The 56,286-nt window shown below is 61.4% G+C and carries 56 protein-coding genes, 1 tRNA gene, 1 pseudogene and 1 riboswitch (2 of these 59 only partly in view); of the genes and pseudogenes, 20 read left to right on the top strand and 38 right to left on the bottom strand.

The window, feature by feature from the left end; genetic code table 11:
* From dctP to SM764_RS06260, 4 genes are all read right to left on the bottom strand, one after another.
* Positions 1-299 carry the 5' portion of a TRAP transporter substrate-binding protein DctP gene (gene dctP / locus SM764_RS06275; RefSeq protein WP_065272366.1) on the bottom strand. Its footprint begins 700 nt before the window's first position, so the window shows 299 of its 999 coding nt (coding positions 1-299); its start codon is at positions 297-299; the stop codon falls past the left edge of the window.
* Positions 300-381: 82 nt separating this feature from the next.
* Positions 382-972, bottom strand: coding sequence for a 3-isopropylmalate dehydratase small subunit (leuD, locus tag SM764_RS06270; RefSeq protein WP_274831513.1), 591 nt, complete (start codon positions 970-972; stop codon positions 382-384).
* Positions 969-2,366 carry a 3-isopropylmalate dehydratase large subunit gene (leuC, locus tag SM764_RS06265; RefSeq protein WP_274835326.1) on the bottom strand — a complete coding sequence of 466 codons (1,398 nt, stop codon included), beginning with the start codon at positions 2,364-2,366 and terminating at the stop codon, positions 969-971. The genes leuD and leuC overlap by 4 nt, the downstream gene beginning before the upstream one ends.
* Positions 2,363-3,178 carry a GntR family transcriptional regulator gene (locus SM764_RS06260; RefSeq protein WP_065272363.1) on the bottom strand — a complete coding sequence of 272 codons (816 nt, stop codon included), beginning with the start codon at positions 3,176-3,178 and terminating at the stop codon, positions 2,363-2,365. The genes leuC and SM764_RS06260 overlap by 4 nt, the downstream gene beginning before the upstream one ends.
* Before the next feature lie 141 nt (positions 3,179-3,319).
* On the opposite strand from SM764_RS06260, the gene SM764_RS06255 reads away from it, so the two are divergent.
* From SM764_RS06255 to SM764_RS06230, 6 genes are read left to right on the top strand one after another with little or no spacing between them, the layout of a single operon-like run.
* Positions 3,320-3,886 (top strand): nuclear transport factor 2 family protein, encoded by a 567-nt coding sequence (locus SM764_RS06255; RefSeq protein ID WP_065272362.1) that lies wholly within the window; start codon positions 3,320-3,322, stop codon positions 3,884-3,886.
* On the top strand, positions 3,883-5,577 hold the full coding sequence (locus SM764_RS06250) for a hydantoinase B/oxoprolinase family protein (protein WP_274831516.1): 1,695 nt from the start codon (positions 3,883-3,885) through the stop codon (positions 5,575-5,577). Before SM764_RS06255 ends, SM764_RS06250 begins: the two co-directional genes overlap by 4 nt.
* Positions 5,574-7,640: a hydantoinase/oxoprolinase family protein gene (locus tag SM764_RS06245; RefSeq protein ID WP_369001303.1), complete on the top strand. Its 2,067-nt coding sequence runs from the start codon at positions 5,574-5,576 to the stop codon at positions 7,638-7,640. The genes SM764_RS06250 and SM764_RS06245 overlap by 4 nt, the downstream gene beginning before the upstream one ends.
* Positions 7,637-8,239, top strand: coding sequence for a cysteine hydrolase family protein (locus tag SM764_RS06240; protein WP_274830599.1), 603 nt, complete (start codon positions 7,637-7,639; stop codon positions 8,237-8,239). The genes SM764_RS06245 and SM764_RS06240 overlap by 4 nt, the downstream gene beginning before the upstream one ends.
* Positions 8,236-9,096, top strand: a complete 861-nt coding sequence (locus SM764_RS06235; protein ID WP_274830598.1) for an isocitrate lyase/PEP mutase family protein — start codon at positions 8,236-8,238, stop codon at positions 9,094-9,096. Before SM764_RS06240 ends, SM764_RS06235 begins: the two co-directional genes overlap by 4 nt.
* Complete coding sequence (locus SM764_RS06230) at positions 9,083-10,456, top strand: FAD-dependent oxidoreductase (RefSeq protein ID WP_369001302.1); 1,374 nt, start codon at positions 9,083-9,085, stop codon at positions 10,454-10,456. The genes SM764_RS06235 and SM764_RS06230 overlap by 14 nt, the downstream gene beginning before the upstream one ends.
* Positions 10,457-10,491: 35 nt before the next feature.
* Here the strand turns inward: SM764_RS06230 and SM764_RS06225 are convergent, their stop codons facing one another.
* The 3 genes from SM764_RS06225 to SM764_RS06215 all read right to left on the bottom strand — a co-directional run bounded on the left by SM764_RS06225 (position 10,492) and on the right by SM764_RS06215 (position 13,484).
* On the bottom strand, positions 10,492-11,985 hold the full coding sequence (locus SM764_RS06225) for a 3-hydroxyacyl-CoA dehydrogenase (protein WP_369001300.1): 1,494 nt from the start codon (positions 11,983-11,985) through the stop codon (positions 10,492-10,494).
* Between the two features lie 3 nt (positions 11,986-11,988).
* Positions 11,989-12,759 carry an enoyl-CoA hydratase-related protein gene (locus SM764_RS06220; protein ID WP_369001298.1) on the bottom strand — a complete coding sequence of 257 codons (771 nt, stop codon included), beginning with the start codon at positions 12,757-12,759 and terminating at the stop codon, positions 11,989-11,991.
* A gap of 260 nt (positions 12,760-13,019) precedes the next feature.
* Positions 13,020-13,484, bottom strand: a complete 465-nt coding sequence (locus SM764_RS06215) for a MarR family winged helix-turn-helix transcriptional regulator (RefSeq protein ID WP_347510700.1) — start codon at positions 13,482-13,484, stop codon at positions 13,020-13,022.
* A 240-nt stretch (positions 13,485-13,724) separates the two neighbouring features.
* Here SM764_RS06215 and SM764_RS06210 point away from each other — a divergent pair, with 240 nt between their 5' ends.
* Positions 13,725-15,098 (top strand): hypothetical protein, encoded by a 1,374-nt coding sequence (locus SM764_RS06210; protein ID WP_369001297.1) that lies wholly within the window; start codon positions 13,725-13,727, stop codon positions 15,096-15,098.
* 197 nt (positions 15,099-15,295) lie between these two features.
* A complete protein-coding gene (locus SM764_RS06205) occupies positions 15,296-16,387 on the top strand; it encodes a Zn-dependent alcohol dehydrogenase (protein ID WP_369001296.1) in 1,092 nt (363 codons plus the stop codon).
* A gap of 138 nt (positions 16,388-16,525) precedes the next feature.
* On the opposite strand, the gene SM764_RS06200 is transcribed toward SM764_RS06205, so the two are convergent.
* The 4 genes and pseudogenes from SM764_RS06200 to ychF all read right to left on the bottom strand — a co-directional run bounded on the left by SM764_RS06200 (position 16,526) and on the right by ychF (position 19,824).
* A complete protein-coding gene (locus SM764_RS06200) occupies positions 16,526-17,737 on the bottom strand; it encodes an acetyl-CoA C-acetyltransferase (protein WP_369001294.1) in 1,212 nt (403 codons plus the stop codon).
* A gap of 20 nt (positions 17,738-17,757) precedes the next feature.
* A pseudogene (locus SM764_RS06195) lies at positions 17,758-18,090 on the bottom strand (acyl-CoA dehydrogenase family protein); the annotation flags it as partial.
* Positions 18,091-18,425: 335 nt separating this feature from the next.
* A tRNA-Ser gene (locus tag SM764_RS06190) sits at positions 18,426-18,515 on the bottom strand.
* A 211-nt stretch (positions 18,516-18,726) separates the two neighbouring features.
* Positions 18,727-19,824 carry a redox-regulated ATPase YchF gene (gene ychF, locus SM764_RS06185; protein WP_065272349.1) on the bottom strand — a complete coding sequence of 366 codons (1,098 nt, stop codon included), beginning with the start codon at positions 19,822-19,824 and terminating at the stop codon, positions 18,727-18,729.
* 211 nt (positions 19,825-20,035) lie between these two features.
* Between ychF and SM764_RS06180 the strand changes: the two genes are divergently transcribed.
* Together SM764_RS06180 and trpA are read left to right on the top strand one after the other, a co-directional pair.
* Positions 20,036-20,527 (top strand): acyloxyacyl hydrolase, encoded by a 492-nt coding sequence (locus SM764_RS06180; RefSeq protein ID WP_274830573.1) that lies wholly within the window; start codon positions 20,036-20,038, stop codon positions 20,525-20,527.
* A 95-nt stretch (positions 20,528-20,622) separates the two neighbouring features.
* A complete protein-coding gene (gene trpA, locus SM764_RS06175; RefSeq protein WP_065272348.1) occupies positions 20,623-21,414 on the top strand; it encodes a tryptophan synthase subunit alpha in 792 nt (263 codons plus the stop codon).
* Between the two features lie 39 nt (positions 21,415-21,453).
* Here trpA and SM764_RS06170 read toward each other — a convergent pair whose 3' ends face one another.
* A complete protein-coding gene (locus tag SM764_RS06170; protein WP_369001292.1) occupies positions 21,454-22,701 on the bottom strand; it encodes an ATP-binding protein in 1,248 nt (415 codons plus the stop codon).
* Between the two features lie 286 nt (positions 22,702-22,987).
* On the opposite strand from SM764_RS06170, the gene SM764_RS06165 reads away from it, so the two are divergent.
* The 5 genes from SM764_RS06165 to SM764_RS06145 all read left to right on the top strand — a co-directional run bounded on the left by SM764_RS06165 (position 22,988) and on the right by SM764_RS06145 (position 27,358).
* On the top strand, positions 22,988-24,154 hold the full coding sequence (locus SM764_RS06165) for an alpha-hydroxy acid oxidase (RefSeq protein ID WP_065272346.1): 1,167 nt from the start codon (positions 22,988-22,990) through the stop codon (positions 24,152-24,154).
* A gap of 113 nt (positions 24,155-24,267) precedes the next feature.
* Positions 24,268-24,894 carry a 50S ribosomal protein L25/general stress protein Ctc gene (locus tag SM764_RS06160; RefSeq protein ID WP_368947754.1) on the top strand — a complete coding sequence of 209 codons (627 nt, stop codon included), beginning with the start codon at positions 24,268-24,270 and terminating at the stop codon, positions 24,892-24,894.
* 155 nt (positions 24,895-25,049) lie between these two features.
* Positions 25,050-25,742 (top strand): aminoacyl-tRNA hydrolase, encoded by a 693-nt coding sequence (pth, locus tag SM764_RS06155; protein WP_368947755.1) that lies wholly within the window; start codon positions 25,050-25,052, stop codon positions 25,740-25,742.
* Between the two features lie 73 nt (positions 25,743-25,815).
* A complete protein-coding gene (locus SM764_RS06150; RefSeq protein WP_369001291.1) occupies positions 25,816-26,979 on the top strand; it encodes a serine hydrolase domain-containing protein in 1,164 nt (387 codons plus the stop codon).
* 10 nt (positions 26,980-26,989) lie between these two features.
* Positions 26,990-27,358 carry a DUF2237 family protein gene (locus SM764_RS06145; protein ID WP_368981631.1) on the top strand — a complete coding sequence of 123 codons (369 nt, stop codon included), beginning with the start codon at positions 26,990-26,992 and terminating at the stop codon, positions 27,356-27,358.
* A 9-nt stretch (positions 27,359-27,367) separates the two neighbouring features.
* On the opposite strand, the gene SM764_RS06140 is transcribed toward SM764_RS06145, so the two are convergent.
* From SM764_RS06140 to miaB, 21 genes are all read right to left on the bottom strand, one after another.
* Entirely contained in the window at positions 27,368-27,853 is a 486-nt protein-coding gene (locus SM764_RS06140) for a helix-turn-helix transcriptional regulator (protein WP_369001290.1), read from the bottom strand.
* A gap of 45 nt (positions 27,854-27,898) precedes the next feature.
* Positions 27,899-28,372 (bottom strand): hypothetical protein, encoded by a 474-nt coding sequence (locus tag SM764_RS06135; RefSeq protein ID WP_368947759.1) that lies wholly within the window; start codon positions 28,370-28,372, stop codon positions 27,899-27,901.
* A 200-nt stretch (positions 28,373-28,572) separates the two neighbouring features.
* Positions 28,573-28,953, bottom strand: a complete 381-nt coding sequence (locus tag SM764_RS06130) for a hypothetical protein (protein WP_368947760.1) — start codon at positions 28,951-28,953, stop codon at positions 28,573-28,575.
* Between the two features lie 225 nt (positions 28,954-29,178).
* Complete coding sequence (gene trpB / locus SM764_RS06125; RefSeq protein ID WP_065272338.1) at positions 29,179-30,438, bottom strand: tryptophan synthase subunit beta; 1,260 nt, start codon at positions 30,436-30,438, stop codon at positions 29,179-29,181.
* 163 nt (positions 30,439-30,601) lie between these two features.
* Positions 30,602-31,249 (bottom strand): phosphoribosylanthranilate isomerase, encoded by a 648-nt coding sequence (locus SM764_RS06120; protein WP_368947761.1) that lies wholly within the window; start codon positions 31,247-31,249, stop codon positions 30,602-30,604.
* 4 nt (positions 31,250-31,253) lie between these two features.
* Positions 31,254-31,604, bottom strand: a complete 351-nt coding sequence (locus SM764_RS06115) for a lipopolysaccharide assembly protein LapA domain-containing protein (protein WP_274838002.1) — start codon at positions 31,602-31,604, stop codon at positions 31,254-31,256.
* A complete protein-coding gene (gene ihfB / locus SM764_RS06110) occupies positions 31,605-31,889 on the bottom strand; it encodes an integration host factor subunit beta (RefSeq protein WP_065272335.1) in 285 nt (94 codons plus the stop codon).
* Positions 31,890-32,171: 282 nt separating this feature from the next.
* Complete coding sequence (locus tag SM764_RS06105) at positions 32,172-33,734, bottom strand: hypothetical protein (RefSeq protein ID WP_369001289.1); 1,563 nt, start codon at positions 33,732-33,734, stop codon at positions 32,172-32,174.
* Positions 33,735-33,931: 197 nt separating this feature from the next.
* Positions 33,932-35,611, bottom strand: a complete 1,680-nt coding sequence (gene rpsA, locus SM764_RS06100; RefSeq protein ID WP_065272332.1) for a 30S ribosomal protein S1 — start codon at positions 35,609-35,611, stop codon at positions 33,932-33,934.
* Positions 35,612-35,917: 306 nt separating this feature from the next.
* Positions 35,918-36,532, bottom strand: coding sequence for a (d)CMP kinase (cmk, locus tag SM764_RS06095; protein WP_065272331.1), 615 nt, complete (start codon positions 36,530-36,532; stop codon positions 35,918-35,920).
* 21 nt (positions 36,533-36,553) lie between these two features.
* Positions 36,554-37,900, bottom strand: coding sequence for a 3-phosphoshikimate 1-carboxyvinyltransferase (gene aroA / locus SM764_RS06090; RefSeq protein WP_368947763.1), 1,347 nt, complete (start codon positions 37,898-37,900; stop codon positions 36,554-36,556).
* Positions 37,901-38,015: 115 nt separating this feature from the next.
* On the bottom strand, positions 38,016-38,780 hold the full coding sequence (trmB, locus tag SM764_RS06085) for a tRNA (guanine(46)-N(7))-methyltransferase TrmB (RefSeq protein WP_368947865.1): 765 nt from the start codon (positions 38,778-38,780) through the stop codon (positions 38,016-38,018).
* Positions 38,781-38,911: 131 nt separating this feature from the next.
* On the bottom strand, positions 38,912-39,583 hold the full coding sequence (locus tag SM764_RS06080) for a COG3904 family protein (protein WP_369001288.1): 672 nt from the start codon (positions 39,581-39,583) through the stop codon (positions 38,912-38,914).
* Positions 39,584-39,741: 158 nt separating this feature from the next.
* Positions 39,742-40,923, bottom strand: coding sequence for a methionine adenosyltransferase (gene metK, locus SM764_RS06075; RefSeq protein ID WP_065272328.1), 1,182 nt, complete (start codon positions 40,921-40,923; stop codon positions 39,742-39,744).
* A 6-nt stretch (positions 40,924-40,929) separates the two neighbouring features.
* Positions 40,930-40,979, bottom strand: a riboswitch (SAM-SAH riboswitch).
* 63 nt (positions 40,980-41,042) lie between these two features.
* Positions 41,043-42,551 (bottom strand): apolipoprotein N-acyltransferase, encoded by a 1,509-nt coding sequence (gene lnt, locus SM764_RS06070; protein ID WP_490363068.1) that lies wholly within the window; start codon positions 42,549-42,551, stop codon positions 41,043-41,045.
* Positions 42,548-43,447 (bottom strand): hemolysin family protein, encoded by a 900-nt coding sequence (locus SM764_RS06065; RefSeq protein WP_274830557.1) that lies wholly within the window; start codon positions 43,445-43,447, stop codon positions 42,548-42,550. Before SM764_RS06065 ends, lnt begins: the two co-directional genes overlap by 4 nt.
* A 23-nt stretch (positions 43,448-43,470) precedes the next feature.
* Positions 43,471-43,983, bottom strand: coding sequence for an rRNA maturation RNase YbeY (gene ybeY, locus SM764_RS06060; protein WP_369001287.1), 513 nt, complete (start codon positions 43,981-43,983; stop codon positions 43,471-43,473).
* A 60-nt stretch (positions 43,984-44,043) separates the two neighbouring features.
* The gene (locus SM764_RS06055) at positions 44,044-45,057 is read right to left on the bottom strand and encodes a PhoH family protein (RefSeq protein WP_065272324.1); all 1,014 of its coding nucleotides are present in this window, start codon (positions 45,055-45,057) and stop codon (positions 44,044-44,046) included.
* 190 nt (positions 45,058-45,247) lie between these two features.
* Positions 45,248-45,553, bottom strand: a complete 306-nt coding sequence (locus tag SM764_RS06050) for a hypothetical protein (protein WP_065272323.1) — start codon at positions 45,551-45,553, stop codon at positions 45,248-45,250.
* A gap of 13 nt (positions 45,554-45,566) precedes the next feature.
* On the bottom strand, positions 45,567-46,151 hold the full coding sequence (locus SM764_RS06045) for an OmpA family protein (RefSeq protein WP_370571264.1): 585 nt from the start codon (positions 46,149-46,151) through the stop codon (positions 45,567-45,569).
* A gap of 265 nt (positions 46,152-46,416) precedes the next feature.
* Positions 46,417-47,742 (bottom strand): tRNA (N6-isopentenyl adenosine(37)-C2)-methylthiotransferase MiaB, encoded by a 1,326-nt coding sequence (gene miaB / locus SM764_RS06040; protein WP_065273685.1) that lies wholly within the window; start codon positions 47,740-47,742, stop codon positions 46,417-46,419.
* A 128-nt stretch (positions 47,743-47,870) separates the two neighbouring features.
* Here miaB and SM764_RS06035 point away from each other — a divergent pair, with 128 nt between their 5' ends.
* Positions 47,871-48,740: a glycosyltransferase family protein gene (locus SM764_RS06035; protein ID WP_065273686.1), complete on the top strand. Its 870-nt coding sequence runs from the start codon at positions 47,871-47,873 to the stop codon at positions 48,738-48,740.
* Between the two features lie 45 nt (positions 48,741-48,785).
* Here the strand turns inward: SM764_RS06035 and SM764_RS06030 are convergent, their stop codons facing one another.
* The gene (locus SM764_RS06030; RefSeq protein ID WP_065272321.1) at positions 48,786-49,583 is read right to left on the bottom strand and encodes a phytanoyl-CoA dioxygenase family protein; all 798 of its coding nucleotides are present in this window, start codon (positions 49,581-49,583) and stop codon (positions 48,786-48,788) included.
* Between the two features lie 95 nt (positions 49,584-49,678).
* Between SM764_RS06030 and SM764_RS06025 the strand changes: the two genes are divergently transcribed.
* Positions 49,679-50,605, top strand: a complete 927-nt coding sequence (locus SM764_RS06025; protein ID WP_369001286.1) for a LysR family transcriptional regulator — start codon at positions 49,679-49,681, stop codon at positions 50,603-50,605.
* Here the strand turns inward: SM764_RS06025 and irrA are convergent.
* On the bottom strand, positions 50,596-51,024 hold the full coding sequence (gene irrA / locus SM764_RS06020) for an iron response transcriptional regulator IrrA (protein ID WP_274830553.1): 429 nt from the start codon (positions 51,022-51,024) through the stop codon (positions 50,596-50,598). The genes SM764_RS06025 and irrA overlap by 10 nt on opposite strands.
* Positions 51,025-51,236: 212 nt before the next feature.
* On the opposite strand from irrA, the gene fabA reads away from it, so the two are divergent.
* Positions 51,237-51,746 carry a bifunctional 3-hydroxydecanoyl-ACP dehydratase/trans-2-decenoyl-ACP isomerase gene (gene fabA / locus SM764_RS06015; RefSeq protein WP_065272318.1) on the top strand — a complete coding sequence of 170 codons (510 nt, stop codon included), beginning with the start codon at positions 51,237-51,239 and terminating at the stop codon, positions 51,744-51,746.
* A gap of 135 nt (positions 51,747-51,881) precedes the next feature.
* On the opposite strand, the gene SM764_RS06010 is transcribed toward fabA, so the two are convergent.
* A complete protein-coding gene (locus SM764_RS06010; RefSeq protein ID WP_369001285.1) occupies positions 51,882-53,213 on the bottom strand; it encodes a hypothetical protein in 1,332 nt (443 codons plus the stop codon).
* A gap of 166 nt (positions 53,214-53,379) precedes the next feature.
* Here SM764_RS06010 and fabB point away from each other — a divergent pair, with 166 nt between their 5' ends.
* Both fabB and SM764_RS06000 read left to right on the top strand, forming a co-directional pair.
* Positions 53,380-54,609 carry a beta-ketoacyl-ACP synthase I gene (gene fabB, locus SM764_RS06005; RefSeq protein ID WP_369001284.1) on the top strand — a complete coding sequence of 410 codons (1,230 nt, stop codon included), beginning with the start codon at positions 53,380-53,382 and terminating at the stop codon, positions 54,607-54,609.
* Between the two features lie 7 nt (positions 54,610-54,616).
* Complete coding sequence (locus tag SM764_RS06000; RefSeq protein ID WP_065272315.1) at positions 54,617-55,408, top strand: enoyl-ACP reductase FabI; 792 nt, start codon at positions 54,617-54,619, stop codon at positions 55,406-55,408.
* Between the two features lie 92 nt (positions 55,409-55,500).
* On the opposite strand, the gene SM764_RS05995 is transcribed toward SM764_RS06000, so the two are convergent.
* Both SM764_RS05995 and SM764_RS05990 read right to left on the bottom strand, forming a co-directional pair.
* Complete coding sequence (locus SM764_RS05995) at positions 55,501-56,112, bottom strand: hypothetical protein (protein ID WP_065272314.1); 612 nt, start codon at positions 56,110-56,112, stop codon at positions 55,501-55,503.
* A 64-nt stretch (positions 56,113-56,176) separates the two neighbouring features.
* Positions 56,177-56,286, bottom strand: partial view of an NAD(P)H-dependent flavin oxidoreductase gene (locus SM764_RS05990; protein WP_369001283.1) — the 3' end only. The gene runs 958 nt beyond the window's last position; 110 of the gene's 1,068 nt are visible here — the last part of the coding sequence; its start codon lies beyond the right edge, outside the window — the gene reads right to left on this strand; the stop codon is at positions 56,177-56,179.

Raw genomic sequence — 56,286 nt, 5'->3', positions numbered from 1 at the left:
GCGTCTTTTTCCGGCAGGGCGCCGGCGTAGAAGCTGCCCGGTGTGTAGACCATGTCCACAACGCCCGAACGCACGGCGTCCGGCTGCTGGAACATGCCGATGGCCTCGGGGCCGCCACGGACCTCGATATTGACGACACCTTCACCCGCCGCGTTCACCTTGTCGACGAACTCAAGGAAGGATTTGGTGTAGATCAGCGATTCCGGAAAGGCGTGTACGGCGGTCAGCGTGTCTTCGGCAAAGGCAGCCGAGGTCATCGCCGTGGTGACAAGGACTGCACCAATCATACTGTGCTTCATTTTGTCTTTCTCCCTGGTGATGGGGTGCCTTGTGACGCCCCTTTGGTTGTGGCCCCGGCCCCCAGCGGGGCCCGTTGCCGTCTTACGTCGCGGGCCAGGCCCATGGGTGCTGAGAAGCACGGGCCGCCCGAAACGTTGAAATCCGTTCTTGGTGCTGAGCGGTCAGGTCGATGTCGTCCCAACCGTTGACCAGTTTTTGCTGCCAGACGGGGTCAATCTCGAAAGAGACCTCCTGCCCGGCGATGCTGGCACGGCCAGCAGCCAGATCGACGGTGGCCGCCACATCATTGCTGCCGATAGCGCTGATCAGCGCCTCGATCTGTTCTTCTGGCAGGCGGGCGGGCAGCAGGCCGTTGTTGACGGCGTTGCCAGCAAAGATGTCGCCAAAACTGGGGGCGAAGACTGCCTTGATCCCGAAATCCACCAGCGCATAAACGGCAGCCTCGCGGCTGGAACCGCTGCCGAAATTGCGCCGCGTCACGAGCACCGAGGCGCCGGGATGCAGGTTCAGCACATGCACGTCGTCATCCTGACGCGCATCGTGCAGCAGAAATTGGCCATACCCCTCGCTGCGCGGCGCCGACATGAACCGTGCCGGGATCAGCTGGTCCGTGTCCACATTCTCCTGCGCCAGCGCCACCGCCCGGCCTTCGATCTTGCTCCACCCGCTCATGAACGGCCCTCCAGCAGCGGGCGCACATCGGCAAGATGTCCGGTAACGGCGGCGGCGGCGACCATGGCGGGACTCATCAGATGGGTCCGCGCGCCGCGTCCTTGCCGCCCGCGGAAATTCCGGTTGGTGGAGGAGGCGCAGCGTTTGCCCGCCTCGACCAGATCGCCATTCATGCCCACACACATGGAACAGCCGGCATCGGCCCATTCCAGGCCCGCATCGGTAAAGATCTGCGCCAGCCCTTCAGCCTCGGCCTGTTTCTTGACTACGGCGGATCCCGGCGACACCAGACCGGGCACCTTGGCCTGGCGTCCCGCCAGAACCTTGGCCGCGAGGCGCAGATCCTCGATCCGGCCATTGGTGCAGGAGCCGATGAACACCTGATCAACCGCGATGTCCTCAAGCGGCATCCCTGCTTCAAGGCCCATGTAATCGAGCGTCGCACGCGCCTGATCCTGCTTTCCTCCGGGCAGGTCTGCCGGGCGCGGCACACGGCCAGTGATCGGCAGCGCCTCTTCCGGAGAGGTACCCCAGGTCACCGTCGGGGCGATCTCTGCGGCTTCGATTGCAACCTCCTGATCGAAGATGGCCTCCGCATCGCTGTAGAGCTTTTGCCAATCCGCCAGAGCAGCCTCCCAGGCGGCACCCTTCGGGGCGAAATTGCGCCCTTTCAGATAGTCGAAAGTGATCTGATCCGGCGCGATCAGACCCAGCCGGGCACCACCCTCAATACTGAGATTGCACAGGGTCAGGCGACCTTCGATGCTCAACGCCTCAACCGCGCTGCCCGCGTATTCGATTGCGTGACCCCTGGCGCCATCCGCGCCCAGTTCGGCGATCCAGTGCAGTGCAAGATCCTTGGCCGTGACACCAGCGCCAAGGGCCCCATTGACCGAAATCCGCATGGTCTTGGGCCGACGCTGCCAGATCGTTTGGGTTGCCAGAATATGGGCGACCTCGGTCGCCCCGACGCCAAAGGCCAAAGCCCCAAGCGCCCCGTGAGTGGAGGTATGGCTATCCCCGCAGTTGATCAGTAGCCCAGGCAGCGTCAGCCCCTGCTCGGGGCCAAGCACATGCACAATGCCCTGCCCCGGATCGTGCAGATCGAACAGCCGGATGCCCTGTGCCCGTGCATTCTGGCCCAGAGTGTCGATCATCCGGCGGATATCGGGCGCGACAGCGCCCGGTCGTGTTGGCGCATAGTGATCGACCACCGCAAAGGTCAGATCAGGTTCGGCCACTTTCAGGCCCCGCTGCGCCAGCTTGGCAAATGCGTGGTGCGAGCCTTCGTGCACCAGATGCCGGTCCACCCACAGGAGGGACATGCCATCGTCGCGTCGCATGATCTCATGCGCAGCCCAGAGCTTGTCGAACAGGGTCTGCGGGGTAGTCATTCGGCTGCCTCTTTGCGGGCCGGATTGATCACCGGCTCCCAGTGGCGGGTTTCGCCCACGCCGACGTGGTTCAGCGACATCTCAAGCCGGAACATGTCAGGCCGGTAGAGCGCGGCAAGGTATTCGACCCCACGGCCTTCCTCGTCGCGCACAACCCGGTCGAGGGACAAGAGCGGCGCACCAATCCGAACACCCAGCGTTTCGGCAACTTCCGGAGAGGCCAGCGTCGCGCTGACCGTCTGATGTGCGGAATCGACTTTGACGCCCGAGCGCTCCAGAAGGCGGAACAATGGCGTCGTGGCCAGTTCGGCCTCTGTGTAATTCTGCGCGATTTCTTCCGGCACCCATGTGGTCAGATGGGAGAAAGGTTCATTTTCAACCAGACGCAGGCGTACCGCTGTCTGAACCCGTACCTGCGCCCCAAGGCCCAACGCCTCGGCAACGCCGCCGGGCGCGGCGCCATAGCTGAAGGAGAGCAGTCGTGCGGTAGTGTTCTGCCCCATTTCGACCAACTGCGGCATCAGGGTACTGAAGTCCGCCGCCATCGAAGGACTGGACTTCTGCGCGCAGACCGTTGTGCCGGATCCGACACGGCGTTCAACCAGCCCGTCCTTCTCCAGCACATCTAGCGCCCGACGCACCGTGACACGGGACACGCCCAGAGTCGCGGCCAGCTTCTGCTCACCCGGCAGCACGCTCCCGGGCGCGTAGACACCACGGGTAATCTCTTGATGCAGATGCAGAAAGACACGCTGCGCCTTACCCCCTTCAGGCAGACCTTTGCTTGCGGAAGATGCCAGATTCTGTCCCATATTTCTCCTTTCACTGCCTCTCAAGCCTAGCGATGGTTTTTTCAAAAGCAACAAATCTATTCACAGATGTTCAAAATATTTGACCTATGCGCAGCAAATAATCTGTATTACAAAAGATACCAATTTAGAAAAGGAGACTTCATGCCCGTCATCGAACTCCACGTGATGCAGGGATATAGCGCAGACGAGAAAACGCGACTGTGCGCGGCGCTGACCAACGCGGTGCGAATCGTCGTGCCCGCCCCGCCCGAGGCCGTCACCGTTATGATTCATGAGCTGGATCCTGCGGGTTACATGCGCGGCGGCGCGCATCGCAGCCCCGCCCCCGCCCTGCCCGATCCGGTATCTCTGGTGCGCAACTACCTGACCGCGATGGAAGCGCGCGAGATAGACACGGCCCGGGCGCTGCTGGCTCCCGGCTTCTCCATGACGTTCCCCGGCACCGCCCCGATGACGACGCTGGAAGAGCTGATCGAATGGGCAAAGCCCCGATACAATTTCGTCACCAAGACATACGAGGGCTTCGAAGCGCTGCAATCGCCGCAGGACGCCGCCGTTGTCTATTGCCGCGGCACCCTGTCGGGCGAATGGCCGGATGGCACCCCCTTCAGCGGCATCCGGTTCATCGACCGCTTCGAAGTGGTGGACGGGCGTCTCACCCGGCAGGACGTCTGGAACGATATCGCTGAAACAAAGGCAAACCCATGACCAAAGAGATAGACCCGATCACGCTGGCCGTTCTGGCCGGACGGATGGAGCAAATCGCGGATGAAATGGACGCCACTCTGTTTCGCGCCGCCTTCAACCCAATCATCGCCGAGGCCCATGACGCATCGCACGGCCTCTATCACGCGGTGTCGGGCGACACTCTGGTACAGGGCAAATCCGGCCTGCCTATCTTTGTCGGGGTGATGTCCTTTGCGGTGAAGGCCGTCATCGAAAAGGCCGCCGAAAACGGCGACCTGGAAGACGGCGACATCTATATTTTCAACGATGCGCATCTGGGCGGCACCCACCTCAGCGACATGCGGCTGGTGCGGCCCTATTTCCACGATGGCAAACTGTTCTGCTATCTCGCCTCGGTCGGACATTGGCACGATGTGGGCGGCGCTGTGCCGGGCAACTACAACCCCGCTGCCACCGATGCCTTTCAGGAGGCCTTTGTCCTGCCGCCGGTCCGGCTGGCCAAGGCAGGCAAGATCCAAACCGACATCACCGACATCCTGATGCGCAACACCCGTCTGCCGCAGTCGGCGCAGGGCGATCTGAACGGTCAGCTGGGAGCGCTGGATCTGGGCGTGAAACGTCTTGATGAATTGCTGGCCGAATATGGCGCCGAAACCGTGCGCGCGGCCCTTGATGCCTTGCAGGACCGTGCCGAAGCGCTGATGCGTTCGGAGCTGACGGAACTGCCCGACGGCCGCTGGGAGGCCGAGGATTTCCTCGACAATGATGGCATCACCGATACGCCGCTGGCAATCAAAGTCGCGCTGGAGATCAATGATGACCGGATGACGCTGGATTTCACAGGAACGGCAGACCGCTGCGCAGGCCCGGTGAACATTGCACTGCCGACGGCGGTCGCAACCGCCTATGTGGCGATCAAGCATATCTTCCCGTCCCTGCCTGCGAACTCTGGCGTAATGCGCCCGATCGATGTGAAGATCCCCGATGGATCGCTGCTGTCTGCGCCCTTCCCGGCGCCGGTCGGCGGCTACACCGAAACGATCCTGCGCATGGTTGACGTGATCTTTGCCGCGGCCTCACAGGCGGCGCCGGATCGCGTCGTCGCCAATGCCTATGGCACCATCAACGCCCTGTCGATTTCCGGCAAACGCGCCAATGGTCAGCCCTGGGTCATGTTCAGCTTTTACGGCGGCGGCCATGGCGGGTCCATCGAAGGCGACGGGCTGAACCACGGCAATGCGCCAATTTCGACCGCGACAATCCCGCCGATGGAAATCCTTGAGGCCGCCTATCCGGTGATGTTCAAGCAATGGGCCCTGCGCCCAGACAGCGCAGGCCCCGGCATGCATCGGGGCGGCATGGGCGCGACCTATGAAATTGAAGTACTGGAGGAAAGCGCCACCGCCTTCCTGTTCGGCGAACGTGGCCGCTTTGCGCCCAAGGGCGCGGCTGGCGGCGGCGATGCTGCGCTCAATGTCTTTTCCTACGAGCAGGCAGATGGCTGGCACCACCCGCCGATGGCCTCGAAAATGGTTGGGATCAAGCTGGAGCGTGGCCAGTCGGTACGGCTCGACACGCCCGGTGGCGGCGGCTACGGCCCGGCGTCACAGCGTCCGGCAGCCGATGTCGCCCGCGATGTGGCAGGCGGGTTGATGAGCCCTGACGCAGCGACCGAAACCTATGGCCCGGCCTGGAAAGAGGTGACCCAATGACCAGCAGCAACCGCATGATCGGCGTCGATGTCGGCGGCACCTTCACCGATATCTTCGTTCTGGACGAAGCCACCGGCACCGCCGAAGTCGCCAAGGTGCCCACCACGCGCCCGGACCAATCCGGCGGCTTCCTGTCCGGGATCAATTCCCGCGTCTATGATCTTTCGACCGTCTCGGTGGTGGTGCACGGAACCACCGCAGGCACCAATGCGCTGCTGGAGCGAAAGGGCGCCCGGATCGGGGTGATCACCACAATGGGCCTACGTGACGTTCTGGAGATGCGCCGCCGCGATCGCCCGCGCACCTGGGGTCTGCGGGGGAACTTCACTCCGGTGGTGGACCGCGCCCTGCGGCTGGAGGTGCCGGAGCGCACACTGGCCGATGGCACCGTGCGCACGCCGGTGGATCTGGACGCGGTGCGCGCCGCAGCTCAGCAACTGATCGACGAAGGGTGCCTTGCCTGCGCGATCCTCTTTGCCAACAGCTATGCCAATGGCGAAAACGAACGCGCCGCCGTTTCTGCCGTGCGCGAGATGTGGCCCAATGCGCATGTTTCGGCATCTTCGGAGATCCTGCCGGAAATCCGGGAATTCGAACGTTTTTCCACGACCGCGCTCAATGCCTATCTGCAACCCGAAGTCTCGGGTTATCTAGCGCGGCTCGAAACCGCGCTGAAGGACGGCGGGTTCGCCGGGGAGTTCATGATCGTCCAGTCCAATGGCGGCGTGATGGATGTGGACACGGCGGCAAAACTGCCTGTCCGCACTGCTCTGTCGGGCCCGGCGGCCGGTGTCATCGCAGCCGGATACATTGCCGAAGCGGCCGGATTTCCAGATGTCATCACCGGCGACATGGGCGGCACCTCCTTTGATGTCAGTCTGATCGCCAAGGGCGCATCCATGCTGTCGCCGCAAACCTCGATCGATTTCGGCATGGTGGTCCGCTCCCCGATGATCGAAATCACCACTATCGGCGCGGGCGGCGGCTCGATTGCCTGGGTCGACAAGGGTGGCCTGCTGAACATCGGACCGGAAAGCGCCGGCTCCACTCCCGGCCCAGTGGCCTATGGTCAGGGCAACACCCGCCCCACCGTGACCGATGCCAATGTCGTTCTGGGCCGCATCGATCCCGACAATCCCATCGGCGGTAAGCTGGACCGGCTGGATGTCGAGGCCGCCAAGGCCGCGATCCTGGAACACGTAGGGCGTCCGCTGGGCATGGACGCGCTGCAAGCCGCCGAGGCGATCCTGCGCGTTGCCAATAGCCGTATGGCCGGAGCGCTCAGGCTGGTCTCTATCGAGCGCGGCTTTGATCCCGAACGTTTTGCCTTCATGCCTTTTGGCGGTGGCGGCGCGCTGCATTCGGGCGCCATGCTGGCCGAGGTCGGTCTCGCCCGCGCCATCGTACCGCGCTATCCCGGCGTGACCTCGGCAATGGGCTGCGTGATCGCCGATATGCGGCAGGATTTCGTGCAGACCATCAATTCGGTCCTGGCCGGTATCGACCTGCAAAGCCTGACCGGGTTCATGCAAAGCCACGTCGACAGCGGGCTGGCCACACTGGACGCGGCGCGCACCCATTTCGAGCGGCGCGACACCGAATTCACCCTTGATATGGCCTATCTCGGGCAGACCCACACAGTGCCCGTCACCCTGCCGGTCACCGTTGAAAACGGCGTCGTGACACCGCCGACCGAGGCGCAGATCGCCGATGCCTTTGATGCGGCCTATCGCGCCACCTACGGTCGACTTCTGGAAAACGGCACCCGGCGGGTGATCAACCTGCGCTCGGCCATCACAGGCCGCCGTCCGCGGTTCGATCTGGCAACGCTGGCACCCAAGGGCGGCAGTACCGAGCAGGCCTTCCGGGGCACGCGGCAGGTGCATTTCGACGGCACCTGGCACGAAACCAGCCTCTATGACCGGCTGGCCCTGCCCGTCGGCGCCGAAATCGCGGGTCCGGCCATTCTGGAGCAACCCGACACCACCGTCTTGATCGAACCCGGGCTCGTCGGCAAAGTCGACGCCTACGGCAATACACTGATCGAAAGGGCCAGCGCATGACCCCCTCCTCCACTGCCCTGCTGACAATTGACCTGCAAAACGACTTTTTGCACCCCGAGGGTGCCTATGGCCGTGCGGGTCAGGGCGCCGACAGCATCAAGGCCCTTCCGGACCGGATCGCGCCGGTGAAAGCCGCACTGACCAAGGCCGGGGGTAGTTATGTCTCGGCCCAGTTCACGCTGGTGCCGGGTCGTGGTGGGGAGCCGCTGATCTCGCCACACCTGAAAAAGCTGCGCCCCTTTCTGACCAAGGGCGATTTCGAACCGGGCAGCTTTGGGCACAGCCTTGTCGATACTCTGGCTCCGGCCGATTTCACGGTGGAAAAGGTGGCCTATTCGGCGCTGTATCAGACCCGTCTTGAATATATCCTGCGGGCGATGAAGATCGACACGCTAATCATCGGCGGCATCGTCACCAATGGCGGCGTTGCCAGCACCGTCCGCGATGCCCATCTGCGCGACATTCACACCATCCTGCTGTCGGATGGCTGCGCGGCCTTCAAGGACGACGTGCACGAGGCCACTCTGAAATCTCTCGGCTCGGTGACGGAGATCATGACCTGCGCCGAGGCAGTGACACTGTTGGGAGGCACGTCATGAGCCTGCGCAAGCGCCTGACCTCGCCCGAGATCCTGCTGGCCCCCGGTGTCTACGATGGCCTGACGGCCGCGCTGGCCACCGATGCCGGGTTCGAGGCCCTATACCTGTCGGGGGCCGCGGTGGCCTACACCCGCCTTGGCCGCCCCGATATCGGTCTCACCACCGCCTCGGAGATGGCAGATACTATGGCGTTGATCGCGGATCGCACCGACCTGCCGGTGATCATGGATGCCGACACCGGCTTTGGCAACGCGCTCAATGCACGGCGCACCATGCAAAGCTATGAACGTGCAGGTGCTGCCGCCCTTCAGGTCGAAGACCAGAGCTATCCGAAAAGATGCGGCCACCTGTCCGACAAATCGCTGATCTCCAAGACCGAGATGTCGGGCAAGATCGCCGCCATGGCCGATGCCCGCCGTCAGGACACGCTGATCATTGCCCGCACCGATGCCATCGCCGTCGAAGGATTTGATGCCGCCATCGACCGGGCCGGCAGCTACATCGAGGCAGGCGCCGACGTGCTGTTTATCGAGGCCCCGCGCGACAGTGACGAGCTGGCAAAGATCGCGGCGACCTTCAAAGGCAAGGTGCCGCTGCTCGCGAATATGGTCGAAGGCGGAGCCACGCCGATTTCCTCGGCCACGACCCTTCAGGACATGGGTTTCGACATCGTGATCTTCCCCGGTGGCATCGTTCGCGCCCTGGCGATGACCGCGCAGAATTACTATGCCAGCCTGAAAGAATCAGGCTCTAATAAGCCATTTTCCGACCGGATGCACGATTTCGACGGGCTGAACGCGGCCATTGGAACACCTGAAATGCTGGCCCTTGGAAAGCGGTTCGATGGCAAGTCCTGATGTCGCTGAACCGCCCGCATCCTTTGACCTGACGGTCGAAACACTGATCATCGGGGCGGGCGCTGCGGGGATGGTGGCCGCCCTGGCCGCCCATGAGGCAGGACAGGAGGTTCTGCTGGTCGAGGCCGACGCCGTACCATCGGGGTCCACCGCGCTCAGCGCCGGTCTGATCCCCGCTGCGGGCACGCAGTTTCAGACCGAGGCAGGCATCCAGGATAACGCAGAGCGGTTTGCGCAGGACATTCAGGCCAAGGCCCATGATGAAAACGATCCGGATCTGGTCGCCAGCATGGCCAGCACGGCGGCGCCGGTGATCGAATGGCTGGCCCGCGATCACGGGTTGCCGTTTTCACTGGTCACCGACTTTGACTACCCCGGCCACAGCCGCCGCCGCATGCACGGGCTGCCGACCCGTTCCGGGCAGGAACTGATCGACGCCCTGCGCGCCCGGATCGAAGCGCTGGATGTGCCGCTGATCTGCAATCGCCGCGCAATCAGGCTCTATTCAAAGGAAAACCGCATCTTTGGCGCCCAGTTGCAGCTGCCCGATGACGGTACAGAAACCATCGGCTGCGCGCGGCTGATCCTCGCCTGCAACGGCTTTGGTGGCAATCGCACCATGGTCTCCACCCATATGGCAGAGATCGACAATGCGGTCTGGTTCGGCCATGACGGCAACCGCGGCGAGGCCGTGGCCTGGGGGCAGGCTCTGGGCGCAGCGACCGCCCATCTGGGCGCCTATCAGGGGCACGGTAATGTCGCGCATCCGCATGGCATCCTGATCACCTGGGCCACCATCACCGAAGGCGGCGTGCAGGTGAATTGCCAGGGCAAACGGTTCTGGAACGAGGCGCAGGGCTATTCCGAGGCAGCCCGCGCCGTACTGGCGCAGCCGGGCGGCACCGCCTGGGTGGTGTTCGACAGTCGCATCGCCGCCGTGGCGCGGCAGTTCGAGGATTTCAAGAACGCAGAAAAGCAAGGCGCGGTGCTAGCCGGTGAAAGCGTTGCAGAGCTTGCCAAGGCGGCTGGCCTGCCCGCAGATGCGTTGGCCAAAACCCTTGGCGATATACCCAACGAGGGCACGGACGCCTTTGGCAGACGCTGGAGCGGGCAGACCCCGCCACTGCGCCCACCCTATCACGCTGTGAAGGTCACCGGCGCGCTGTTCCATACCCAAGGCGGGCTAGAGGTCGATCCCGCAACGGCCCGGGTGCGCCGCGCGGCGGGTGGAAGTTTTGACAACCTTCATGCCGTGGGCGGCGCGGCCTGCGGCGTTTCGGGCACCGGCGACAGCGGTTATCTATCGGGCAACGGGCTGCTGGCGGCGGTGACTTTGGGGTATCTTGCCGGGCGCGCCTGATCCAGCGCGCCCGTCGTTCGCAGTATTCGCGCCTGTCAGTCCGCGGTGCTGAGCGACAGACCCAGAAGCGCGCGGCGTTTCAGCCAGAGGCTGGGGCGGTAGCGTTCCGACCCGGTCGTGGATTGCAGCCCTTCCATGATCGACAGAACCCGGTCTGCGCCGACCTTGTCGCCATACTCCAGCGGGTTGAACGGGTAGTTGAGTCCCATCGTCATAGCCTTGCCCAGATCCTCGGGGCTGCCGACGCCGATCTGCGCCATCTCGCAGCACAGGTTCACGATCATCGCGATGATGCGCGGCGCAACAAAGCCGGGGCTGTCCTTGATGACCTCGACATGCAGACCCGCGCCCGCCAGCCAGGTGGTCACCGCCTCCAGCACATCCGAGCCGCCAGGGGCGGTCATCACGGTAACGATCCCGCGTTCGACCGCGCTCAGGTCCACTGCAACGGTACGTTTGGGGTCAAGCCCGAGGCGGACAACGGTGCTGGTGCAATCCTCGCCAAGTGGGCTGACCAGGATCGGCGCCTTGCCGTCATCCTCGGCAGCGATGAGGCCCTTTTCCACCAGCGGTGCAAAGGCATCGGAGCGTTCCGGCAGAACTGCGGTCAGCGGGGTCTTTGGTCCGGCTTCGGGCGGGGTCGGCAGCTTGGGCAGGTCCTGCGCGTAGTCGTAGAAGCCGCGCCCCACCTTGCGCCCCAGCAGCCCCGCTTCGACCATATAGCCATGGCGCGGCGTGGTGCGCAGTCGCGCATCGCTGTGGTAGCCGTTGAAGATGAAGGTCGAGACCGGGAAGTTGGTGTCGATGCCGGTGAGATCCATCAACTCGAACGGGCCCATCCGGAAGCCGCCTGCCATCTTCATGATGCGGTCGATCTGCTCAGGCGGGGCGACGCCTTCGGCCTCGATATGCAGACCTTCGGTGTAATAGGCCCGCCCACCTAGGTTCACTATGAAGCCGGGTCCATCCTTGGCGATCACCGGCACCTTGCCCATCGCCTTGCCCATTTCATAGGTCGCATCGATAACGCCCGCATCGGTGGCCGCGCCGCCGATCACCTCCACCAGCTTCATCAGCGGCACCGGGTTGAAGAAGTGCATGCCCACCACGCGGGCGCGGCTTTCGCAGTTCTTCGCAATCGATGCGATGGAGAGCGAGGAGGTGTTCGACGCAAGAATGCAGTCCGCGCTGACGATGCCTTCAAGTTCGGCAAACAGGCTCTGTTTGATGTCGAGCCGTTCGATGATGGCTTCGATCACCATCTGCGTATCCGCAAGGGAGGTGAGGTCGCCTGATGTGGTCAGCCGCCCCTTGGCCGCAGCGGCGGCGTCCGCCTCCAGCTTGCCCTTTTCGACCATACGGTCGATACGCCCTTCGATATCGGTCTTCGCCTTGGCCAGCGCCTCGGCGTTCATGTCGTTCAGCACCACGTCATAGCCCACGGTCGCCAGCACCTGCGCGATGCCCGCCCCCATGAGCCCGGCGCCGATCACGCCAACCTTTTTGATGTCGTCGAATGCATAAGCCATCACTTATTGTCCTTTGAACTCGGGGGCGCGTTTTTCAAGAAAGGCGCGCATTCCCTCTTTTTGATCGTCAGTGGAAAACAGCATCTGGAACAGGCGGTTCTCCAGCATGAGCGCGGTATCCAGCGGCGTATTCGCCCCCTCGCGCACCGCGTCACGGATCGCCTGCACCGCCTTGGCAGGCTGGGCGGCGATCCTCTTGGCCATGGCAAGCGACGTGTCCATCACCTCGGCATCCGGCACCACTTCTGAGACGATGCCCAGGTCCAACGCCACATCCGCCGGGAACAGATCGCCTGTCAGAAGGTAACGCAGCGCCTTGGCCTTGCCCGCCGTGCGCAGGATCTTCTGGGTGCCACCGGCGCCGGGCATGATGCCCACCTTGATTTCCGGCTGGCCGAATTTGGCGGTGTCGCCTGCAATGATGATGTCGCACATCATCGCCATCTCGCAGCCACCGCCCAGCGCCATGCCACGCACCGCTGCGATGACGGGGGTATTCGAGGCTTCGAGCGCGCGTTTGACCGCGCCCAGACGGTCAAAGACCTCCTGCATCGGCCGTACCTCAGCCAGCTCGGCCAGATCAGCACCTGCGGCAAAGGCCTTTTCGTCGCCCGTCATCACGATGCACCGGATCCCGGGGTCGTCGTCCAGCTCGGTCACCGCCTTGGCAATTTCCGCGCGAAACTCGGTCGACAGCGCGTTGCGCCGTTCAGGGCGGTTGAGCCGGATCACACCAACCCGGTCAACGGGGCGTTCGATGAGCACCAAAGACATGTTTTCTCCTGTCGCATTGCAAAGGATGCCGGTCCGGTCTGCGCCGGACCGGGCGCGTTACCGCCCCTTATAAGGCGGATTAGATACTTGGCAAACAATTAGCTTGGTAATTAATTGCGAATTCGTCCCGTCCCAAGAAGGTGCCGAGGCGAAGGCACGCGTCACAGGCGGTCGGGGCAATCGACTTGTACAGTGGAAGGAGCTCCGGCCAGCACATTGCCCGGGTTGAGCCCAGCCTTAAGACGAGATCCTGACCCGCCTCAATCCCGCGCCATCGACGCCTTGAGGTTCTGCCGCATCTTCGCCAGCACCTTCATGGTGGTGGCCAGCTCTTCCGGTTCGATCCCTGTATTGGCTATGGTATCCACCTGGCGCTGCGTCTCGGTCATGATATCCATCAGCTGGTGCGCCTTGTCTGTTGCAAAGATCCGTTTCGACCGCCGGTCGCCGGGATCGGCGCGCCGTTCAACAAAGCCGCGTGCCTCCAACCGGTCGATCAGTTTGGAAGTGGTCACTGGCCCGATGTCCAGCTTCGCTGCAAGATCCGCCTGCCGCTGACCAGCCTCTCGCATGAGGCTGAGCACCGCCCAACCCTGCGCCATGGTGATGTCGTGCGGCCGCAATAGCCCGTCAAACAGAATGCCACGAAACCGCGCGATATCCTGAAACACCGGGCCCGAGACCCCTTCATTGCGAGCCGTGGTTGCCTTATCGCTTTTGGTCATACTGCCGCCCCATACTTCGCCAATCTCCCCCGGCCCCCCCGCGCGACCGCTTGGCAAAAAATGTAATTAGCTTGATTATTATTTGCAAGATAAATACCCTAAGCAAAAGGCTTTGGCTCTGCTTCCGCAACCGCCGGAGGCAGCTCTCGCACGGAGCTGCACCACTCTAACCCGCACAGCTCTGAGGAGTTCTGACAAGATGGCCAAGCAAAACTCGCCGTCACGATACAGCGCCCAATAATGCTGTCATCCGCTTTTCTTCTTCTTGTCAGCCTCGGGGCCATCGGTGAAATCTTTACCGATGCGCCCGCTCTGCGGCTGATGGAGCTCGGGGGGATCCTGGGCTTTCTGGCGCTGGAGCTGCGCGGCCTGTCCAAAGTCGCTTTAATCCTCCTTTCACTGTGCATCGCGCTGCCGCTTTATGAAGTCAGCCAAGGCACCTTTGATCTTGCCCGCGCCTCCACTGCCATCGACCGGGCCGCGTTCTTCGCCTTTTTCCTCACCTCGCTCAGCTTCCTTCAGTTCGCCGCGAACAGCTCACCGCTGATCCTGCGCTCGGGCGAGATTCTGGTGAACCAGCGCCCGGGCCGCCGCTATCTGGTCCTGACCTTCGGCGCGGCGGTATTTGGCATCCTCTTGAATTTCTCGACCATCGGCCTCTTGGGGACAATGATCGCCAAGGGTGTATCTCCCGGCGAAACCGACGAGGAAAAGCGCATCGCGGGCATCCGCCGCCGCCGCATGACGCTGGCCATGATGCGCGGGTTTTCCTCGCTTCCGATGTGGTCGCCGATGACCGTCACCATGGCACTGATCACTGCGGCCATTCCCAGCGTCGCCTATGGGCAGATCGTCATCTATTCACTGCCGCTGGCGGTGGTGATGCTACTTTTGGGCTGGGGGATCGACCGGATGAGCTATCCGCGCCGGGTGCTTCCGGGCCTGCCCGAGGCGCCCTCCCTTGCCGGATTGCTGCCGCTGATGGGGATGGTAATCTTCGTGCCGTCGTTTTCCTGGGGCGTCTCCGTAATACTCGGCGTTACACTCATTCAGGCGCTGCTTCTGTGCTTGCCGCTGGTCTCCCTTGGCTGGATGGCGATCCAGCGCTGGCATGAGGGCGCGCTCCCTGCGCTCACCGGCACCGCCCGAGCCACCGTGACCGGGCTGCTCCCCGGGTTGCCCAGCATGCGCTCCGAAATCGGCCTGTTCACAACCTCGGCCTTTCTGGGTGTTCTGGTGCTACCGCTGATCGACACCGATGCCCTTAGTCAGACCATCGTCGCCCTCGGACTTGGCAGCGGTGCGGTTCTGGCGCTGGCGGGCTGGATCGCCTATCTGCTGTCGATGGTGGGCGTCAGCCCGATCATCTCGGTCACCATCCTGGCGGGCACGCTGCCGAACCTGACTCCATTGGCCATCAGCCCGCTCGCGGTTGCGGTTACCATGGTGTCGATCTGGTCCATCGTGGTGAACGTAACGCCGTTTTCGGCCTCAGTCCGCTTGTCGGCGCGCATGATCGATGAAGATCCCGCCCGCGTCGGTCTGCGCTGGAACCTTGCCTATGGTACGCTCGCCATGTCGATCCTGACCGTTGCGTTGCTGGTTTTCGCATAGTCCGTTGCGTCACGAAGTTTAATTAGATTGCTAACAATCACCATGGCACCCTAAAATTTGCGAAAGAGGAGAAGCTTTGCATGTTCCGTTTCGCGGATATCCAGACCAAGACCGCGCGCCACTGCAATCGGCAGCTTCCTGTACATGCGGAAATCCGCGCTGCCCGCGCATGACACGACAGACCGAAAGGACCGCCCATGACCAAAGTCAAAGCCGCCGTTTGCCACAAACACGGAGAGCCCCTTGTGATCGAGGAGGTGGAACTGCGCGCACCCGAACTGGGTGAAGTCGAGGTGAAGATTGATGCCGTGGCTGTCTGCCATTCAGACATCTCGCTGTGGCAGGGGGGGTTTGGCGGCGCCGTTCCCGCGGTCTTCGGGCACGAGGCTGCTGGCATCGTCACCGCTGTCGGCGTGGGCGTCAAAGGCTTTGCCGTGGGCGACAGTGTTGCCGTCACGCTGATCCGTTCCTGCGGCACCTGCCCGTCCTGCGGCCAGGGCCACCCCACGGTCTGCGAAGAACCGGGTGATCCGTCCAAGGGGCCGCTCAGCACAACCCAAGGTGACCCGGTCTGGCAAGCGCTTTTCGCCGGTGCCTTTGCCGAAAAGGTGGTCGTGGATCAAAGCCAGATCGTGAAGATCCCCGCGGACATGCCGAAAGATGCTGCCTCGCTGATCTCCTGCGGAGTGATCACCGGCGTCGGCGCCGCGATCAATACCGCCGGTATCCGCCCCGGTGACGACGTGGTGGTGATCGGCGCGGGCGGTGTCGGCCTTAATGCCATTCAGGGCGCCCGCATCGCCGGGGCCCGCCGCATCGTCGCGGTCGACATGAACCCCGCCAAACTGGAAGACGCCAAGGCCTTTGGCGCCACCCATGGCGTGCTGGCCGAAGGCAAACCCTTCAAGGAAGTAAAGGCGCTGCTGGACGGGCGCGGCGCGGATGCGGTGCTGGTGACGGTCGGTGTCGCTGCGGTCTATGATCAGGCGCCGCGTTACCTTGCCCACAACGGCAAGATCGTCATGGTCGGCATGCCGCATTTCGGCTCTAACGCGAGCTATTCGCCGCTTGTGATGGCGGACGCGGGGCAAAAAATCCTCGGCTCGAAAATGGGCGACGTGGTGATCAAGCGCGACATTCCCTGGATCGTGGACCTCTACCAGCAGGGCCGCCTGAAGCTCGACGAGCTGATCTCCGGGCGTTGGACCCTGGATCAGGTGAACGAGGCCTTTGCCGACACCATGGCCGGCAACGCGCGGCGCAACGTGATCATGCTGAACAACGACTGATCAACGGGCTGACAGAACCTGCGGCTGTCCCAGCACATCGGGGCGGCCGTTTCTGTCTCCTGCTCCACACACGAAAAAGGGCCGTTCCAATCGGAACGGCCCTGTCTATTTTCAGATCAGGCACAAAGCGCGGCCCGATCAGACCTTTTCAAAGATAGCCGCCAGACCCTGGCCACCGCCGATGCACATGGTTTCAACACCATACAGCGCATCGCGGCGGTGCATTTCACGCAGCAGCCCAGCCATGATCCGTCCGCCGGTGGCACCCACCGGGTGCCCCAGCGAAATGCCCGAGCCATTGACGTTCATTCGCTCAAAATCGCTGTCAGCCAATTGCCATTCACGGGTGCAGGCCAGAACCTGCGCCGCGAAGGCTTCATTGAGTTCGATCAGGTCAATGTCCTTCAGCGCCATACCCGCACGGTCCAGCGCCTTGGCCACCGACGGCACCGGACCGATACCCATGACCTCGGCACCGACACCGGCCACGGCCCAGGACTTGATCCGGGCATAGGCCTTGAGCCCCAGTTCCTCCGCGATGGCGCGGGTGGTGATGATCGCTGCAGAGGCACCGTCGTTCTGACCAGAGGCATTGCCCGCTGTCACCGTGGCCCGCTCATCAACGCCGCCACGGATGGGGCGCAGTTTGGCCATGCTCTCCATCGTGGCCTCGGGGCGCGGATGCTCATCCTTCGAGAAAGTCTCTTCGCCCTTGCGGCTTTTGACGGTCACCGGAATGATCTCATCACCGAACAGCCCGCCGTCCTGCGCCGCCACCGCGCGGCGATGGCTTTCCACCGCAAAGACATCCTGTTCCTCGCGTCCGATATTGTATTCTTGGCGCAGGTTCTCGGCGGTTTCGAGCATGCCCCCCGGCACCGGGTGGTTGATCCCGCCTGCCGTCACACGTCCCTTCGCCAGCGCATCATCGAAAACCATCGCGGTGCCCTTGATGCCCCAGCGGCCCTTGGTCGAATAGAAAGGCGCATTCGACATCGACTCGGCGCCGCCCGCGATCACCAGCGAAGACCCTCCGGTCGCCACCTGCATTACTGCGTTGATCACCGCCTGCAGGCCAGAGCCGCAGCGGCGATCGATCTGATAGCCGCCAATGCTGATCGGCAGTCCCGCATCCAGCCCTACCACGCGGCCCAGCGCCGGTGCATCCATCGACGGGTAGCATTGGGCGAAAATCACCTCGTCCACGCGATCCCCGGGCAGATTGGTGCGCGCCAAAAGGCCTTCGATCACCATGCGGCCCAGCTCATGGGCGTGCAGGTCGCGGAACTGGCCTCCGAAACGGCCCACCGGCGTGCGGACCGGTTCGCAAATTACGACGTCTTCAAGCATATTCTTTCCTTCCCTGCCGCTTACATGCGGTCTTTTGCGGCCTTCACGATGTTGCGGGCAATGATGATCTGCTGGATCTGGCTGATGCCTTCGTAAATGCGCAGCAACCGCGCGTCACGGTACAGTCTTTCGATGGCGTATTCGGCCATGTAGCCGACGCCGCCATGCACCTGCACCGCGCGGTCCGCAACCCGGCCCGCCATTTCGGTGCAGAAGTATTTGGCACAAGAGGCTTCCAGCGCCGCAGCCCCGGTTGCGTCATACGTGCGCGCCGCATCCCGGACCAGCGCGCGGGCAGCGGCCAGTTCGGCCTGACTGTCGGCCAGCAGCCCCTGCACCAGTTGGTGTTCGCAAGTCCGAAGACCTTCTCGGCGCCAAACCTTTCATCAAAAATACAATATGTCTCCCTTTAGGGATCCGAAGATGCGGAGACACGATGGCTTCCTTCAGATTGAACCTCTGCGGGCAGACAGGGTTAGATCAATCTGGCGAGACCTACCCGAACAGCTATATAAAGCAGCTAAAGACCAACTTCCGAAAGCATAGTCGCAGAACGACCGGTCCAGATTTCTCACGATTTCGCACATGCCGAAGCCGTTGCTTCACGTCGTGTCCAAGCGTGAACCTGTTAGCGGTATGCTGGCGGGTAGGCTTCCCTAATCGCCGTTTCCCATGATTTCTTGGGTAATGGCGGAGACGAAGGGATTCGAACCCTCGAGACCCTTCCGGGCCTACTCCCTTAGCAGGGGAGCGCCTTCGACCACTCGGCCACGTCTCCGTCGACGCGTATAGCCCAGCAACTATCGGATATACAAGGGCATTCTTGAAACGACGGGCATTTTCTTGGAAAATCCAAGAACTCCTTGAAATCGCTGTTTTTCATGGCTTCTCCCCGCCCACGGTTGAGACGCCAGTCAGGAAAGGTGCACAGAAAAACGCCCGCCAGGGATACTGGCGGGCGCTGCGATCTTCGTGGGGATACCGGGTGTTCAGGTGTTAAACAGGAAATGCAGCACGTCGCCATCCTTGACGATATAGGCCTTGCCCTCGGCGCGCATCTTGCCGGCTTCCTTGGCGCCCTGTTCGCCATTGTTGGCGATGAAATCCTCATAGGCGATGGTTTCTGCCCGGATGAAACCTTTTTCGAAATCGCCGTGGATGACGCCTGCGGCCTGCGGTGCCGAGGTGCCCGCGCGGATGGTCCAGGCGCGGGCCTCTTTCGGGCCGACGGTGAAATAGGTTTCCAGATGCAGCAGCTCGTAGCCTGCACGGATCAGACGGTCGAGCCCGGCTTCGCTGAGGCCCATTTCCTCAAGGAACATCTCTGCCTCTTCGGGATCCAGCTGGCTGATCTCTTCTTCGATCTGAGCCGAGATAATCACATGGGCATTGCCCTGTGCCGCTGCCATTTCTGCCACTTTGGCAGAGTATTCGTTGCCTTCAACGGATTCGGATTCGCCGACATTGCAGACATAAAGCACCGGTTTGGTGGTCAGCAGCTGCAGCATCCGCCAAGCCTTGGCATCTTCGGCGTCAACCTCGACGAGGCGCGCGGGTTTGCCCTCTTCCAGCATCGCCTGGGCGTCGGCCAGAAGGCGATCCTGCTGCTGGGCCTCCTTGTCATTGCCCTTCAGCTTGCGCACGAGGCCCGCACGGCGTTTCTCGATGCTTTCCAGGTCGGCCAGCATCAGTTCGGTTTCGATGGTTTCAGCATCGGCCACCGGATCGACGCGCCCTTCGACGTGGGTCACATCGCCGTCTTCGAAACAGCGCAGCACATGGGCGATGGCGTCCACTTCACGGATATTGGCCAGGAACTGGTTGCCCAGCCCTTCGCCCTTGGAGGCGCCTTTGACGAGGCCGGCGATGTCCACGAATGTCATCCGTGTCGGGATGATCTGTTTCGATCCCGCGACGGCTGCCAGTTTATCAAGGCGCGCATCGGGCACCCCGACCTCACCCACATTCGGCTCGATCGTGCAGAACGGAAAATTCGCTGCCTGCGCCGAGGCTGTTTTCGTCAATGCGTTGAACAATGTCGACTTACCAACATTGGGCAGACCGACGATTCCCATTTTAAAGCCCATACCGGCCTCCTGATGCCACTTGGGAGCCGCTTCTAGGCAGCATTGGGCGGTGGCGCAAGCGGTCATGGCCCCGCAGCAACCATTGTCATTCGCCCCGGCCGCCCCGTTCACGCCATATCACGGCCGCTATCATTGTCTTGATTTTCCTGTTGCAAACGGACTTCAATACCCATGTCCCGGTCACCCAATTCTCCTGATGCTGAGTGAGACGATGAAATACATTGCTGCCCTGACCGCCGTCCTTTTGTCCGCAGGCGCCGCCGCCGCGCAGGACCGCGAACTATCTGTCGGGATCGGATACTCCGAATTTTCCCGGCCCGGTTCGGAAAACAGCGCGCTTGTGTCGCTGGATTACCGGCACCACGCGTTTTACGAAAAGGGCATCTTTTCCGCCCGTTTCGGTGCTGCCCTGGACGTGCAGGAGACCGGAGACCTCTTCATCGGCGCCGGTGTGGCGGGCAAATGGGATCTGGGCCAATCCTGGTTCATCGAGGCCAGCGTCCTTCCGGGCGCCTATTTCGAAAGCGTGGCGCTGAACGATCTGGGGTCAACCTTCGAGATCCGCAGCATGGCAGGGGTCGGGCGCAGCTTTGCCAACGGAACCGCCCTGTCGCTGTCCCTGTCGCATAAATCCAATGCCTCGACCGCCGATATCAATCCCGGTGTCAATTCCCTGCATCTGCGCTGGCATTTTCCGCTGTGATCCGTGGCATGTGCTGCAGGGTTGATGTGGCTTGGGATTGATTTCCGGCAGAACATTCGGCACACCAGAGCGGACATCACAAACAAGGCCCGATCATGACCCGCATTGACGCCAAATTCGCCGAGCTTTCGGCCGCCGGAAAGAAAGCTTTCGTCTCCTATGTCATGGCCGGAGATCCGGATTTCGACACCGCGCTGGAGGTGGTCAAGGGGCTGCCTGCCGCCGGGGTCGACATTATCGAACTGGGCCTGCCCTTTACCGATCCGATGGCGGATGGGCCCACCATTCAGTTGGCCGGGCAACGGGCGCTGGACGCCGGGATGACCCTGGAACGTACCCTGCAGCTGGCCGCGGAATTCCGCAAAGGTGACGACACCACGCCGATCGTGCTGATGGGCTATTACAACCCGATCTATAACCGCGGCGTCGATAAATTTCTGACCGACGCCAAGGCCGCCGGGATCGACGGGCTGATCGTGGTCGACCTGCCCCCGGAAGAAGACGATGAGCTGTGCATTCCCGCCCAGGCCGCCGGGCTGAACTTCATTCGCCTTGCGACGCCCACTACCGATGACAAACGCCTGCCGCGGGTGCTGCAGAACACCTCGGGCTTTGTCTATTATGTCTCCATCACCGGCATTACCGGCGCCGCCGAGGCCGAAGCAGGCGATGTTGGACCGGAAGTGGCGCGCATCAAGGCCGCCACCGACCTTCCGGTGATCGTGGGCTTCGGCATCAATACCCCGGAAAAGGCGCGCAATATCGCGTCGATTTCGGACGGTGCCGTAGTCGGCAGCGCCATCGTCAGCCAGATAGCCGCCGGAAAACCGGTGGAAGAGGTTCTGGCCTTTGTGAAATCGCTGTCGGATGGCGCCCACGCCGCCTGACGCCTCCTTCAGAACAACAACCTGATCCGCGTTTGCGGATCAGGTAGGCCAGGGCAGGCTGCTCCCGGCAAGCGCGCGCGCCATTGCCGCAACAAGGTCGGATTTGCGGGTTGGTTTGGCCACATGCGCCGTCATGCCCTGCGCCAGATAGCCCTCAATCTGATGCGCCATCGCATTGGCCGAAATGGCAATGATCGGCACCGGCGCACGACCCTCTTCACGTTCGGCGCGGCGGATCTCACTGGTTGCGGCAACACCGTCCATAACGGGCATGTTCACGTCCATCAGGATCAGATCAGCGCCACCCGCCCGCCAGAGCGCACAGAGCTCGGCCCCATCCGGCAGAATGGTCAGATCCAGATCGAACTCCTTCAGCAGGTGGCGCAGGACCAGTTGATTGGTCAGATTGTCCTCAGCCGCCAGAACCCGCCAGCGGTGACGCTGCAACACCTCATTGCTCCAGTCCAGTTCGTCCTGCGCCGGATCCTCCGCAATGGGTTCTGTGCTTTGCAACACCAGTGAGACATGGAATTCGCTGCCCTCCCCGGCTGCACTGGTGAAATCGATCCCGCCGCCCATTTCCCGGCAGATCTGCTGCGCCACCACCAGACCCAGCCCGGTCCCGCCATGCAGCCGGTTCACGCTGACCTCGGCCTGAGCAAAGGGACTGAACAGTTTCTTGTGCTGCGCCGCGTGGATGCCACTGCCGGTATCCCGGATCCTGAAATCCAGCGCCACGCAGCCGTTTGTTACCTCCCGCGCATGCACGGTAAAGGTTACGGCCCCTTCGGAAGTGAACTTCAGCGCATTGGCCAGAAGATTGCCCAAAACCTGAGTAAGCCGCGTCGGATCCAGTTCAGCCCAGACCTCTTTACGGGCCATCAGCCCGCTCAGCACGCTGGTAAAGGACAGGCCCTTTGCTTCGACCCGGGGGCGAAACTGGCGGCATAGGGAGTGAAATACCTCAGTCACGCAGGTTGGCATCATCTCCAGTTCAAGCTTACCCGCTTCGACCTTGGAGAGATCCAGAATGTCATTGACGATGGTCAGCAACAGATTGCCGCTGTCAGCGATGGTCTCCAGCGCCTGTTTCTGATCCTCGCGCATGCCGCTGTCCGCGAGAACCTCGGCCATGCCCAGAACGCCGTTCAACGGCGTCCTGATTTCATGGCTCATTACCGCCAGAAAGGCCGACTTGGCCTGGTTGGCCGCTTCGGCCTCCTGCCGAGCGGCCCGTTCCTGCTCAAGTGCAAGGCGCAGATCGGCAATTGTTGCTGTTGCGGGCAACCTGGGTTCGGAATTGCGGTTCACTGTCGAAATGACATGCCTCAATCGGTTCGTACGTTTCAATAATCGCCCAAACCCATACAGACACCGCCCTGAGCCGGCCTCAAATGGCGCCAGAAATACGGCTACCCTGCAAGATTTCGACGTCTTGTTTTGAAACCTATAGGTTTTCTACAATAAATATACCGTAAAATTTTACCGACAGACAATTTGCGCAGGCCATCATTGCGCCAGCAGGGTGAAATTGGTAAACAATCCTGACCACCACTAGGGCGAGGACGAACCGGTGCCTGTTATCACCAATATCAACGACCTGAAGCGCATCTACGAACGCCGCGTTCCCCGGATGTTTTACGACTACGCCGAAAGCGGCAGCTGGACCGAGCAGACGTTCCGCGAGAACACCTCGGATTTTGAACAGATCCGCCTGCGCCAGCGCGTGGCCGTTGATATGTCCGGCCGCTCCACCGCCAGCCAGATGATCGGCCAGGACGTTGCGATGCCCGTGGCACTGGCGCCCGTCGGCCTGACCGGCATGCAGCATGCCGATGGTGAAATCAAAGCCGCCCGCGCCGCCGAGGCCTTTGGTGTACCCTTTACCCTCTCGACCATGTCGATCAACTCGATCGAGGACGTGGCGGAGGCGACCACCAAACCCTTCTGGTTCCAACTATATACCATGAAGGACGAGGATTACGTGCGGCGCCTGATCGAACGCGCCAAGGCGGCCAAATGTTCGGCGCTGGTGATCACGCTGGACCTTCAGATCCTTGGGCAGCGCCACAAGGACCTGAAAAACGGTCTTTCCGCACCACCGAAACTGACACCCAAGACCATCGCCAACCTGATGACGAAATGGGCTTGGGGCATCGAAATGCTGGGCGCCAAGCGCCGCGAGTTCGGCAATATCGTCGGCCACGTTGAAGGCATTTCCGATGCGTCTTCGCTGGGTGCTTGGACGGCCGAGCAATTCGACCCATCGCTCGACTGGGGCAAGATCGAAAAGCTGAAGGAAATGTGGGGCGGCAAGGTGATCCTGAAAGGGATCCTGGACGCCGAGGATGCCAAGATGGCCGCCAAGGTCGGCGCCGATGCCATCACTGTCTCCAACCACGGCGGAAGGCAGCTGGATGGCGCACTCAGCTCGATCCGGATGCTGCCGCAGATCATGGATGCTGTCGGCGACGAGGTCGAAGTGCATCTGGACAGCGGCATCCGCTCGGGGCAGGACGTCCTGAAGGCGCTGGCGCTGGGGGCCAAGGGCACCATGATCGGCCGCGCCTTTGTCTATGGCCTAGGCGCCATGGGGCAGAAGGGTGTGACCACTGCTCTGGAAGTCATCCAGAAAGAGCTGGACACCACAATGGCCCTGTGCGGCGAGCGCAACGTGGCGGATCTTGGCCGTCATAACCTGCTGGTCCCCGAAGGGTTCGAAGGACGCTGGCAGGACTGATCTCCGGCAGCGATTTTTAAGCTTTGCATTGCGGGGATTCTCCGCTATACGCGCGGCTTCACGCGGGGTGACAGCCTTGGAGGCATCCCGCCCTAACATATTGGAGAATTAAAATGGCTGGAGAGATTCCTGATCTCGTTTGCCAGGAACGTGCGGGGACGGGCAAGGGCGCCGCTCGCGCAGCGCGTCGCGCTGGCATGGTTCCTGGTGTTGTTTTTGGTGGTGACGTCGATCCCGTTGCGATCCAGATCCCCTTTAACGAGCTGTTCAAAAAGCTGAAAGCCGGTCGCTTCAAGTCCACCCTGTGGAACCTGAAGGTCGAAGGTCAGGAAGACGTCCGCGTCATCTGCCGCGACGTCCAGCGTGACGTGGTCAAAGACCTGCCGACTCACTTTGACCTGATGCGCCTGCGCCGCACCACCAAGATCAACCTGTTCATCCCGGTTGAGTTCGTCGGTGAAGACGTTGCACCCGGCATCAAAAAAGGCGGCATGCTGTCCGTCGTCCGCCCCGAGGTGGAACTGGTCGTGACCGCTGGCGATATTCCGGAGAAGCTCGTCGTGGACATCTCCGAGCTGCAGATCGGTGACACCGTCACCATCTCCGCGATTGACCTGCCGAGTGGCGCCAAACCGACCATCGACCGCGACTTCGTGATTGCGAACATCGCAGCACCTGCTGGCCTGGCTGCCTCGGACGACGAGGAAGAAGGCGAAGCGGAAGAAGCCGCAGAAGAATAAGATCCACGCCACATTGGCAGGATCACGGAACGGAGCCCCATTCGGGCTCCGTTTTCTTTTGCCACAGCAAAAAACGCCCATCTGCCCCGGCTCTGGATTTCCGGGCGCGCAGCGGGCATGTATCAGGCAGAGATCTGCAAACAGCGAGAGAGCCCATGAAACTCTTTGTCGGACTGGGAAACCCCGGCGCCAAATACGAAAGAAACCGGCACAATATCGGCTTCATGGCGCTGGACCGGATCGCCGAAGACCACGGGTTTTCCCCCTGGAAGTCGAAATTCCAGGGACAGATCTGCGAAGGCACCCTGAGCGGTGAAAAGGTGCTGCTGCTGAAGCCGCAGACCTTCATGAACAATTCCGGCCAGTCCGTCGGGGAAACCATGCGATTCTACAAGCTGACACCAGCGGATGTCACCGTGCTGCATGACGAACTGGATCTGGCTCCCGGCAAGGCGCGCGTCAAACAGGGCGGTGGCCACGCGGGCCACAACGGGCTGCGCTCGATCCACGCCCATATCGGCGCAGACTACGCCCGCGTGCGTCTGGGCATCGGTCATCCCGGCCACAAGGACGCCGTGGCAGGTTATGTGCTACGCGATTTCCCCAAGGCGGACGAAGACTGGCTCGACGATTTAATGCGCGGCATTTCCGACGGCGCAGCATCGCTGGCCAAAGGGGACGGCGGCAAATTCATGAATGCGGTTGCCCTGCGCACCGCGCCGCCACGCAGCTCCACTTCGCCCAAGGGGCAGGAGAAGCAGGCCAAGGCGGAAAAGCAGGCGGACAAAGCCCCCGAGACACAGGACAACCGCTCCCCGCTTGAGCGTCTGGTGGACAAGTTCAAGTAGGCTGCTTTCCGTTGCGTCCGCTTTGCGCGGGTTCACCCCGGCGGCTAGGCTGACCGTAAAGGGGAGGAAAGACATGCGCAAACTCATGCGGATAGCCGGGCGTGTCCTGGCCATTGCAGCCGTTGTCCTGCTGGCGGCAGGCCTGTGGAAACGGGACGAGATCATGCGCCTTTGGGCGGTGAATTCGCTGTTTGCCGAAGACAGGATCGTGGCAAATTTCTCCAACATGGAGGGCGCCTTTCTGACCCGGCCGGTGTCGCGCGGCGACGGACCCGTCGTGCCCCTTGCCACAGGCGAGGCGATGACCCTGCCCGCCGGAGCGGACGACTGGATCGATGCCCGCGCCGTGACCTCTCTTCTGGTGCTGAAGGACGGGCAGATCCGCCACGAAAGCTATCACCTTGGCACTGCTGAGACGGACCGGCGGATTTCCTGGTCGGTGGCGAAAAGCTATCTTTCGGCGCTGTTCGGGATCCTGCTGGAGGAAGGTGCGATTGCCTCGCTCGACGATCCGGTCACCACATACGCGCCGCTGCTGAAAGGCAGCGCCTATGACGGCGCCAGCATCCGTAACGTGCTCAACATGGCCAGCGGCGTCACCTTTGACGAGGATTACCTGGATTATGACTCCGACATTAACCGCATGGGCCGCGAGATCGCATTGGGCGGGGCGCTGGACCAGTTCGCTGCCGATTTGAAGGACAGCTTCGCCGCTCCGGGCAGCACCTGGCAATATGTGTCGATCGACACCCATGTGATCGGCATGGTGATCCGGGGCGCCACCGGGCGCAGCATTCCGGACCTCCTGTCGGAAAAGATCATCACCCCGCTGGGGCTGGAACAGGCACCCTATTACGTGACCGATGGCGACGGCGTGGCCTTTGTGCTGGGCGGGCTCAATATCACCACCCGCGATTGTGCCCGGTTCGGCCTGATGATCGAACAGGACGGCCGGTACAACGGTCAGCAGATCGTGCCTGCCGACTGGATCGCCGCCTCGACCCGCCCCTCTGCTCCGACCAAGGAGGGCAAGATCGGATATGGCTATCAATGGTGGGTGCCCATCGGCGCCCATGACGGCGAATTCCTCGCCCGCGGTGTCTATGGCCAATACATCTATATCGACCAGGACCGGGACGTGGTGATCGTCAGCACGGCAGCAGACAGAAAATTCCGCGACAAGGGCGTAAACCGCGCTAATATCGAGATGTTTCGACAGATCGCCCGCGCATTATAGGGAGACCCGCATGGAAAAAGACGACAGCATCAATGTTCTGGGAGAGGCGCTTGAGCCCTGCTCCACCGATCCGATGACCGGCTTTTTCCGCGATGGCGCCTGCAACACCTGCGCGGCGGATCAGGGCAGCCACACCGTCTGCGCGGTGATGACGGCAGAGTTCCTTGCTTATTCGAAATATGTGGGAAATGACCTCAGCACGCCACGACCCGAATTCCAGTTCAAGGGACTAAAACCCGGCGATTGCTGGTGCCTCTGCGCCGCTCGGTTCCTGCAGGCCGCCGATGAAGGCTGTGCGCCGCGAGTGAACCTGAAAGGCACCCACCAACGGGCGCTCGACGTCGTGCCAATCGACGTCCTGAAGGCCCACAGTGCCTAAGCGGAGACCCTAGCCGTCGTCACTCATCAGATCCTCGATGAACAGACTCAGCAGCTGCGTACGGCCGCTGACCCCGGCCTTGCGGTAGATCGCATTGCTCTGCGCCTTGACCGTGCCGTCCGAGGTTTGGCGCAGCTCTGCGATTTCCGAAAGGCTGAGGCCCTTGAGGGAAAACAGCGCCACATCGCGTTCGGCCGGGGTCAGACCCCAGGCGCAGAACCGTTCCTCTAGGTGATCCTTGAAGGCGGATTGCATCAGGCGCAGGCTTTCCTCGACCGCGCGCACCCGCTGCTGGCTGCGCCGGTAGGCAATCCAGCCCAGCACCACCCCCAACACGAGTCCCAGTGCGGCGCCGATTTCCAGAAATTCGCGGGTCTGCCAGCTGATCGGACGGGACCGTAGCCCCAGCACCGTAAGCGCGATATCGGAAACGAAAAACATGGCGCAAAGACCTTGCACCAATACCAGAACGGGAAGGAACCAACCCGTCTTCATGCGGCTGCCCTGCGTTTGGTCAGCACAGGCGCGTCCGGCCCATGATCAGTCATCACCGTCCCCGCCTTCGCCATCGCCACCTTCACCGGAGCCGCCCTGTCCGTCACCCCCATGACCGCCGTGGCCGCCCGCGCCGGGACCATCGCCGTTGCCGCCATCGTCAGATCCGTCATCCCCGTCTTCGCCGCCATCATCCCCGTCGCTGTCTCCGTCTTCGCCACCAAGGCGATCAAACAGGCTGAAAAGGCCGCTGCTGGCGCTGTCGTCATCCTTGTCTTCGATGTAATCGCGCAGGATCTCACCGGTGCCGGGGTTCACAATGATCTCGCGCTCGGTCCGGTCGGTTGTGGCCACGATCCTGTAGCGGCCAAGGAAAGTCCGCGTCACCACGATCTCGCCATAACCCTGCTGGCGCAGCTGATCGGTAATTCTGTCCGTGAAGGAGTCGGCCAAGGCGACGCCCGGATATGTCAGCAACATGACAAGACCAAAGAGGACGTCGGCGATCCGGCTGCGCATGGGCTGTGTCCTCCTTCGTGTGATTTCAACGGGGCGATGGGTTGCTCTGTGGGACAATGCCACTGATCGGCAGAAAAGCTCAACCGCGGTATCAGGCAGAAAATACCGCGGTTGAACCTTGTGAGGCGCCGGGGGGAAATGGAGCGTTGGGACGGATGCTCCACAGGCGCCTTGGGTGCGCTTAAGGGACGCGCGTCGGGTTAGTCGTGACCTTCACCACCGTTTCCTTCACCACCATGGCCTTCGCCACCGCCGCCGTGGCCCTCACCGCCATGGCCTTCACCACCGTGGCCCTCGCCACCGTGACCTTCACCGCCATGGCCCTCGCCACCTTCACCGTGGCCTTCGCCGCCCTCGCCGTGGCCCTCTCCATGGCCTTCGCCGTGGTCGTCTTCACCCGCATCATCGGACTTCCCATAGGCATAGGCATGCTCGTTCTGGTTCTGATGCTGGTTCTGGTTCTGATAGGCGTGCTCGTAGGAATTCTGGTTCTGCTCGCCCGAGCCTGTATCGGTAGAGGCATAGGTGGTCGCTGCAAGGCCCAAGAGGATTGCGGTGCTGGTCAGAAGTACGCGGTTCATCAGGATCTTCCTTTTATTGATCACGTTGGCGGTGGGTTTTCAGCCGCCTTGACCCAGACTGAACCGCTCGGCCCGGCAAGAACCATTCGACAGAGGTTTAAATTCCGGCCGGACTGCGGTTGGTTTAGGGCGCATAAACCTGGGTTTATGGCGCCGAAAACGAAAAAAAGAGCCGCCAGATGGCAGCTCTTTTCCTGTGTTTGCAGATAGATCAGGCGGATCGGATCAATCTTCCAGATCGCGGCCCTCTTCGGTGTCGGACATGTCAAACCCCAGATGGCGCGCCACCGTGAAGATGTCCTTGTCGCCGCGACCGCACATGTTCATCACGATGATATGGTCCTTGGGCAGGGTCGGCGCGATCTTCATCACATGGGCCAGCGCGTGGCTCGGCTCCAGCGCCGGGATGATTCCCTCCATCGCGCAGGACAGTTGGAATGCCTCCAGCGCTTCCTTGTCGGTGATCGACACATATTCGGCGCGGCCCGTGTCATGCAGCCAAGCGTGCTCCGGGCCGATGCCGGGATAATCCAGACCCGCAGAGATCGAGAAGCCTTCGAGGATCTGACCATCGTCGTCCTGCAAGAGGTAAGTGCGGTTGCCGTGCAGCACGCCCGGGCGACCACCGGTGAGCGAGGCACAATGCTGCATCTTCTCGTCCACGCCCTTGCCGCCAGCCTCGACCCCGATGATGCCGACGCTCTTGTCGTCCAGGAACGGGTAGAACAGGCCCATCGCGTTGGAGCCACCGCCAATCGCCGCAACCAGCGTATCGGGCAGGCGGCCTTCGCCTTCCTGTTCGGCCAGCTGCCAGCGCACTTCCTTGCCGATGACGGACTGGAAGTCGCGCACCATCGCCGGATAAGGGTGCGGGCCTGCCACGGTGCCGATGCAGTAGAAGGTGTCACGCACGTTGGTCACCCAGTCGCGCAGCGCATCGTTCATCGCATCTTTCAGCGTGCCCCGGCCCGAAGTCACCGGAATCACCTCGGCGCCCAGCAGACGCATGCGGAACACGTTCGGGGCCTGACGTTTGACGTCATGGGCCCCCATGTAGACCACACATTTCAGGCCGAACTTGGCGCAGACGGTCGCCGTGGCGACGCCGTGCTGACCGGCACCGGTTTCGGCGATGATCCGGGTTTTGCCCATGCGGCGGGCCAGCAGGATCTGACCCAGCACGTTGTTCACCTTGTGGGCGCCGGTGTGGTTCAGCTCGTCGCGCTTCATATAGATCTTGGCGCCGCCCAGATGATTGGTCAGGCGTTCCGCGAAATACAGCGGGCTGGGACGGCCCACGTAGTTCTTCCACAGATCGTCCATCTCGGCCCAAAAGGTCGGGTCGTCCTTGGCCCGGTCGTATTCCTCTTCAAGGCTGAGGATCAGCGGCATCAGCGTTTCACTGACGAAACGCCCGCCGAAAATGCCAAAGCGACCCTTTTCGTCGGGCCCGTTCATGAAGCTGTTGAAAAGATCTTCGGCCATGATTGTTCCTCTCTGCGCGGCACTGCTTCTGAGTATAGGGCAGCAGGCGACGGGTAAAGAGACACCAGACAGGAATCGCGCCATCTGCGGTAAAGTCACCGGGATGACCGGCCCGAAGCCGGGACGCGGCTCCGGTAGCCGCAAGCCCGTCGCCAATCTGGGCTTAACCCGTTGCGTGCTCCACAAAGGCGCGGATCAGGTCCGCATCCTTGACGCCGGGGGCGCTTTCAACGCCCGAGGACACATCGACCTGACGGGCACCGGTCATCCGGATTGCCTCGGCAACGTTCTCCGGGGTCAGACCACCGGCCAGCATCCAGGGCTTGCGCCAGTATTTGCGCCCGGCCAGCAGGCGCCAGTCAAAGGCAAGCCCGTTGCCGCCCGGAAGGTCAGCGCCCTTGGGCGGTTTGGCATCGATCAGAAGTTGGTCAGCCACATCGGAGTAAATATCAATCTGCGCCAGGTCCGCCGCGTCAGCCACCCCGATGGCCTTCATCACAGGCAGGCCGTAGCGCGCCTTGACCTCGGCCACGCGCTGGGGTGTTTCCTTGCCGTGCAGCTGCAACATGTCCAGCGGCACGGCCTCTGTCAGCGCATCCAGCTCCGCATCGCCCGCGTTGACCGTCAGGGCAACCTTGCACAGACCCACGGGCGCAGCAGCGGCCAGGGTTGCAGCGGTTTCATAGGAAACGTTGCGTGGTGATTTTTCGAAGAAGACAAAGCCTGCGTAGGCCGCGCCCGCGCGCGCCACGCAATCGACGTCCTGCGGCGTGCTGAGGCCGCAGACCTTTACCCGGATGTCAGCAGCCATCAGATCAGACCGCGTCGTCCAGCAGCGCCAGAACTTCGTCCTTGCCTTCGTGCTTCTGCTTTTTCAGCTTCTGCACTTCGCGGGACAGTTTCTTCACCTCGCGGGTCTGATTTCCGACCTCGCGGCGGTGCTTGTGCTCGCGCAGCCATTCCCAGATGAAGCCAATCACCAGACCGGCCGCAACGCCGCCCAGAACCACGACAAACAGCGGCAGGGCGATGCCCGGGTTCCAGCCCACCAGTTCCGCCAGGGCGGTTGGCATCAGCTTCAGCTCCACAACAGAGCGGTTCGCAAGGCTCACAGAGACCAGAATGATCCCAAGCGAAGCCAGGATGGCATACCGAATATAGCGCATTTAAGCCTTTCCGTTCAGACGGTCCCTCAAGAGCTTTCCAGTCTTGAAGAACGGCACATGTTTTTCCTCAACATGGACCGTTTCGCCGGTACGGGGATTGCGACCAACCCGCGCATCGCGCTTTTTCACCGAAAAAGCGCCAAAGCCGCGCAGCTCAACCCGGTCACCCCGGGCCATCGCATCGGTCACTTCCTCAAATACCGTGTTCACGATCCTTTCGACGTCCCGCTGATACAGGTGCGGGTTTTCGTCTGCAATCTTCTGAATCAGTTCAGAGCGGATCATCCTTTCTGCCCTCCCAAGCCAACGCAATCCTTTGTCGAGTGTTCCCGACTATAGGAAAAAATCGGCGCGCCGGGAACAAAAACAGGCGTCGCCAACCTCCTAATCTGAGGAGATTGCACGAAATTGCTTTGTAAAACCAGCCATTTGCTGCCTATAGGGCAGTTTGCCGCCGCCCGGGCCCGGTTTCGCGCCGCCGACGGCCTGCGGCCGGACCTGATTCGCCGCCCGCTCAGGCCCGGGGCCCCGAGGTGTCAAAATCAGCGCGGAAATCTCAGGTTGAGATCAAACGCGCATATCGATTGGCTCCTTGGGGTCCAGTTGAAACATCACCATATCATACTCCATGGGCGCGGAAGACAAGGTATTGCTCCAGTCATGGATGGGCCGATAAAAGTTCTCCGCCTCCGGCACAGTGATATCCACCGTCTTGGTCGTATCCAATGTAACCGCCACGCCGCCACGCAGATTTTTTGCCTCAAGACTCTCATAAAAGGCCGCATTCTCCTCTCGCATCTTAGCTTGACGCTCAACTTCATTAGAAATGACTCGCTTTGCTTCCTCAGGACTGAGCAAGTCGTTGATTTCGTCTTCGCTTGCTGCATACCTGCCTTTAATGGCGATTGCCGATGCCTGTTCATAATCCTTGATGGTTACGGACCCGCCGGCGTGCGTAATGATCAGGTCGTTTCCGTCCTTTTTCGCAGTATATGTTTGAGTGTCGATCTCCAGCATCAATTCGGCGCCGCGCGCGACCTGCACGGTGTCATGGCCTGCGTCACGTCCAACGCTCATCGCCACAGTTCCGCCGCCAATCGAAATCGTATCATTGCCGGTGCCTCCATTAACTGACAGGGTTTCCTGAACCGTAACGGAAATAAAGTCATCCCCTGCCCCTCCATGGATATCCGCCCGGCCAAGATAAGCCGCTGTTGCCTGCCTCACGCGTTCCTCCGCCGTTTCTGCTCGGGTATAGCCAGAGAACCCTGACATCCAATTCAAAGCCGACTTCCCCTCTTGCGTTACAGCTGACGCACCAATTCCAGCATCTACGGATATGGTGTCCTGACCGTCGGCGCCGTAAATACCGATGACAACCCCGCCACGAATGGCTACGGAATCGTTCCCCTCGCCCGCATGGATGTTCTTTACCAAGTCGGATTCGATCGCGATCGCATCGTTGCCGCCTTTGGTGGACACACCGCTTACGCGCTTGGCCTTGATCGCGACCGCATCATTGCTGACTGTTTTGGAGCGCCACCCGAGTACAAGATTGCCAGATTTGGTTTGCCTAGCGTGCATGCGGCCGTCACGATCCGTGCCTACGGACTCCACCCAATCAGCTTCGATACTGATGGCATCATTCCCTCCCTCTGTGCCAACCCCGCGGACTTTTTTGGCGCTAATGGCAAAAGAGGCTTCATTTTGGGAGGAAATATTTCTGACAGTTTTGCCGCTAACAATGCTCAGCGCATCGGAGTCCGGGGTCTTGAACAAGGCGACAACTGTTCCGCCAAAAGATCGCTCCTGGCCGCCAAGATTTTCCAAGGCCGCCGCCATATTGGCCGCCAGTTTGTGGTATCGCTCCGCGAGAATCTTGCTCTGGGCCGCTTTGCTCCTTCTGGCTGTGGAAGATTCTAATTTTCCACGGGCATTCTCAAAGATTTCGTGCTCCTTAGTTCGATAGTCAATCTCTGCTTTTGCGAGCGAATTTAGCCTGTCCACGCCCCAGGCCGTCCCTTGATCACCCGATTCGACCCGGGCCTGAGCGCCCCTGTCGCTGGCTGAGGCATTAATCAGTGTAAGGGCGGAATTATTGACAATAGAAAGGCCGGAAAATGTGGTCATGTCTCTACTCCTGAAGCTGAATTCGTTCGCCGCAGTCTCAACCAGAGACATTTAGACATCATTGCAACCAAAAGGAGATTGCGTGGGATTTTACTAACCCATACTCCGGACTGTCACCTTTCCATGCCCCAGAACACAGAAAAGCCCCGCAAATTGCGGGGCTTTCCAGATTGTCAGAACAGAGAAATCTCTGAAGATCAGTCGCCGGTCTTCAGCGCTGCGCCCAGGATGTCGCCCAGCGATGCGCCGGAATCCGAGGAGCCATACTGTTCCACTGCTTCTTTCTCTTCCGCGATCTCGCGTGCCTTGATCGACAGACCCAGACGGCGGGTCTTGCTGTCAACGTTGGTCACGCGGACGTCGATCTTGTCACCAACCGAGAAACGCTCGGGGCGCTGATCGGCACGGTCACGCGACAGGTCGGAGCGGCGGATGAAGGACTTCATGCCTTCGTATTCCACTTCGATGCCGCCGTCTTCGATGGCGGTCACTTCGACGGTCACGATCGAGCCACGCTTCACGCCGCCCACGGCTTCGGCGAACTTGTCGCCGCCCAGGGCTTTGATCGACAGGGAGATACGCTCTTTTTCAACGTCCACTTCGGAGACAACGGCCGAAACCATGTCGCCTTTGCGGTAGTTCTGGATCGCATCTTCGCCACGCTCGTCCCAGCTGAGGTCGGAGAGGTGAACCATGCCGTCGATGTCGCCTTCGAGGCCGATGAACAGACCGAATTCGGTGATGTTCTTGACTTCGCCTTCGACTTCGGTGCCCTCGGGGTGGGTCTCGGCAAAGACTTCCCACGGGTTGCGCATGGTCTGCTTGAGGCCCAGGGAGACGCGACGCTTGGCGCCGTCGATTTCCAGAACCATGACGTCGACTTCCTGCGAGGTCGAAACGATCTTGCCGGGGTGCACGTTCTTCTTGGTCCAGGACATCTCGGAGACGTGGACCAGACCTTCGACACCGGGCTCCAGCTCAACAAATGCACCGTAATCGGTGATGTTGGTGACGCGACCCTTGTGCACCGAACCCAGCGGGAACTTGGCGCCAACCAGATCCCACGGATCTTCCTGCAGCTGCTTCATGCCGAGAGAGATACGGTGGGTCTCTTTGTTGATCTTGATGACCTGAACCTTGACGGTTTCGCCGATCGACAGGATCTCGGAAGGGTGGTTCACACGGCGCCATGCCATGTCAGTGACGTGCAGCAGGCCGTCAACGCCGCCGAGGTCAACAAACGCACCGTATTCGGTGATGTTCTTGACCACGCCGTCAACCGCATCGCCTTCGGACAGTTTGCCGATGACTTCTGCACGCTGTTCGGCGCGCGATTCTTCCAGGATAGCACGACGGGAGACAACGATGTTGCCACGGCGACGGTCCATTTTCAGGATCTGGAAGGGCTGCTTCAGACCCATCAGCGGGCCGGCGTCGCGCACGGGGCGCACGTCAACTTGCGAACCGGGCAGGAAGGCCACGGCGCCGCCGAGGTCGACAGTGAAGCCGCCTTTGACGCGACCGAAGATCGCGCCTTCGACGCGGGCATCGTCTGCGTATGCTTTTTCCAGGCGATCCCATGCTTCTTCGCGGCGCGCCATCTCGCGGGAGATGACAGCTTCGCCACGGGCGTTTTCAGCCGAGCGCAGGAAGACTTCCACTTCATCGCCAACGGCGATTTCGGGAGTTTCACCAGGATTTGCGAATTCTTTCAGATCAACGCGGCCTTCCATTTTGTAGCCGACGTCGATGATGGCCTGGCCCGCTTCGATTGCGATGACCTTGCCTTTAACAACGGACCCCTCATCGGGTGTGTCCATTTCGAAGCTTTCGTTCAGGAGGGCTTCGAATTCCTCCATCGATGTGTTCTGAGCCATGTGGTCTCGGATTTCCTTTACATATCTTATTTAGCTGGCCATGCGGTTGTCTCCGCCGGTCTGAATGGGTTGGTCGGTCTGAGATCACGCATCTGAACCGTCTGGAGCAAACAAACACAAAGGGCCGGAGGTTGCCCCGACCCTGCTCAGACTGTCCGTGGTGCGTTTTCGCATCTCTTTCGACAGGGGCCGTATAAGCAGATTCCCCCTTGCTGGCAAGGGGAAATGGACTCGGCATCCCTGTCACGACAAGGATGCGCCCCGGCTATTGGCGGCGGAAACAGCCGCCGCCTCCCCCGTTTCCGGTCAGCCTTGCCGATCCTTGATCGCCGCAATGGCCGCCGCGATGGCGGCTTCGATGCTCAGATCGCTGGTATCGATCACGACCGCGTCATCCGCGGGCTTCAGCGGCGCCTCGCTGCGATTCATGTCGCGTTCGTCCCGGGCCTTCACATCAGCCAGAACGGTGTCGTAATCGCTGTCCGATCCGTTTTCGCTCAGCTCCAGGAACCGGCGGCGGGCGCGGACCTCGGCGCTGGCGGTGACAAAGAGTTTCGCCTCGGCATCCGGGCAGATCACCGTGCCGATGTCGCGCCCGTCCAGCACCGCGCCCCCGGCCCGGCGGGCAAAGCTGCGCTGGAAATCTACCAGGGCCTGACGCACCTCAGCGATCACCGCCACTTTTGATGCGGCCTGGGCCACCTCGGCCGTGCGCAGCCCCTCGGCCTCCAGATCGGCAGCGACCAGAGACTGCGCGGCCTCAAGTGGTTTATCGCCAGCCAACACCCGCGCCCCGACAGCCCGGTACAACAGGCCCGTGTCCAGATGGGCAAAACCGAAATGCGCGGCGACGGCCTTGGAAATCGTGCCTTTGCCCGCTGCTGCCGGGCCGTCGATGGCGATGGTGAAACGGGTGGTCATGCTGCAAAGCGCTCCGAAATCTCAAGCGTGGGTGAACTTGGCGCCAAGCGCGGTCATCAGCGGCTCGAAGATCGGGAAGGAGGTCGCAATCGGGCCGCCATCATCAACGGAGACCGGGTTTTGCGCCGCCATGCCCATCACCATGAAGGACATGGCGATCCGGTGATCAAGGAAACTCTCGCAGGTGCCGCCGCCGGGTACGCCTTCGGGGCCAAGGCCCATCACAGCCCACCAATCGTCGCCTTCACGGACGGCAACGCCATTGGCCCGCAGGCCCCGCGCCATGGCGTCGATCCGGTCGCTTTCCTTGACGCGCAGCTCTTTGACGCCCGCCATCATGGTCTCGCCCCGTGCAAAAGAAGCAACGACGGAGAGCACCGGGTATTCATCGATCATCGAGGCCGCGCGTTCAGGCGGCACCTCGATCCCCTTCATCGAGGGAGAATAGCGCGCCCGCAGGTCGGCGACCGGCTCACCGCCCTCGACACGTTCGTTTTCATATGTAAGGTCCGCGCCCATCTCGCGCAGGGTAGTGAACAGTCCCGCGCGGGTCGGGTTGAGGCCAATTCCCGGCACCAGCACGTCCGATCCGGGCGTGATCAGCGCCGCGCAGACCGGGAAGGCGGCTGAGGATGGATCGCGCGGCACCGCGATCACCTGCGGTTTCAGCTCGGGCCTACCGGTCAACGTGATGACGCGGCCCTCTTCGGTCTCTTCGGTGGTGATCTCGGCGCCGAACCCTTCGAGCATCCGCTCGGTATGGTCGCGGGTGGCTTCCTTCTCGATCACCACGGTCTGCCCCGGCGCGTTGAGGCCTGCCAACAGAACAGCCGACTTCACCTGCGCCGAGGGCACCGGCACCACATAGCGCACCGGCACCGGATCCGCCGCCCCGACGATGGTCATCGGCAGCCGCCCGCCAGAGCGGCCCACCGCCTGCGCGCCGAACAGGGCCAGCGGATCGGTAACCCGCGCCATCGGACGTTTGTTGAGGCTGGCATCGCCGGTGAAGGTCACTGAAATCGGCGAGGTCGCCATAGTGCCCATGATCAGCCGCACGCCGGTGCCGGAATTGCCACAGTCGATCACATTGTCCGGCTCGGCAAAACCGCCGACACCGACACCAAAGACCGACCACTTTCCGCCGCCATGGTTGATTACCTCGGCCCCGAAGGCCTGCATCGCCTTGGCCGTGTCCAGAACGTCCTCGCCCTCCAAAAGTCCTGAGATCCGGGTTTCGCCCACGGCCATGGCGCCAAGGATCAGGGACCGGTGCGAAATCGACTTGTCGCCCGGCACCTTGGCCACGCCTGCCAGCGGGTCGGCACGGTGAGAGGTCATCGGGGTAGGCGTACCGTGTCCGGACATGAAGGCTTCCTTTGTCAGAGTGTCGCGAATGCTTTTGTTTCCGCTATCGGTAACGAATTGCCGTGATCCGGTCCAGCGCCGATCAGCGCAAGATCACGCCCATATCACCCCGATATCAGCCAAGGCGGCGGAAGGTCAGGTAATGCGGCGTTCGCCCTTCTCGCAGGGCCTTTTGCTCGTAACGGGTGGAAATCCAGTCGTCCCAGGGCTCGCGCCAGTCGGCAGGGCGTTCGGCCAGCCATTCAAAGCCCGCTCTTGGCACTTCTTCCAAGGTCTGGCGGACGTAATCAGGAATATCCGTCGCCACCCGGAAAATCGCGCCGGGTTTCAGGCAGCGGGCCAGCGGCTCCAAATGTTCCTGGGTCACAAAGCGGCGGCGGTGATGGCGTTTCTTCGGCCAGGGATCGGGATAGAGCAGGAAGGCGCGCGAAATCGACGCTTCGGGCAGCACATCCATCAGATCGCGCGCATCGCCGGGATGCACTGCGATATTATCCGCATTTGCCTTGCGGATCTTGCCCAGCAGCATGGCCACCCCGTTGATAAAGGGTTCGGCGCCGATGATGCCGACTCCTGGGTTTTTCTGGGCCTGATGCACCAGATGCTCACCGCCACCAAAGCCGACCTCGAGCCAAACATCGCGACCGCCAAACAGCGCCTGCAGATCCAGCGGATTGCGCTCCGGGTTTTCATCCCAGCCCACCGCCCCGGGCGACAGCGCCCCGAGGTCCTCGTCCAGATAACGTCGCTGGCTGTCCTTCAGGGTCTTGCCGCTGAAACGGCCATAGAAATTGCGCCAAGGCGCGCCGCTGGCGTGTTTGTCGGCCGCATCGGTCCGCGCCGGGTGGCTGGCAGAGCTGGTTTTCTTGTCATCAGACATCGGACGGGCCTTTTCATTGCCGGTGTTTCCACGCCCGAATTTGCGTTTCGCCATTAACAGGCGCAGGCGGGCGAATGCTGGGCGTCCATCTGCCGCAAGCCGCCCTGCGGGTCAAGAGAGCTGTCCCGGTGCTACTGATTCTGCGGCGCCTGTTCCCGCAACACTCCGGCAGCCACCAGCCGCAAGCGGGACGGGTACCATTCGGCATTGGGGCGCACCCGCATGGTTTCAATCGCAAAGGCCGGATCGACCCCGCGCGATACCAGATAGGTCAGCTGTTCGTAGATTTCCTCCTGAGTGTCCTGATAGATCCAGGAGCCGAATTCAAAAGGGGTGGCCCAATCTTCGTCATCGCGCCATTCGCGATAGTAGCTTTGCACCGCCTCCGGCGCCCAGCTGCGCTGATGAAACCCGATCTTGGACCCCAACATCATGCGCCGCCGCTGCCCGGCCAGAAAGATATCGACACAGGCGCTGACACATTCCCCATCGACCGAAGTATTCAGCCCGTGATCCATCACGATCCAGGCGATCTCGGCCCCGGCATAGACGCTGCCGCCGCTGCTGTTCAGACGGATCTCGGTGACCTGCGGGTTGTCTGCCAGGATGGTGCGAAAGGCGTCGATGTCCTCGGGGGTGATCTCGGACGCCGCGCCGGTGATGTCGGTTTCGGTGTCAAACACCAAGGCCTCGCCGTCGATACGAAATTTCTGCGGCAGGGGCTCCCTGGCCAGCAGGGGTAACGGCAATGCCAGCAGCACAAGGCAAAGCAGCGAGAACATAGTCAGGGATGAACGGTTCATATGGACATGGCTTCCTTTGCGCGAAGGGCATTCCCCGCCGGAAAAGTCTAGTTCGGCCCCGGCGCGTAGCTCAAGCCCTGCGCCCTACACCAGTCGCGGATCAAAAAGGGGCAGGCCCCGTGGCCCGCCCCCGTTTTGCAATACACTGCCTGACCGGATCAGACGGCCTTTTTCAGCGCCTCGACCAGATCAGTGCGTTCCCAGCTGAAGCCGCCATCGGCATCGGGTTCGCGACCAAAGTGACCATAGGCTGCGGTGCGCTGATAGATCGGCTTGTTGAGGCCCAGATGCGAGCGGATGCCGCGCGGGCTGAGATCCATCACCTGACCAATGGCTTTTTCGATCGCCTCAGGCGCGACGTCGCCGGTGCCGTGGGTGTCAGCATAGATCGACAACGGCTGAGACACGCCAATCGCATAAGACAGCTGGATGGTGCATTTGTCGGCCATGCCAGCGGCAACGACGTTCTTGGCCAGATAGCGCGCAGCATAGGCCGCCGAACGGTCTACCTTGGTCGGGTCCTTGCCCGAAAAGGCGCCGCCGCCATGCGGGGCCGCACCGCCATAGGTGTCGACGATGATCTTGCGGCCGGTGAGGCCGGCATCGCCATCAGGGCCGCCGATCACGAACTTGCCGGTCGGGTTTACGTGCCAGATGGTTTCTGCGGTCAGCCAGCCCTCGGGCAGGGTCTCGCGGATATAAGGTTCCACGATCTGGCGGATATCGTCGGATGTCAGCGACTCGTCCAGATGCTGGGTCGACAGCACCAGCGAGTTGACGCCCACCGGCTTGCCGTTCTCATAATTGATGGACAGCTGCGATTTGGCATCGGGACCCAGTGCAGGTTCGGTGCCGTTCTTGCGCACTTCGGCAAGGCGGCGCAGAATCGCGTGGCTGAACTGGATCGGCGCGGGCATCAGCGCGTCGGTTTCATTGGTGGCAAAGCCGAACATGATGCCTTGGTCGCCAGCACCTTCGTCCTTGTTCTCGGCCGAATCGACACCCTGCGCGATATGGGCGGACTGTTCATGCAGCAGGTTGGTGATTTCCACGGTCTCGTGGTGGAACTTGTCCTGCTCGTAGCCGATGTCCTTGATGCAGGCGCGGGCGATCTCGTCGATCTTGCCCATGTAATCGTGCAGTTTGTCCTGGTCGGACAGACCCACCTCGCCCCCGATCACAACGCGATTGGTTGTGGCAAAGGTCTCTGCCGCGACACGCGCTTCTGGCTCTTCCGCCAGAAAGGCGTCCAGAACGGCATCGGAAATCCGGTCACAGACCTTATCCGGATGGCCCTCGGAAACGGATTCCGAAGTGAAAATATAGTGCTTGCGGGTCATGAAAAGTGCTCCATTTGGTTTCGCCTCGCCACGCCAGGAAGCCGTTGTGGGAGGAACCGAAACTACCTACGTGGGAAGACGGTTGTCGTCAATGCTTTTACCGGCCAGAGGTTGAGCAGCTATGAACGCGCCTGCATATTTCCGCCGCGGCGCAGCGCCGCACCTGCCAGCCCCAGCAGCAGGATCAGCACCGGCCAGTCCCCGGTTCCGCTGTAAGGGGTCGCGGGAAGCGCCGCGGGCAGGATCACGTCCACATAGCCAGCCTCCCCCAAGGGCAGCGACGGGCCAAGGCGCCCATAGGGGTCAATCACGCCGGAAATACCGGTATTGGCGGCGCGCAGCATCGGCAGCCCCTGCTCTGCGGCCCGCATCCGCGCCTGCACCAGATGCTGATAGGGCCCCGAACGAGTGCCGAACCAGGCATCATTGGTGATCTGCACCAACATGTCCGGGCGATCGGGGGCGGCGTTCACATCCTGCGGGAAGACTGCCTCGTAACAGATCAGCGGCAATGCCTTGCCGATGGGCAGATCCATCAGCCGCGCGCCGGGTCCCGCAGCATAGCCCGCCCCGGCCTGAGAGGCCAAACCATGGAATCCGAACCGCGCCATCAGATCGCCAAAGGGCACGTATTCCCCGAAGGGCACCAGATGTGCCTTGTCATAGACCTGCCCGGCAGAATCATCGGCGCTGATCAGAGCAGCCGAATTGAAATAGGCGCCGCCTTCTTCGCGCTGGATCCCCAGCAAGAGCGGCACGCCCGGAGCCTGCTCAAGGATCGCCTCCAGCGTATCCCCGGCATAGTTCAACAACTGCGGCACCGCGGTTTCCGGCCAGATGATCATATCAGGGCGCGGGCCTTGGGCGTTAAAGCCCATGGCGCGGCGCACGAAATCCCACCGCAGATCCGGGTGCCATTTCTGGTGCTGCGGCGCATTGGGCTGCACCAAGCGCACCCTGTGATCCGTCAGTTCGACCACGGGAGGAGACGGCAGCAGCGCCACCAGAGCTACAAGTGCCCCACCGGGCAGGACCGCACGTGCGGGGCTGTGGCGCAGCTGCGCCAGCGGCAGAAACGCGGCAAGCGTCAGCACCGCCAGCCCCTGCGGGCCAATCCACGGCAGCAGCTGCGCTGCGGGCGTGTCGATCCAGAACTGTCCGAAAGCCGCCCAGGGAAACCCCGTCAGAAGATAGGCGCGGGCAAATTCTGCAAGGCTCCAGAAGGCAATCAGCAGGGCGATCCGCACCGCCCCCCTGCTCCACCGCACCGCACCGGCAAAGGCAGCGCCCCAGAACAGCGCCAGACCACCGGCCAGAAACACAAGGGCAAAGGGCGCCATCCAGGCGTGCCGCTGCGCGTCCACCTGAAAGGGTTCAACGATCCACGACAGGCCAAAGGCAAAATACCCAAGACCGAAGGCCCAGCCCAACATGGCGCCAGACCAGGACGTCTGCGCCCGCAGGGCAAAGGCGCCAATCACCGCCAGTGCAATTGGCACGGTCCAGAGCATGTGATTGGGGGCCAGCGCCAGCGACATGAGCGCGCCAAAGCCAAAGGCCAGCACAAGGACCGGCAATTGGGGCGTCAGCCGCCCCAACCTGCTGCGCAGACCGGAAACCTTCGTCATTCCGCGGCGTGGGGCACCAGTACCCGCAGCCGTTTGATCCGACGGGGATCGGCATCCATGATTTCGAACTCAGGCCCGTCCGGGTGCACGATCACCTCACCGCGGGCGGGCACGCGGCCCGACAGCATGAAGACCAGTCCACCCAGCGTGTCGATCTCTTCTTCGTCGACATCGTCGTGATTGGTCAGCGACTGGCCGATCTCAGCCTCAAATTCATCCAGTGGCGTGCGGGCTTGGGCGATATAGCAGCCAGATTTTTCCCGAAACCAGGTCTGATCCTCGCCGGTGTCGTGTTCGTCCTCGATCTCACCGATGACCTGCTCAATGAGGTCTTCGATGGTCACCAGACCGTCAACACCGCCATATTCGTCGATCACCAGCGCCATGTGCCGACGTTCGGCCTGCATCTTGGCCAGAAGCACCCCGATGGGCATCGACGGTGGCACAAACAGCAGCGGGCGCAGCATCTCGCGCAGATTGAACGGCTCCGCCCCGCAGTTGAACCCATGGGTCAGGGCAAAATCCTTGAGGTGAGCAAAGCCAAGCGGCGTGTCCAGCGTGCCCTCGTAAACCGGGACTCGGGTAAAGCCGCTGTCGCGGAATACCTGCACCAGATCGTCGCTTTCGATTGTCACGGGGACGGCCACGATCTCGGCCGAGGGGATAGCAACGTCTTCAACCCGCATCCGGCGCAGATTGATCATGCCATGTGGCTGAACCTCGGAGACAGCGTCTTGCTGTTCTTCCTGTTCCTCCGTCGCGGCAGAGGCCGACAAGGAGCCGAAAATACGCCCCAACAGTCCGGTCTTTTCCGCGTGCTCCGTGGCCTCGATGGCCTCACTCTTCATATGCAGCGCGCCATGCGCTGCGTTAGAACTGCCTTCTATGTCGCCCATTTATCCTATCCAATATGCCCCGTTCAGGGGCTTCCATTTACCGTATATGGGTTATCGATACCCAGTTTGCCAAGTATCTCGACCTCCAGCCCCTCCATAAGTGTGGCGTCGGGGTCGCGAATGTGATCGTAACCCAAAAGATGCAACACTCCGTGAACAAGCAGATGACAGAGGTGATCTGCCAGCGGTTTGCCCGCTTCCTCGGCCTCACGGGCGCAGGTTTCATAGGCAATGGCAATGTCACCCAGCGGGATTTCGCCCGTAAAATCAGCCTCTGGCGGCAGAGGGTCCCCGCCCGGCTCCTCGGCAGAGAGTTCCTCGGCTGGCCAGCTGAGCACATTGGTCGGGGTCGGCTTTTCACGGAATTCTGCGTTCAGATCCGCGATGCGCGCATCGTCGCAGGCCAGCAGGGAAATCTCGCACTCCTCGGCCTCCAGATCAAAATGCGCAAGCGCAGCGCCGATGGACCGCTCCGCCAGCCCCTCAAGCGCAACCGCATCCCAGCGGCTGTCTTCGGTGGAAATCTCTAATGTCATCTGTCGCTTTCACATATCCGCTGGGGTCCGACATCACGGACCCGGCGCAGGGCGCCGGGATCAGATTGCCGGAACATCCGCGTCATAGGCTTCGATGATCGCCGCCACCAGTGGGTGACGCACCACATCGCGGGCGGTGAAATAGTTGAAGCTGATCTTGGGAATGCTGCTCAGCAACCGCTCCGCATCCGCCAGACCCGAGGGCACGCCGCGCGGCAGGTCCACCTGGCTGCGGTCGCCGGTGATCACCATGCGCGAACCTTCGCCAAGGCGGGTCAGGAACATCTTCATCTGCATGGTCGTGGCGTTCTGCGCCTCGTCCAGCACCACAAAGGCATTCGAAAGCGTGCGCCCCCGCATAAAGGCCAGCGGCGCGATCTCGATCGTCTTCTCTTCCTTCAGCTTGGCCAGTTGTTTGCCGGGCAGGAAGTCATTCAGCGCGTCATAAAGCGGCTGCATATAGGGATCGACCTTTTCCTCCTGGGTGCCAGGCAAGAAGCCGAGCCGTTCGCCCGCCTCAACAGCAGGACGGCAGAGAATAATCTTGTCCACCTGTCCAGTGATGAACATGCTGACCCCGACCGCGACAGCCAGATAGGTCTTGCCGGTGCCGGCCGGGCCGATGCCGAATGCCAGCTCGTGTTCATATAAGGCCTGCACATAGGCCTTCTGCGCGTCGGTGCGCGGCTCCACCAGCTTCTTGCGGGTCTTGATTTCGACCTTGCCGCCACTGAACATTTCCAGCTGGCCGCCCGGATCGGTCTGATCCGACGGCCCCATGCGCAATTCGCGGTCCACATCGGCGCTTTCGACGCTACGGCCTGTTTCCAGCCGGTCATAGAGCGCAGTCAGAACCGCTGCGGCCTGTTCGCGGCTTGCTTCCTCGCCCATCACCGACAAAAGATTGCCCCGGCGCAGGATCTGCACGCCCAGCTTCTGTTCGATATCGGCGATATTGCGGTCGTATTCCCCACAGAGGTCGATCAGCAGGCGATTGTCAGGAAATTCCAGCAGCACTTCATGTGCGGTGTCGGGATGGGGGTGGGACGACGACGGCGGGGCGCTGGTGACCAATCTCTATTCCTCTGGCTTGCGGTTTCCTTCAATGTGCCTCTGCCGCGCGCCCGGTGCAAGCGCAGCCCGGCAAAATTCACACGGTTGAAACAAAAATGGGCTGACACAATACGGACGGGGTCAGAACGGCAAAAGAAAACAGCCGCCCAAAGACGGGCGGCTGCGTTGTTCTCAAAACCGTTCGATGCGCTTACAGCGGGTCGCCATAGGTGGAACCAGACTTGAACGGCCCGGTTGCGACATTGCGCGGCAATTCGCTGTTGCAGACGGGTTTGCCATCCGGCGTACGGCGCAGGTCGGCATAGCCTTCGACACCGTCATCGATGATCCAGTGTTCACAGCCCTGCGGATCGACCCAGATACCGGCAGTCAGCTGCGAAAGATCGCCACTTTTGCCGTCAAAAATGTTCTGGTCGCGGGTCTTGTCGGTGACATCGGTACACGCAGCAACCGAAAGCGCAAGGCACAGAGCAGCGGCCCCTTTGAGAATGGTCATGCTGTAATCCCCCTTAGCGCACACAATAGATTTCGACGCGACGGTTCTGCGCCATATTGGCCGCGCTGGTATTGGGAACGCGCGGATCACGTTCGCCGTAGGCGCGGATATCACCAACCCGCGCACCGGCAGATCGTGCGACCTGAGCCACCGCATTGGCCCGGCGTTGCGACAGGCCGATATTGTATTCATCCGAGGCGCGGCTGTCGGTGTGACCCGCAATCACGAAATACCGTGTGCTCGGTTTTGTCTTCTGAAAGAATTCCGTCAGGCGCTTGCGGCCTGCCGCGTTGATGAAATGCTTGTCCGTGGCAAAGAACTGATCCGTCGGCATCATGCCACACAGCAGACCGGGACGACACACAGGTTTGCCGTCCGGTGTGACATGCGGTGTCATGTACCCTTCGGCGCCATCGTCCATCACCCAATGTTCGCAGCCATCCGGATCAACCCAGATGGTCGGCACATAGCGTTCCCCGACAACAGTACGTGTCTGCGTATCCTGCGCCTGAACAGACGCCCCTGCCAGACTGAATGCGACCGTGGCAGCGGCCAGCAAAGCGCCTGCTTTTCTCAACTTGAAATTCAGCACAACCAGATATCCTTCACCTAAGTCCCCCCGAGAGCATGCCACCACGAGCGTTAAGCCTCACGGTAACAGCATCAATCCATGTATAAACAATAAACTACACAACTTTTCAGCCTATTGCCCCTTGGCGGAGCCTATTTTTTCCCAAAACTATGCGGATTTCCCCAACACTCAAACAAATTTCTTAAAACTGTCCACAAAATGGATGCAATAAAGACTCACCCCGCGCCAAAGGAGCGAGGTGATCAAAGGCTGCAGAGGCCCGAGAAAATGGTCAGCCGATCAGCTCACCGGCCAGCGAATTGGCGCCCGAGGACACGATGCGCACCCGCGCCAGATCGCCGATGGCGCGGTCGCAATCGGCCACATGCACCGCGTGCAGATAGTCGGATTTGCCCACCATCTGCCCGGGCAGACGGCCCGCCTTTTCGAACAACACGCCAACTTCGCGCCCGACCATGCTGTCCTGCACCTCGCGCTGCTGGCGGGTCAGCAGGGCCTGCAGCCGCTGCAGGCGTTCATCCGCCACCGCAGCTTCTACCTGCGCGCGCTCGGCCGCCGGGGTGCCCGGACGGGTCGAGTATTTGAAGGAATAGGCGGTACCGTATTTCACTTCCTCGATCAGGTCGAGCGTGGCCTGGAAGTCCTCTTCGGTCTCTTCCGGGAAGCCGACGATGAAATCGCCCGAGATCAGGATGTCGGGGCGCGCGGCGCGAATGCGTTCGATCAGGCGGATATAACTTTCGGCGGTATGGCTGCGGTTCATCCGTTTCAGGATCCGGTCCGATCCGGCCTGCACGGGCAAGTGCAGATAAGGCATCAGCTTTTTGCAGGTGCCATGCGCCTCGATCAGGTCGTCCATCATGTCGTTGGGGTGCGAGGTGGTAAAGCGGATACGCTCCAGCCCGTCGATCTTGTCCAGCTCCCAGATCAGCTGCGCCAGGGTCCAGTCCGCGCCATTCGGCCCCTCGCCGTGGTAGGCGTTGACGTTCTGACCCAGCAGCGTGATCTCGCGCACGCCGCGCTCCACCAATTCCTGTGCCTCACCGATGATGCGGGATACGGGGCGGGAGACTTCGGCACCACGGGTATAGGGCACCACACAGAAGGCGCAGAACTTGTCGCAGCCCTCCTGCACCGTCAGGAAGGCCGTCGGGCCACGTTTGGCCTTAGGGCGGTTCTTGAGCTTTTCGAATTTGTCCTCTTCGGGGAAATCGGTATCGAGCACCTTCTCCCCCGCGCGCGCCTTGCTCTCCATCTCTGGCAGGCGGTGATAGCTTTGCGGTCCGACCACCAGATCGACCAGCGGCTGGCGGCGCATGATCTCTTCGCCCTCGGCCTGCGCAACGCAGCCCGCAACGCCGATCTTCAGATCCGGTTTTTCCGCCTTCAGCCCCTTGAACCGGCCCAGCTCGGAATAGACCTTTTCGGCGGCCTTTTCCCGGATGTGGCAGGTGTTCAGCAGGATCATGTCGGCATCATCCGCCGATTTCGTCTCAACATAGCCCTGCCCGCCCAGCGCCTCGGCCATGCGTTCGCTGTCATAGACATTCATCTGACAGCCGTAGGTCTTGATAAACAGCTTCTTGGGGGCGCTCATGGGTTCGTTGCCTTCCAGCCGGACATAGGGATCAGCGGCCTGCCATACTGGGAAATGACGCCGCTTGCAATGCAGGCGCACTTACCCGATTTTGGGAGCAAATGCCAGAAAGGCAGGAGCAGACCGCAGTGATGTATTCTTCCCTCGACGATTTTCTTGAGCAGCAGTCGGCGCTGCTGATCAAGGGGCCCGTCGCGCTGATCTTTTTCGAAGATGACGTGGAAATCGGCACCACCCTGCGCCACCACCTGCAAAGCGGCTTCGCCGAGGTGATCGCCCTGATCCCCGATGCCTTTGACCTGCCGGGGGATGTGAAAAACCGGGTGCACCGGGTGCCGTTTGACTGCAGCGTGCCCGAAACCGTCTTTGCCGCAATCAACAAGGTGATCCGCACCGCAAGCCCCGGATGCTGGCTCTACTACTGCTACAACGCGGAATACCTGTTCTTCCCGTTTTGCGAAACGCGGACTGTCGCGGAAATGCTGACCTTTCACACAGAGGAAAAGCGCGCGGCGATGCTGACCTATGTGATCGACCTCTATGCAGGTGATCTTGAGGCTCACCCCAACGCCGTGTCGCTGGCCAATGCCTATCTGGATAAATCGGGATACTATGCGCAGTCCCGTTACATTGGTGCCAAAAGCAGCCCCGAGGAGCGACAGCTCGACTTTTTCGGCGGTGTGCGCTGGCGCCACGAGGAACACATCCCGCAGGCCAGTCGCAAGATCGACCGGATCTCTCTGTTCCGGGCCAGACCCGACCTGGAGTTACAGCCGAACCACACTTTCAATATCGACGAATACAACACCTATTCCTGCCCCTGGCATCACAACCTGACGGCAGCCATCTGTTCCTTCCGCACCGCCAAGGCGCTGAAACGCAATCCCGGCTCTTCGTTCGATATCCACAGCTTCCGCTGGCACAATTCCACTCCGTTCGAATGGCATTCGCGCCAGTTACTGGATCTGGGGTTGATGGAGCCGGGGCAGTGGTTCTGAGGCCGGTTTCCCCGGCACCCCCTGCCCCGCCTTAATAGCAGCCGCTTACCGCTGCAACAGCACCGGGAACCAATCCTCGCGCAGGCGCTGGCCCGGCTGCATGTCATGCCCCGGAAACGGCGGTGAGGTCGGGCCGGGGCGTTCGACATAACGTGCATCGTCGCCCACCAGCCGCAGGGAAAAGGCACGGCGGCGCTGATCTGCGGTATTACCGCGCGCACCATGCAGCGTGCGATAGTTGAAGGCCACGGCGTCGCCCGGCTCCATCTCCCACTCCATGACCCGCATGCCTTCGGCATCGGGATCGGGCACCGGCATGTACTGGCCCTCGTCGGCAAAGAACCCCTCTTCCGAGACCCAGCGGGTGGGCAGCACTTCCTTTTCCCAGGCATGCGATCCGGCAACGCAGCGCAGCGATGCCTCCCGCACGGGATCAAGCGGCGACCAGAAACTGATCGTCTGCTGGCCCTCGACAAAGTAATAGGGACCATCCTGGTGCCAGGGCGTCGCCATCGAGGTGCCCGGTTCCTTGACCAGCACGTGATCGTGGAACATCTGCACCCGGTCAGAGCGCATCAGATCGGCGGCAACCTCGGCCACTGGCGAGGCCTTGATCGCTTCGTCAAACTCGGAAATTCGCGTCCAGTTGCAGTAGTCGTCAAAGAAACGCCCGGTCTGGCCCTTCTTTTCGTTGTTGGAGGCATAGGGGCCCGGCTCTGCCATATTGGCCTCTACCCCCTTTCGCAGCAGATCGACCTGATCCTTGAACAGGCCCTTGATCATCACCACCCCGTCGCGCTGGTAGGCTTCGACCTGCTCTTCGGTGATCAGCGGATGCACCATCTTTCGTCTCCCTTATTGGACGTCTTGCTGCTGGTAAAGTTGATCTGGCCAGAACATAATTTCAAATCATATCTTTCTAATATACCCTTCGGAACATGTTATACCTCACTCTGCGCCACTATGAATATGTCACCGCCATCGCCCGCCACGGCAGCCTGTCGGGTGCGGCGTCGGCGCTGCATGTCAGCCAGCCCGCCCTGTCCGCCGCGCTGGCCCGGATCGAGGCACATCTGGGCCGGGTATTGTTCCTGCGCAGAAAAGGCGCGGCGCTGGCCCTGACGCCGCAAGGGCGCGAGTTTGTCACCGCAGCCGAGGCGCTGTTGTCGGAGGCCGCGCGGCTGGAACACGCGGGCACCGGTGCTGCACCGCAGGGACGGCTGGTGCTCGGATGTTTCCGTGATCTTGCGCCTTTTCTGCTGCCGCGCGCCCTGCGGGTGCTGCGCCAGACCCTGCCGGGGGTGGAGCTGGACCTGTTGGAGAGCGATTTCGAGGATCTGATCGCAGCGCAGCTGTCCGGCGCCTGCGATCTGGCGCTGACCTGGGATCTGGGGCTTGATTCCAGCTTTACCCGGCAGGAGCTTTATCGCGTCACGCCACAGGCGCTGATGCCGCCGGATCATGCGCTGGCCGCCCGGGCTGAGGTCAGCCTCAGCGACCTTGCTACCGAGCCGCTGATCCTGTCGCGCGAAGGCTTGTCGATTGCTCATATGATGCGGCTGTTTCGCGGCGCAGGGCTGGTGCCCGCCATCGCCCGTCGCGCCGCCTCTCTGGAACTCCTGCGCAGCCTAGCCGCCAGCGGCGAAGGCATCGGGCTGGCCTACAGCCTGCCGCAATCGGATCACAGCTATGAAGGACTGCCACTGATCGCCCGCCCGCTGGCCGCGCCGCAGGCGGTGGAGCCGGTCGTGTTGACCTGCCACGCGGACCCGGCGCCGCACTCGCTCACCGCGCGGGCGATGGCTGCGCTGACACAGGCTTTCAAAAAGGACGCTACGGAGAGAGAATCAGAAGATCAGCCGTGATCGGCCTTCTTGCGCAAGCGGACCACTACATCGACCGATGCGATTTCCATGCCTTCGGGCGCCTCGGGCAGGCGCTGGATCACCAGCTGATCCGAGGGCGCATCGCTGACGCGGCCTTCCTGCTCCCAGTAGTAATGCGGGTGGTCATGGGTGTTGGTGTCGAAATAGCTTTTCGACCCGTCCACCGTGATCTCCTGCAGCACGCCCGCCTCGCAAAAAGCGCGCAACGTGTTGTAGACGGTGGCCAGCGACACGGCCGCACCCTTGTCCTTGGCGGCTTCGAACAGGCTTTCGGCGGTGACATGGCGATGCTTGCCATCCCCGACCAGCAGTTCAGCCAGCGCCACCCGTTGCCGGGTCGGGCGCAGACCGGCCTGTCCCAGCCAGTTGGTTGCCAGATCTTCGCTGTTTGGCGTCATGTGCAGATCCTGCCTCGCGTTGCTGACCGTATATATAGGGGCAACGGGGGGGGATTTTCAAATGGATTCCCCTGCGGCGTCTTGCACCGCGCCCCGCGCAAAGCCCCCGCAGCACATGGACGGGACAGATGCAGAACCCTTGCAGGACCCGCAGGGCCGATGCTACAGGAGGCCAGATTGAAAACAGACACCTCAGCAGGAGCACCGCCAGTATGGCCGACTACCCGAGCAGCTTTGACAAAGAAGATTTGCTGAAATGCGCCCGAGGCGAGCTGTTCGGCCCGGGCAATGCCCAGCTGCCCGCGCCGCCGATGCTGATGATGGACCGCATCACCGAAGTGAGCGCCGACGGCGGCAGCCACGGCAAAGGCCACATCCTTGCGGAATTCGACATCACCCCGGACCTGTGGTTCTTCGAATGCCACTTCCCCGGCAACCCGATCATGCCCGGTTGTCTGGGTCTGGACGGGCTGTGGCAGCTCACCGGCTTTAACCTCGGCTGGCGCGGCTGGAAGGGCCGCGGCATGGCCGTGGGCGTCGGCGAAGTGAAGCTAACCGGCATGGTCCGCCCCGACCGCAAGATGCTGACCTACAAGGTGGATTTCAAAAAGGCGATGCAGACCCGCCGCCTGACCATGGGCGTTGCCGACGGCACGGTGGAGGCCGATGGCGAAGAGATCTATCAGGTCAAGGACATGCGGGTGGTTCTGAGCGAGGGCTGAGGCCCGCGACGGCTGACCCCAGTCACAATCAGGTTAGAAGATCAGGAGGCCCCACGGGGCCTCTTTTTGTTGTTCCAAGAGTGAAGAGCGCAGGGACAACTCGAAGCCAGTTCCCTCAATCCATCAAGACCACACTCAAGCTTCCAGACAGCGAACGATGAAATCTGCCATACTATCCCACATCGCCATTAGGTGTTTGTCTGACGGCGCAAAGTCGGGGGAATGCACATAACGGTTAAGCGTATCCGCTGAAACAAGCTGGTCCATTTGCCCAAATTTCTTCGTTGCATCCAATTGCTTTTTGTCAATTTTGCTTTGGTCAAATAGGTGTTGCCCCACCTTCCTTACTCTCAGCGACAATTTATCGTTTTGATGGACATCCACGCTATGTTGAGTCACGTAATTCTCAATTGAGATCTCAAGAAGCACTCGGAATAGAACCGAGATCGCATTGCGGTGCTTTCCTAAGTCAAGACCAAACTGCAATTCCTCCCAAATCTCATGGTGCCGTTGAAGTCGCCCCGGCCAGACAATGCCGTACTCCTTTTGCGGAATAAGCGTGTTTCTCATGGAGGGTTTTGGCACAGGGCTCGGTTTTGGACTGGGCAATGGCTTCGGCTTCGGGGGCGGCGGGGGCGCGGACGGCGGGGGTGTTTTTCCTTCTGTCGACAACGCATCAGCTACCGTGGGCAAAACTCCCTCCACCTCAAGCCTATCCAAATACGCCCTTTTTCCATCCACATCCCAAAGATCACCTAGAACAACCTTTCGATTGGCCAAATCCTCCGCAACACGAGCCAGTGCAGACAGGACCTTTTCTTCATTATGCGTATATTCAAACTTTTTCTTTCGAACGCTGAATCCAAGTCTGTTTCTAAATGCTTCGGCTGAAAGGAGGCGGTTCATGGTGGAACGCGGAATTTGGCGACGTTCGGGAAGCAACCCGGCACTCGTCAGCCTTTGTTCAATTTCATCAGCTACGTTGAATCCCCCGCCTTGTCCGGTTCGCTGGACAAAGTTGTTCTTCATACGGTCGTCCCACGTAAACTGCCCGACACCATTTTGTGAGCCCGTGTGTCGCCTGAAAAGAATACTGTCCAGTCTGTCACGGTCATTCTCTACATGGCACGTGACTTTCTCAGGGAATGGGCCAACCCATTTTTTCCTGAGTTCGGAGAAAAAATCTTGGAGCTGAGTAGTCGGTGCGCGAGACGGTTCAAAGAGCAGTTTAAGGCAAGTGACCCGCCTATTGCCGTCAAAAACCGTGAACACTCCATTCTCGGCAGAAACAAGTGGCGGCTCATAGATTGTGCCCTGCTCAACGATGTCTTTGGCGAGATTACGCATGTGGGATTCTCGCATGTTGAACAGCCAAGCAATCGCAGCTGTCTCGTTTTCCAGCTCGCCGTGCCTATCGTTCGCGCGGTTCACGCGCAAATCACTTAATGATATGTCTCTCAATTGCATGATTTCGCACATATATCATGCACGCAATCATAGCAACTAACAGCAACACCGCACACAGGGGTTGCACTGCGCGCTTCTTGCACGGTCCGACAACCAACGCCCAACCCATCTTGCACCCATGCCCTGCACGGCCTAGTAAGGCAAAAGCTATTAAGGGAGTGCACCTATGCGTCGCGTCGTCGTCACCGGTCTTGGCATCGTCTCCTCGATCGGCAACACAGCCGAAGAGGTTCTTGCATCGCTCAAGGCCGGGAAATCCGGTATCGTAGCCAGCCCCGAAATGGCCGAACACGGCTTTCGCAGCCAGGTGGCCGGCACGCTGAAAATCGATCCTGCCGAACATGTGGACAAGCGCACCCTGCGCTTCATGGGGCCAGGGGCTGCCTATGCCCATATCGCCATGCAACAGGCGATCGCTGATTCCGGCCTGTCCGAAGATCAGATCGTCAACGACCGCACCGGTCTCATTGCAGGGTCCGGCGGACCGTCGACCTCGTCCCTGCTGGCCGCGCATCAGACCGTTCTGAAAACCGGCGCGACCAAGCGGATCGGGCCCTTCGCGGTGCCGAAATGCATGTCGTCCACGATCTCCGCGAACCTGTCGACCGCGTTCAAGATCAAGGGCATCAACTATTCCATCACCTCGGCCTGCTCGACCTCGCTGCACTGCATCGGCAGCGCCGCGGAGCAGATCATGATGGGCAAGCAGGACGTGATGTTCGCCGGTGGCGCCGAAGAGCTGGACTGGACCCTGTCCTGCCTGTTCGACGCGATGGGAGCGATGTCCTCGAAATACAATGACACGCCCGAAAAGGCCTCGCGCGCCTTTGACCAGAACCGCGATGGTTTCGTTATCACCGGCGGCGGCGGCATCGTGGTGCTGGAAGATCTGGATCACGCGCTGGCCCGCGGCGCCAAGATCTATGCCGAGGTCACCGGTTTTGCCGCAACCTCGGACGGGCACGACATGGTGGCCCCCAGCGGTGAAGGCGGCGAGCGCGCCATGCGTCTGGCCCTGTCCACCCTGCCCGAGGACCGCAAGGTCTCCTACATCAACGCCCATGGCACCTCGACCCCGGTTGGCGACCTCGGCGAAGTCGAAGCCGCCCGCCGCGTCTTTGGCGCAGGCCAAGTCCCGCCGATTTCCTCGACCAAGTCGATGACCGGCCACGCCCAGGGTGCTGCCGGAGCGATGGAGGCGATCTTCTGTCTTCTGATGCTGGAAAACGATTTCATCACCCCGTCGATCAACGTCGAAACCCTGTCCGAAGGCATCGAAGAGGGCGAAATCGCCACCTCCTATGTGGAGAACGCCGGTCTGGACAGCGTGATGACCAACAGTTTTGGGTTTGGGGGCACTAACGGCTCCATGGTTCTGAGCAAGTACAAGGGATAAGCACGTCATGTCTGGAGTTTTGACCGGCAAACGGGGCCTGATCATGGGCGTGGCCAACGAACGTTCCATCGCCTGGGGCATCGCCAAGGCGATGCACGAGGCCGGAGCCGAGCTGGCCTTCACCTATCAGGGTGAAGCCTTTGGCAAGCGGCTGGAACCGCTCGCGGCCTCTGTCGGCAGCGATTTCATGGTTGATGTGGATGTGACCGACGATGCCTCGCTCGACACCGCATTCGAACAGCTGGCAGCGCGCTGGCCGACGATCGATTTTGTGGTGCACGCGATTGCCTATTCGGACAAGACAGAGCTGACCGGCCGGTTCATCAACACCAGCCGTGCGAACTTCAAGAACTCGATGGATATCTCCGCCTATTCCTTCATCGAGGTGGCGCGCCGCGCCTATCCGATGATGGAGGAGAACGGTGGCACCTTGCTGACGCTAACCTATGGCGGCTCCAACCGGGTGACCCCGAACTACAACGTGATGGGCGTTGCCAAGGCCGCACTGGAAAGCGCCACCCGCTATCTGGCCAATGACCTTGGCCCCGATGGCATCCGCGTCAACGCGATCTCTCCCGGCCCGATGAAGACCCTCGCCGGCGCCGCTATTGGCGGGGCGCGCAAGACCTACAAGCACACCGAACAGAACGCGCCCTTGCGGTCAAACGCAACGCTGGAGGCCGTGGGCGGCACCGCCGTCTATCTGGCCTCGGATGCGGGCGCCTATACAACGGGTGAGGTCATCCGTGTCGATGGCGGCTTTCATATCCTTGGTATGCCGCAGCAGGAAAACCTCTAAGTTTTCCGCAAGCTGCATACTTCAAAATGGAAAAACGGGCGCCCTCACCGGACGCCCGTTTTCCTTTTATGGCAGTCGCGATCCCAAACGGCTCACCCTCCGTCAGCCTCGTCCGGGCCATCCTTCTCCTGAACCTTGCGGCGGGAGCGCGCCAATCCTGCCTCGAACCCCTCGCCATCTCCGAATTCGGAAAACTCGGCATAGCGCGCGTGGGCCCCTGCAACCCGCGCGGCATGCTTGATCGGGCACCAATAGGCTTCGGTGCGGCTGGCAACTTCACGCACCCAGGCGATCACCCCGTTGCAATACCCGCAGTAGATGCAATTCAGTTTCTGCACCCCGTTGAGATAGGCCAGATGGTGCCGGTCCATCCGGATAAAATCGCGCCTCGGCACCTTGGGGATACCGTAAACCGGGAAACAGGCGGCCTGATAGACAAGCACGAAGAGGTCCAGCAGCACGAAGGGCACGATCAGCGCATAGATGAAAGGCGCGGTGATCAGCACCATCGGCCGTGTGTAGGCAAGAAAGCGTAGCCAGCGCACCCGCAATGCCCGGTGACGACGGCGGGCCTCTTCCTCCCAGACGATGCGGCCGTTCTCCAGCTTGTACTGAAACGCGGCGCGCTTGTCGGCGATTTCATCCTCCAGCTCGTCCTGCAGCTCCCGCATCCGGGCCAGCAGATCCTCCATTCGCGTGCTCATCTCATACCCTCCATCTGCTCGTTACACCGGCGCGCGGACCGCGCTCTGTTTCGCCCTCGCGGAACTATGCCGTGGCCGCGCGCCATTCGGCAATCAGCGCTGCCATGATATCCGACGCCGAACCGCTGCGGACGCGCGGCGCGCCTTGGCCTGCCCATTGCGCGCCAAACCCAG

It is taken from the genome of Pseudophaeobacter sp. 1A16562 (assembly GCF_041008785.1).
Classification (GTDB): domain Bacteria; phylum Pseudomonadota; class Alphaproteobacteria; order Rhodobacterales; family Rhodobacteraceae; genus Phycobacter; species Phycobacter gallaeciensis_A.
Note: the sequence above shows the minus strand (reverse complement) of the source record. Positions and strands in the feature narration are given on the sequence as shown.

Bases quoted from the DNA above. Each gene is read 5' to 3' on its own strand.
- leuD (WP_274831513.1), bottom strand. From the start codon at position 972: ATGAGCGGGTGGAGCAAGATCGAAGGCCGGGCGGTGGCGCTGGCGCAG.
- leuC (WP_274835326.1), bottom strand. From the start codon at position 2,366: ATGACTACCCCGCAGACCCTGTTCGACAAGCTCTGGGCTGCGCATGAG.
- SM764_RS06260 (WP_065272363.1), bottom strand. From the start codon at position 3,178: ATGGGACAGAATCTGGCATCTTCCGCAAGCAAAGGTCTGCCTGAAGGG.
- SM764_RS06255 (WP_065272362.1), top strand. From the start codon at position 3,320: ATGCCCGTCATCGAACTCCACGTGATGCAGGGATATAGCGCAGACGAG.
- SM764_RS06250 (WP_274831516.1), top strand. From the start codon at position 3,883: ATGACCAAAGAGATAGACCCGATCACGCTGGCCGTTCTGGCCGGACGG.
- SM764_RS06245 (WP_369001303.1), top strand. From the start codon at position 5,574: ATGACCAGCAGCAACCGCATGATCGGCGTCGATGTCGGCGGCACCTTC.
- SM764_RS06240 (WP_274830599.1), top strand. From the start codon at position 7,637: ATGACCCCCTCCTCCACTGCCCTGCTGACAATTGACCTGCAAAACGAC.
- SM764_RS06235 (WP_274830598.1), top strand. From the start codon at position 8,236: ATGAGCCTGCGCAAGCGCCTGACCTCGCCCGAGATCCTGCTGGCCCCC.
- SM764_RS06230 (WP_369001302.1), top strand. From the start codon at position 9,083: ATGGCAAGTCCTGATGTCGCTGAACCGCCCGCATCCTTTGACCTGACG.
- SM764_RS06225 (WP_369001300.1), bottom strand. From the start codon at position 11,985: ATGGCTTATGCATTCGACGACATCAAAAAGGTTGGCGTGATCGGCGCC.
- SM764_RS06220 (WP_369001298.1), bottom strand. From the start codon at position 12,759: ATGTCTTTGGTGCTCATCGAACGCCCCGTTGACCGGGTTGGTGTGATC.
- SM764_RS06215 (WP_347510700.1), bottom strand. From the start codon at position 13,484: ATGACCAAAAGCGATAAGGCAACCACGGCTCGCAATGAAGGGGTCTCG.
- SM764_RS06210 (WP_369001297.1), top strand. From the start codon at position 13,725: ATGCTGTCATCCGCTTTTCTTCTTCTTGTCAGCCTCGGGGCCATCGGT.
- SM764_RS06205 (WP_369001296.1), top strand. From the start codon at position 15,296: ATGACCAAAGTCAAAGCCGCCGTTTGCCACAAACACGGAGAGCCCCTT.
- SM764_RS06200 (WP_369001294.1), bottom strand. From the start codon at position 17,737: ATGCTTGAAGACGTCGTAATTTGCGAACCGGTCCGCACGCCGGTGGGC.
- ychF (WP_065272349.1), bottom strand. From the start codon at position 19,824: ATGGGCTTTAAAATGGGAATCGTCGGTCTGCCCAATGTTGGTAAGTCG.
- SM764_RS06180 (WP_274830573.1), top strand. From the start codon at position 20,036: ATGAAATACATTGCTGCCCTGACCGCCGTCCTTTTGTCCGCAGGCGCC.
- trpA (WP_065272348.1), top strand. From the start codon at position 20,623: ATGACCCGCATTGACGCCAAATTCGCCGAGCTTTCGGCCGCCGGAAAG.
- SM764_RS06160 (WP_368947754.1), top strand. From the start codon at position 24,268: ATGGCTGGAGAGATTCCTGATCTCGTTTGCCAGGAACGTGCGGGGACG.
- pth (WP_368947755.1), top strand. From the start codon at position 25,050: ATGAAACTCTTTGTCGGACTGGGAAACCCCGGCGCCAAATACGAAAGA.
- SM764_RS06150 (WP_369001291.1), top strand. From the start codon at position 25,816: ATGCGCAAACTCATGCGGATAGCCGGGCGTGTCCTGGCCATTGCAGCC.
- SM764_RS06145 (WP_368981631.1), top strand. From the start codon at position 26,990: ATGGAAAAAGACGACAGCATCAATGTTCTGGGAGAGGCGCTTGAGCCC.
- SM764_RS06140 (WP_369001290.1), bottom strand. From the start codon at position 27,853: ATGAAGACGGGTTGGTTCCTTCCCGTTCTGGTATTGGTGCAAGGTCTT.
- SM764_RS06135 (WP_368947759.1), bottom strand. From the start codon at position 28,372: ATGCGCAGCCGGATCGCCGACGTCCTCTTTGGTCTTGTCATGTTGCTG.
- SM764_RS06130 (WP_368947760.1), bottom strand. From the start codon at position 28,953: ATGAACCGCGTACTTCTGACCAGCACCGCAATCCTCTTGGGCCTTGCA.
- trpB (WP_065272338.1), bottom strand. From the start codon at position 30,438: ATGGCCGAAGATCTTTTCAACAGCTTCATGAACGGGCCCGACGAAAAG.
- SM764_RS06120 (WP_368947761.1), bottom strand. From the start codon at position 31,249: ATGGCTGCTGACATCCGGGTAAAGGTCTGCGGCCTCAGCACGCCGCAG.
- SM764_RS06115 (WP_274838002.1), bottom strand. From the start codon at position 31,604: ATGCGCTATATTCGGTATGCCATCCTGGCTTCGCTTGGGATCATTCTG.
- ihfB (WP_065272335.1), bottom strand. From the start codon at position 31,889: ATGATCCGCTCTGAACTGATTCAGAAGATTGCAGACGAAAACCCGCAC.
- SM764_RS06105 (WP_369001289.1), bottom strand. From the start codon at position 33,734: ATGACCACATTTTCCGGCCTTTCTATTGTCAATAATTCCGCCCTTACA.
- rpsA (WP_065272332.1), bottom strand. From the start codon at position 35,611: ATGGCTCAGAACACATCGATGGAGGAATTCGAAGCCCTCCTGAACGAA.
- cmk (WP_065272331.1), bottom strand. From the start codon at position 36,532: ATGACCACCCGTTTCACCATCGCCATCGACGGCCCGGCAGCAGCGGGC.
- aroA (WP_368947763.1), bottom strand. From the start codon at position 37,900: ATGTCCGGACACGGTACGCCTACCCCGATGACCTCTCACCGTGCCGAC.
- trmB (WP_368947865.1), bottom strand. From the start codon at position 38,780: ATGTCTGATGACAAGAAAACCAGCTCTGCCAGCCACCCGGCGCGGACC.
- SM764_RS06080 (WP_369001288.1), bottom strand. From the start codon at position 39,583: ATGAACCGTTCATCCCTGACTATGTTCTCGCTGCTTTGCCTTGTGCTG.
- metK (WP_065272328.1), bottom strand. From the start codon at position 40,923: ATGACCCGCAAGCACTATATTTTCACTTCGGAATCCGTTTCCGAGGGC.
- lnt (WP_490363068.1), bottom strand. From the start codon at position 42,551: ATGACGAAGGTTTCCGGTCTGCGCAGCAGGTTGGGGCGGCTGACGCCC.
- SM764_RS06065 (WP_274830557.1), bottom strand. From the start codon at position 43,447: ATGGGCGACATAGAAGGCAGTTCTAACGCAGCGCATGGCGCGCTGCAT.
- ybeY (WP_369001287.1), bottom strand. From the start codon at position 43,983: ATGACATTAGAGATTTCCACCGAAGACAGCCGCTGGGATGCGGTTGCG.
- SM764_RS06050 (WP_065272323.1), bottom strand. From the start codon at position 45,553: ATGACCATTCTCAAAGGGGCCGCTGCTCTGTGCCTTGCGCTTTCGGTT.
- miaB (WP_065273685.1), bottom strand. From the start codon at position 47,742: ATGAGCGCCCCCAAGAAGCTGTTTATCAAGACCTACGGCTGTCAGATG.
- SM764_RS06030 (WP_065272321.1), bottom strand. From the start codon at position 49,583: ATGGTGCATCCGCTGATCACCGAAGAGCAGGTCGAAGCCTACCAGCGC.
- SM764_RS06025 (WP_369001286.1), top strand. From the start codon at position 49,679: ATGTTATACCTCACTCTGCGCCACTATGAATATGTCACCGCCATCGCC.
- irrA (WP_274830553.1), bottom strand. From the start codon at position 51,024: ATGACGCCAAACAGCGAAGATCTGGCAACCAACTGGCTGGGACAGGCC.
- fabA (WP_065272318.1), top strand. From the start codon at position 51,237: ATGGCCGACTACCCGAGCAGCTTTGACAAAGAAGATTTGCTGAAATGC.
- SM764_RS06010 (WP_369001285.1), bottom strand. From the start codon at position 53,213: ATGCAATTGAGAGACATATCATTAAGTGATTTGCGCGTGAACCGCGCG.
- fabB (WP_369001284.1), top strand. From the start codon at position 53,380: ATGCGTCGCGTCGTCGTCACCGGTCTTGGCATCGTCTCCTCGATCGGC.
- SM764_RS06000 (WP_065272315.1), top strand. From the start codon at position 54,617: ATGTCTGGAGTTTTGACCGGCAAACGGGGCCTGATCATGGGCGTGGCC.
- SM764_RS05995 (WP_065272314.1), bottom strand. From the start codon at position 56,112: ATGAGCACGCGAATGGAGGATCTGCTGGCCCGGATGCGGGAGCTGCAG.